Source organism: Streptomyces yatensis (assembly GCF_018069625.1).
Lineage (GTDB): Bacteria > Actinomycetota > Actinomycetes > Streptomycetales > Streptomycetaceae > Streptomyces > Streptomyces yatensis.
This window is the reverse complement of record NZ_CP072941.1, coordinates 6236015-6293685: the sequence shown is the minus strand read 5'-3', so window position 1 is coordinate 6293685 and position 57671 is coordinate 6236015. Positions and strand designations below refer to the sequence as shown.

Genomic DNA, 57671 nt, shown 5'->3' with positions numbered 1-57671 from the left:
ACGAGGGTGGGCCGGCGCTACGAGGCCGGGGCCGACGATCTGAGCAGAGCGGCGATCGGATGCCACAGCTCCCCTCCCCGGTCCGGCGCGGTGCGCCAGACCAGCCCGTCGGGATGGTGCAGCACCGCCGTCACCTCGTCGGGTGTCGGCGGGGCCATATTGCCGCGCAGGTAGATGGCGCGAAGCCCGAGATTGCGCAGCCTGGTCAGGGCGCGCTGGCGGTTCACGGCGTGTACCAGGACGCGGACGCCGCCCTCGCCCAGCGGGCTCGGCAGCGTCAGTGCGACCACCACGCTGCCGCCCGGCAGCTTGGTGAATCCTCCGTTGGCCATTGCGGGTCATGTCCCCCGTGAGACGTCGTGTCAACAAGTTGGTCGTAGGGGCATCTAAACGCGAACGGCCGCCGCCCGCTAGGGGGCGACGGCCGCTACCGCTCTGACCTGCGAAAACGCAGACGGTGTGGATCTAGGAGGTGGACGGTCCGACCTGGACGGTCATCGTCGAGCCGCCCGGGAGCTCCTTGAGGATCTTGATCCGGGTGTTGGTGTCAGCAGTCTTCACGCTGCCGGTCGGATTGCTCTTGTCCCAGTACGTCCCCTTGTGGTCGTCGAAGACCGGGATGCCCGGCTTCGGCTTCACCTTGGCGGCCTTGCCGTCGTTGTGCAGCGTGAAGCCGTCCGACGGGAGCCGGCTGAAGGGCGAGTCGTACGCCTGGATCCGGTTGCGCATCAGCGTGCCGTTCGCCCACTTCTCGGGGGTGGCGTGCGCGTCGATCGGCAGGATCTGACCGCTGCCCGGGTGGACGCCGACGTTGTTGTCCGGCTGCGAGGTGTCCCACTGCCAGATCAGCAGGCCGTTCTGGTACGGGAAGTGCTCGACCCAGTCGGGCCGGGTGGAGGCCCAGCCGAAGTTGTACGGACCGGTCTTCAGAGTCGTGTCGTACGAGACGTACTGGCGGTTCTCGGCGATGTAGTACTGCGGGTAGTCCTTGCTGAAGGACGCGCCGATGCGCGAGAAGCCGTTCGCGGTCCAGCCGTTGTCGTCGCCCTCGGCGCCGTCGCTGAAGACCGGGGCGCCGTCGGCGGTCAGGGTGATCGCGTCGGCCGCGAAGCCCTTCTGCGCCACACCGCCGTCGGTCTGGTAGCGGAAGCGGAGCTCGATCTTCTTGCCCGCGTAGGCGTCCAGCGGGAAGGAGAGCTTCTTGTACGCCCCGGCGGTGCCGGTCAGCGCGGGCTTGTCACCGGCGTCCCGCGGAATGGCCTTGCCGTCCGCCGTACCGTCGATCGGCGTCCAGTTGGCGCCGCCGTCGGTGGAGACCTCGGTGTAGAGGTAGTCGAAGTTCTCCTCGATGTCCCACCAGCCCTGCAGGTCCAGGCTGGCCTTGGACTTCCCGGTGAGGTCCACGGACCGGGTGAGGGTGTTCTTCAGGTCGTCCCCCATCCCGCTCCACCACTGCTTGGTGCCCTCGGCGGGGGCGACCACCTCGGTGGTGACGGGCTTGGCGGGCAGCTCGACGACCAGCGCCTGCTTGTTCTTGGTGTTGTACTCGGCGACCCCGAGGGTGTGGGTCGACTTCTTCCCGGCCTTGGCCGAGGCGTAGTTCAGCCACCCGAGCTGCAGCTTGTCCCAGGCGTTCATATCGCCGGGCAGATCGCCGATGGCGTCCTTACCGGTGCCGAGCCAGGATCCCGCGGACATCAGCGACCAGTAGGCGACGGACGACTCCCCCTTACCGGTGGTGTCGTACTCGTCCGGCAGACCCAGGTCATGGCCGTACTCATGGGCGAAGACACCGAGGCCGCCGTTCTCCGGCTGCATGGTGTAGTCGCCGACCCAGATGCCGGTGTCGCCGATCTGGGTACCGCCCGACTTGTTCTCGCCCGGGCCGGTGTTGCCCGCGTCGGTGCCGTACGCGTACCAGCGGTGCGCCCAGATGGCGTTCTCGCCCTCGGCGCCGCCGCCCGCGGACTCGTCCTCACCGGCGTGGACGATCTGGAAGTGGTCGATGTAGCCGTCGGGCTCGTTGAAGTTGCCGTCGGCGTCGTAGTCGTAGCGGTCCCACTGGTCGTACTGGGCCAGGTCCGCCTTGATCTGCGCGTCGGTGCGGCCGGCCGCCTTCTGGTCCTTGGCCCACTGGTTGACGCCGTCGCGGATCAGGTCCCAGGCGTTGGCGCAGTTGGTGTCGCCGCAGTAGTTGGAGCCGTACCGGGCCTCGTTCCAGTCGACCTTGACCCAGTCGGAGACCTCGCCGTCCACGGAGTAGCGGCCCGAGGACTGCTTCTCGTAGTACTTCTTCAGGGACTGCTTCTTCTTGTCCTTGGAGAAGTAGAGGTCCTGGAAGTGCTCGCGGTTGTAGTCCTTCTGCCAGGCCGTGCTGTTGTCCTTGGCGCGGTCCGGCTCGGCGATGGTGTTGTGCGCCGGGCCCGGCTCGCCGCCGTACTTCTTCACCGGCGGCTGGGGGCCGTCACCGTCCGGGTCGTACATGGTGGTGTCGTCCACCTTGTCGCCGAACTCGACCAGGATGGTGAAGATCTTGTCGGTCTTCTCCCGGGCCAGCTCGACGTACTTGCCCTTGCCGAGCTTCACCACCTTCGACGCCCCGCGCGTCGTCGCCTTGGCGTCGCCGGAAATGACCTGACGCAGCGCCTCCTGGCGCTGCGCCTCCTGCTGCTTGCTGTACGGGCCCTCGAGATCGTGCTGGACATCCGTCTTCGCGGGCGCCGGGTCATGGCGCTCAACACGCGTAGACGGCGCGTCCGCCTGAGCCATGCCAGTCGAGAGTGCCGCCGCGCCGAGCGCGGCCACCACGGTGGCTATGGCGGCCGATCTGGCCGTTCTCCATTGGCTGTTCACTCGCTCAGTCCTCCCCTTTCACACCGGTGCCGGACATTTGACCGGAGTGGCAGGAGAAAAGACAGACCTTGACTTGGACTGATGAGACAAGTACGTTCTGCGATCCCGGCGTTCCGGTTAACGGACAGCAACGGGCGCGCCGTGCGCGCCGGTTGGAGAAGCCGATGATTCCGTGCGCCCCCTGTGCAACGGCGCCGTGGGTGAGGTCACGCTTACTTCCGCTCCCCCTCGGGCATTCACCACCGTAGAGTCGAGCTGACGGTCACATCAGCCTGACCCATGCCCCCTGCATATCGCCCCCGAGGACGGATACCGCCATGCCGCGTCCGACTCCTGCACAGCTTGTCTATGGTTCGGCCACCGTCGTTCTTTCGACCTTCGCCATGCTGCTGCTGTCCCAGACCCGATCGGGACTCGGTATCGCGGTGGTCACGGTGGTCGGGCTCGCATCCGGGCTCCTCGTCGCCGTCACCGTGCCGGTGGCCCGGGTCTCCCGCCCCAGCCGCACCGTCCGCACCAGCAGCCCCGCGGCGGGGTCCGGACCGGCCGACGCGGCGGGGGCGCGCACCCGGGCGCACGCCGACTCAATGCGCGGCTGACACCACCACGGTCCGCGCGGCCTTGTCGTGCAGACAGCGCTGGAACGGCTTGTCCCACAGCAGTGACGCCGAGTTGACCAGCCAGAAGACCGTGCCGACGAGCAGCGGGATCAGCATCCCGGGCAGCACGTAGACCGCCGCGCGGACCCAGCCCTGACCGGCCGGCACATCCCCGTCGGAGAGCATCGCCACCCGGATGCGCAGCGCCTTCTTGCCGAGCGTCTGTCCGCTGCGGGCCAGCATGACGCCCTCGTAGCCGAAGTAGAGGGCCATCGTGATGATGAGCGCGAGGGTCACCTTGCCCATGTGCTGCTCGCCCGGGTGGTCCATCGTGTACTGGAGCGCGCCGGTCGCGATGAGCGCCACCGTCCAGATGGCGCCGAGGACGATGATGTCGATGAGCCGGGCGGCGAAGCGCTGACCAGGGGTGGCCAGCGGGGGCATCCCGGCGGGGAACGCGTGCGGGGGCGAGGACAGCGGGTCGGGGGCCATGCCCCGATTACATCAGCGCTCCCGGTGGACCGGAAGCTCAGGGTGGCACCTCAGGGGCTCACAACCTCAGGGCACGGCCGAGACCACGAGCGTCTTGGCCGCCTTGTCGTGCAGGCACTGCCGATAGGGCCGGTCCCAGGTGCACCACAACACATTGATCAGCCAGAAGACGAAGCCGCAGCAGGGCACGATCTCGGGGAGGGCGTACACCCCGGCGCGCACCCAGCCGGCCGGGCCGGCCGGCGGCTGGCCGTTCTCCAGCAGGGCGACCCGGATCTTCATCGCCTTCTTGCCGACGGTCTGGCCGTCCCGGGTCAGCATCAGCCCCTCGTAGACGAAGTAGACCAGGACGTAGATCAGCGTGACGATGGTCGAACGGGCGCTGCCGTCGACCGGGTCGTAGCCGCCGGCGATCGCGCTCAGGACGAGCCCGACCGGGATGCCGATGAGCAGCGCGTCGATGATCCGGGCGATCAGACGGCGGCCGAGGTGCGCGAGCGGGGGCATCCCCGCGTACGGCTCGGCCCCGGCGGTGTGGTCCCCGTACGGGGAGCCGTTCGCCCGCGGATACTTGGCGAACGGATCGCTGCTGTCCCGGTCCCGGGACTCATCGGGCCCGGAGGGCGGCTGGTCGGTGCTCATGGCCCGAGTCGACCCCGGAGCCGGGCCTGTCGCATCCGGCGCGCACCGTTCGGGCGACCGGGATCGTCCATCCGCCTCAGCGGGGGCGGGCGGGGCGGGGGCTCAGGGGTCGGGAGGGGAGCGGCGGCGCTCAGTCGGCCGCCGCGACGAAGGTGCGGGCCGCCTTGTCGTGCCAGCACTGCCGCCACGGGCGGTCGAACAGGCACCACAGCACGTTCAGCACGCCGATGACGAGCACGCCCAGCACCGAGTAGACCAGCCAGCGGCGCAGCGCGGCGCCGAAGGACGGGGTGTCGTGCCCCTCGATGTCCAGCACCCGCACCCCGCTCAGCCTCTTGCCCAGCGTGCGGCCCCACTTGGCGGTCGGCAGCGTCTCCAGGACGATGCCGAGGACGAGCAGCAGACCGAGGACGATGCCCAGATAGCCGCTGGTGGTGCCGTCCAGGAAGTAGACCGTGACGGTCTCACCGCTCTGCTTGGCCGTCTCGACCTTCTCGTCGATGTGATCGCTCGCCTTGCCCCACAGCGGGAGCGCGACGGCGCCGACGACGCCGAGCAGCACGACGGTGTCGATCAGCCGGGCGGCGAGGCGGCGGCCGAGCGGGGCGGGCCGCCCCTGGGCCTGGGCGGCCCGCAGGAAGGGGTTGTCGACGGGCGGCTTCCACGGGATGACGCCCTCGGGCGCACCCGGCGGGGCGCCATGCGGTGCGGCCTGCGGGGCGCCCTGCGCCGGACCGGGCTGCTGGGCGAACGGGTGCCCCTGCTGCTGCCAGGCCGGGCCACCTCCCTGGGCGGGGATTCCGCCGAAGGGCTGCTGGGGCTGGTACGGCTGCGGGGGCTGCTGAGGCTGGTGTGACTGCGGAGGCTGGTGTGGCTGCGGGGGCTGCTGAGGCTGGTGCGGGGGCTGGGCCGGGGGTGCCGCTTCGGCACCCTTGCGCGAGCCGCGACGGCCGACCGCCCGGATCGCCATCGTCCCGTCGTCGCGGCCGGACGCCGGATTCCGGTCCTGGCCCGGGCCCGGACCCTGGTGGCCCTGCCCCTGGCCCTGGCCCGTCGTGGGCGCCGCTCCATCACCGCGTCCCACCGCGCGGATCGTCATCGTCCCGTCGCCCGCCGCGGCGGGCGTCTCCGCGTCGTCCGCCGCGGGCAGCTCCGGGGCCCGGCGCACCGGCGGCAGCGCCTGCGTCGAGCGGTCCACCGGCCCGCCGCTGCCGCCCCCGCGCATGGTCAGCGTGCCCTCATCGCGACCGGCGCCCTCGCCCGGGCCCGCCCGCCGCGGGTCGGGCACGCCGGGCCACTGCCCGCCACCGGCCTGCCCGCCATCGGCCTGCCCGCCACCGGCCTGGGCATCCCCGGGGGCGTCCGTCTCCGAGCCCCAGGAGATCCGGCGGTCCTGCTCACCGCCGAAGCCGCCCTGCCGGGACGCGTCCGCCTGCCAGGCCGACCCGGCATCGGGACGGGTGCCGTACAGCCGCTGGGGATCGTTCCAGTCCACGGACGCCGGGACGCCGCCGGGCGGCACCGGCTGAGCCCCCATGCCGCCGGCCGCCGCCTCGGGCGGCCCGCCCGCGCCCCGGACGTCCATCTCGGCGCTCCGGCGCAGCTCGGGCAGGGCGCTGCCGGTCTCCTCCGCGGGCCGCGGTGCCGGTTCCTCGTCCAGGAACATCGGGCCCGTCTCGTCCGGCGCCGGGCTGATCACCTGGGTATGGGTGACGCCGGGCGGCGGCGCGGGCATGGCCTCGCCCGCGGCCGGGGCGGGGCGGCTGGTGCCGGGCACCCAGGCGGCACCGTTCCAGTAACGGATGTAGCCGGGGATGGACGGATCAGGATAAAAGCCAGGAATGGAGCTGCCGTCCGCGGATCCTGAGGTAGGGGCGCTCATGATCTCCGATGTCCCATATCTGCTCGGCCGTGCTGTACTGCGCTGCGCCTTTACGGTGCCTCGCGGTGAGGGGGCGTAAGCAGTTTGCCGTACAGGAGCCGCTGTGCAACCCGGAACGCGCGCTGTCATGGTCTATCAGACCGGCCCGCCGACGGCGCCCTCAGCTCCTCGCCACCACTCTCCCGTGCGAGCGCCGCCAAGCCTTACGAGCGGCGACGGCCCGCCTGGCACCGCCCGGCCTAGGTTCAACAGACCTACTCTGACACGCTCGGATGGCCTTTCCGTTGCCAATACTGGAACCCATGGACCGCAATACCGAGCTCAGTGAGTTCCTGCGGACCCGCAGGGCCCGCCTGAGCCCTGGGGACGCGGGCGTGAGCGTGACCAACGACAGCCCCCGTCGAGTGCCGGGGCTGCGCCGCGAGGAGCTGGCGCAGCTGGCCGGGGTGAGCACGGACTACTACACGCGTCTGGAACAGGGCCGTCACCTCAATGTGTCGGAGACGGTGCTGGACGCCGTGGCCCGTGCGCTGCGGCTCGACGAGACCGAGCGCGCGTACCTCTTCGAGCTGACCCGGCCGCGCCCCCGGCGCACGGTGCGCCGCCGGCCGCCCCGCCCCCAGCGGGTGCGGCCCGGGGTGCACGCACTGCTGCGGACACTGGACGGGATCTCACCGGCCTTCGTCCTCGGGCGCAGGGGCGATGTCCTGGCCTCCAACCAGCTGGCCCGGGCGCTGATCATCGACTTCGAGGCGCTCCCGTACCACGAGCGCAACATGGCCCGTTTCATGTTCCTCGACGAGGCGGCCCGCTCCCTGTGGCCGGACTGGGAGACGGTCGCGGCGGAGATGGTGGCCTCCCTCCGGCTGGAGGCCGGACGCCATCCCGAGGATCCCCGGCTGACCGAGCTGGTGGGCGAGCTCACCATCAAGAGCGCGGACTTCCGCAAGTGGTGGGCGGACCACAACGTGCGGGAGAAGACCCACGGCATCAAGCGCTACCACCATCCGGTGGTGGGGGACATGACGCTCTCCTACGAGAACGTGGCCGTTCCCGGCGATCCCGACCAGGCACTGTGCATGTACACGGTCGAGCCCGGCTCGCCCTCCGAGGCGGCCCTGCGGCTGCTGGCGAGCTGGACCGCGCCTCCTTCCGCCCGTTCCTCCGCGCCCGCTTCCGATGCGCGTCCTTCGGGGGGACCGTCCTCCGACGTTTCCCCCTGATCCCACCCATCTCCCTTTTCCACCAATTTCCTCCTTCACCCCATTCGCCTCACTACCCCCATGCCTATCAACCCCCCACATTCATCGCATTCCCCTCATTTCTTCCAGGGAGACAGTTCTATGACCACCAGCGTCACCGCCTACGCAGCCCCCGCTCCGAAGGCCCCGCTGGAGAAGACCACCGTCGAGCGCCGCGCACTGCGCGAGCACGACATCCTCATCGAGATCGCCTACGCCGGCATCTGCCACTCCGACATCCACCAGGCCCGGGAGGAATGGGGCACCGCCCAGTTCCCGATGGTGCCCGGCCATGAGATCGCCGGTGTGGTCGCCGAGGTCGGCCCCGGTGTGACCAAGTACGCCGTGGGCGACCGGGTCGGCGTGGGCTGCTTCGTCGACTCCTGCCGCGAGTGCGCTAACTGCCTCGCGGGCGAGGAGCAGTTCTGCCTCAAGGGCGAGGTGCAGACGTACAACGACAAGGAGTACGACGGCGCCCCCACCTACGGTGGCTACAGCACCCACATCGTGGTGGACGAGAACTACGCCCTGCGCATCCCCGAGGGGGTGTCGCTGGACGTCGCCGCCCCGCTGCTGTGCGCCGGGATCACCCTCTACTCGCCGCTCGCCCACTGGAACGCGGGTCCCGGCAAGAAGGTCGCCATCGTCGGCCTGGGCGGCCTCGGCCACATGGGCGTGAAGATCGCCCATGCGATGGGCGCCGAGGTGACCGTGCTGAGCCAGACGCTCCGTAAGAAGGACGACGGGCTGCGGCTGGGCGCCGACCACTTCTACGCCACCGGTGACGACTCCACCTTCACCGAGCTGGCCGGCAGCTTCGACCTGATCGTCAACACGACCTCGGCGAACCTCCCGCTGGACAGCTACCTGTCGCTGCTGAAGGTCGACGGCACGCTGGTGCACGTGGGCGCGCCGGAGAACCCCAGCTCCTTCAGCCAGTTCTCGCTGATCATGGGCCGCAAGTCGATGGCCGGGTCGAAGATCGGCGGCATCCGGCAGACGCAGGAGATGCTGGACTTCTGCGCCGAGCACGGGCTCGGCGCGGAGATCGAGGTGATCAACGCCGACCAGATCAACGAGGCCTACGACCGCGTCGTGAGCAGCGATGTGCGGTACCGCTTCGTGATCGACATCGCCTCCCTGAAGGCGTGATCGACGCCGCCTTCCTGAAGGCGTAGGCAGGTTCTGAAGTTCTGGAGCCGAGGCCGTCCGGACCACCCCCGGGTCCGGGCGGCCTCAGAACAGTTTGCCGGGGTTGAGCAGGCCCAGCGGATCGAAGACCTGCTTGATCCCCTGCTGCAGCTCCACCGCCACCGGGCCCAGTTCCCGCGCCAGCCACTCCCTCTTGAGGACGCCGACGCCGTGCTCACCGGTGATGGTGCCGCCGAGCTCCAGACCCAGCGCCATGATCTCGTCGAACGACTCCCGGGCCCGCCGCGACTCGTCGGGGTCCGCCGGGTCGAAGCACACCGTCGGATGGGTGTTGCCGTCCCCGGCGTGGGCCACGACGCCGATCGTGAGCGCGTGCTTCTCGGCGATGGCGGCCGTGCCGTCGATCATCTCGGCGAGCCGGGAGCGGGGCACACAGACGTCGTCGATCATGGTGACGCCCTTGACCGCCTCCAGCGCCGGAAGCGTCATCCGGCGGGCCTGGAGCAGCATGTCGGACTCGGCGGCGTCCTCGGCCGGGACCACCTCCGTCGCACCGGCCACCGTGCACAGCTCGGCGACGGCGGCGAGATCGGGGGCCGGGTCCGGGGTGTCGAACGCCGCCATCAGCAGGGCCTCGGTGGACTCCGGGAGACCCATGTTCCCCATCGCGTTGACCGCGCGGACGCTCGTCCGGTCCATCAGCTCCAGCAGCGAGGGGGCGTGGCCGCGCTCCATGATCCGGCAGATGGCGTCGCAGGCGGACGCGGTGGAGGGGAACTCGGCGGCCAGGACGAGCTGTTCGAGTGGGGCGGGCTTGAGGGCGAGGACCGCGCCCACGACGATGCCGAGGCTGCCCTCGGAGCCCACGAAGAGCCGGGTCAGGTCATAGCCCGCGACACCCTTGGCGGTGCGGCGGCCGGTCTTCAGCAGCCGCCCGTCGGCGAGGACGACATCGAGCCCGAGGACGTATTCGGCGGTGACGCCGTACTTCACACAGCACAGCCCGCCGGACGCGGTGCCGATGTTGCCGCCGATCGTGCACTGCTCCCAGCTGGAGGGGTCCGGCGGGTAGTAGAGGCCCTTCTCCATGACCGCGCGGGACAGCGTCGCGTTGATCACGCCCGGTTCGACGACCGCGATCCGGTCGACCGGGTTGATCTCCAGGATCCGGTCCATCTTGACCAGGGACAGCACGATGCAGCCCTCGGACGCGTTGGCCGCGCCCGACAGGCCGGTGCGCGCGCCCTGGGGCACCACCGGGACGCGCAGCGCGGTGGCGGTGCGGCAGACATGCTGGACCTGCTCGACCGTGCGCGGGAGGACGACGACGGCGGGCGCGCCCGCCTCGCAGAAGCTCGCCATGTCGTGTGCGTAGGCCCCGGTCACATCCGGGTCGGTCAGCACGGCCTCCTCGGGGAGGCCCTCCCGCAGCAGCTCGATGAGGTCCGTCATGAGTCCAGCCTCGCACCCGGGAAGCCCGCGGGGAAGATCGTGGAAGCGGACGGCTTACCGCGAAAATCGCCGGACTACTGTGCCTTGTAGTAGACGCTGACCTTGCGGTCTCCGGCGGCGCCCGAGGCGAAGCCCATGCACAGCCGGCGGGGGCTGGACAGCTGGACGGCCATGCCCTCGGGCTCGCGGTAGCTCAGCGAGTAGGCGGCCTCGGTGCGGGCGCGCTGGACGAGTTCGCCGGTGCGCAGATCGATGCAGGAGACGTAGGTGTTGCCATGGCCGGAGGGCGGGTTGGCGCCGTCCTCGCCGGTGTAGGCGGTGCCGGTCAGCTGGTACACGTAGTCGCCGAGGACCGTGAAGCCCTGGAAGACCTCGCCGTCCTCGACGCCGGTCTGGGGTATGTCCTCGTACACGGCGGTGTAGTCGCCCGCGCTGACCCCGGAGAGGCTCATCAGCCGGTAACGGACCGCTCCGTCGAGGCGGTGGCGCAGCAGCAGCCGGCGGTTGAGCATGTCGACGGCGGGCTGGTTGCTGGTGGAGCCCGCCACCGGGCGGTGCTTGACCAGCGAGGACGAACCGGACGACAGCACGGTGCCATCGGCGAACTTGAAGCGGCTGATGGCGCGGCCGTAGCCGGAGTCGGGGTTGGCGTCCGACTCGGTCCACAGATACGCGGTGGAGCCCACCGGCTCGCAGCCCATCGCCACGCCGTGCCCGAACCCCTTGAGGTACATGGAGCCCAGCTCCGCACCGGCCGGGGACAGCTTGGTGACGCACAGATCGCCGTGGGCGGCGCGGTCGGCGCCCGAGACGGGAGCGGACTCCCCGCTGAGCTGGATACCGCCCTGCATCAGCTGGACGGTGTAGACGTGGCCGCCCACGTCATCGAACGCGAAGGACTGCAGCACGGTGGCGTTGTGCGGGGTCTTCTCGCGGATCAGCTGGGTGGAGGGCACCGACAGATCGAAGCGGCCCCCCGCCACGGTGGCGGCCCCCGCGCGGGCGGCGAAGGCACCGAGCGCGCCGGCCGCGGCCACGCCCCCGCCGAGGGTGAACCTACGCCTGGTCAAACGACCCGCAGTGTACTTTTCCGTGTGCATTGATACTCAACAACTCCCATGCGATCACGCCGTGTTGGAGTGAACAGATCGCCGAGAGTGTAGACGCTGGGAAAGCGCTCCCATTCACGTGTTCGGGTTTTCTGGCATGAGCCGCGCATGCGCATAACGGAGCAAGGGTGCATGTCCACACGAGTGCGGGGGGGGGACGGACGCGGCCGCGTCACGCGGGGCGGGCCTCAACCCGCCCCGCGTCGTAGCGGTCAGAGGTTGCCGCGCTTCTCCTGCTCGCGCTCGATCGCCTCGAAGAGCGCCTTGAAGTTGCCCTTGCCGAAGCCCATCGAGCCATGCCGCTCGATCAGCTCGAAGAAGACGGTCGGCCGGTCCTGGACCGGCTTGGTGAAGATCTGGAGCAGATAGCCGTCCTCGTCCCGGTCGGCGAGGATCTTCAGCTCGCGGAGGGTCTCCACCGGGACGCGGGTGTCGCCGACCCACTCCCCCAGGGTTTCGTAGTACGAGTCCGGGGTGTCCAGGAACCGCACCCCGGCCGCGCGCATCGCCCGCACCGTGGCGACGATGTCGTTGGTGGCGAGCGCGATGTGCTGGACGCCGGGGCCTCCGTAGAACTCCAGATACTCGTCGATCTGCGACTTCTTCTTGCCGACCGCGGGCTCGTTGAGCGGGAACTTCACCTTGCGGGTGCCGTCCGCCACGACCTTCGACATCAGCGCGGAGTACTCGGTGGCGATGTCGTCGCCCACGAACTCCTTCATGTTGGTGAAGCCCATGACGTTGTTGTAGAAGCCGACCCACTCGTCCATCCGGCCGAGCTCCACATTGCCGACGCAGTGGTCGATGGCCTGGAAGTTCCGCCGCGCCGGCGGGTCGACGATCGGCTCGGCCTCCGCGTAGCCGGGGAGGTACGGGCCGTCGTAGCCGGTGCGCTCGACGAGGGTGTGGCGGGTGTCGCCGTAGGTGCGGATCGAGGCCACCACCACCGTGCCGTGCTCGTCCTTGAGCTCGTGCGGCTCCTCGATCCCGGCGGCGCCGTGCTCGACGGCGTACGCGTAGGCGGCGCGCGCGTCCGGCACCTCCACCGCGAGGTCGATCACACCGTCGCCGTGCTCGGCGACATGCTCGGCCAGGAAGCGGCCCCAGGCGCTCACCGGTTTGATGACGGAGGTGAACACGAAGCGGGCGCCGCCCGAGACGAGGACGTAACTGGCCGTCTCCCGGCTGCCGTTCTCCGGCCCGGAGTAGGCGACGAGCTTCATCCCGAAGGCGGTGGCGTAGTAGTGCGCGGCCTGCTTCGCGTTGCCGACCGCGAAGACGACCGCGTCCATCCCCTTCACGGGGAACGGGTCGGCGTGCCGTGCGTCCCCCTGCTGCAGCATCTCTGTCGTCTCAGTCATACTTCGCAGCGTCCTCCCAAGGCTCAAGGTGCGCAACACTTCGCGAAATCGCTGGTCAGGATGTATAGCCAGGGCACGCGGCTATGGAGCATCCTGTACAGGGTGACTACCGTCACAGGGAACGCCACGGAGAACGTCACAGAGACCACCGGAGACCTCAAGGGGGGACCGCCATGGGGATCGACGGCCTCGACGCTCGCCTGATCGAGTTGCTCGCCGAGGAACCGCGGATAGGCGTGCTGGAGGCGTCGCGCCGCCTCGGTGTCGCCCGCGGCACGGCGCAGGCGCGGCTGGACCGGCTGCGCGCCCAGGGGGTGATCCGGGGCTTCGGCCCCGATGTGGACCCGGCGGCGCTCGGCTATCCGGTCACCGCGTTCGCCACGCTGGAGATCAAGCAGGGGCAGGGGCAGGACGTACGGGCCCATCTGGCGACCGTTCCGGAGGTGCTGGAGCTGCACACCACCACGGGCCACGGGGACATGCTCTGCCGGCTGGTGGCCCGCTCCAACGCCGACCTTCAGCGGGTGATCGACCTGGTGGTGGGGTTCGAGGGGATCGTCCGGGCCTCGACGGCGATCGTGATGGAGAACGCGGTTCCGCTGCGGATCATCCCGCTGGTGCGGCAGGCGGCGCTGGACTGAGGACGAGGGCCCGTGGCGGCCCCTGAAGTGGATCCAAAGACTCCGTTGCAAAGAAAGTGTTGCAACTGAGTCTTTGCATGCTTACGCTGCCGCACATGGCACAGAACGAAGAGCCTGCTCCCGACGACGTCCGGGTGCTCGACCCCCGCTCCTTGCGCGGGCTCGCGCATCCGCTGCGCATGCGGCTGCTCGCCGCGCTGCGCGAGTACGGACCGGCCACCGCGTCCCAACTGGCCGACAGATTGGGCGAGTCCAGCGGTGCCACCAGCTACCATCTGCGACAGCTGGCCGCCCATGGCTTCGTCAAGGACGACCCCGAGCGGGGCAAGGGGCGGGAGCGGTGGTGGAAGGCGGCGCAGCGGGGCGTGCGGGTGGGAACCGACAGGTTCCTGACCAGCCCCGACCCGGCCGTACGGGGAGCGATGAACACCCTGCTCCACGAGTGGGCCACCATCCACGGCCAGGACCTGTCCACCTGGTTCAGCACCATGCACGACTGGCCCTCAGCATGGCGCAGCGCTTCGGACATGAGCGACTTCGCCATGCGTCTCACGCCCGAACTCGCCAGCGAAATGCGCGACAAGGTGCACGAAGTGATCGAGAGCTACCGCGAGAAGGAGGTGGACCGGGACACCGAGGGCTCCGCCCCGTACCGCGTCCATCTGCATGCCTTCCCGCGCGAAGAGGACTGACCGATCCCTGGGGGGAACGACATGTACGGCGACGAGATCCATCTGTGGCTCCACCGAATACGCGCCGAGCGTCTCCAGCACGAGGCCCACGCGGCGCCCCGGCCCCACCGCCGAACGACCCACCGCACCCGCCCCGCCCGCGCCCGCGCCCGGGCGCTGCGCGCCCGGCTCGGCTGGACGCTGGTGGAGGTCGGGCTGCGGCTGGCCACCCCGCGACTGCCGCAATCCGGTCTGACGGCGCGATTCGACCACTGACATGGCCGACGACACAGGAGACAGAGAGCGTCGGGGAAACAGCGGTGACCGAAGACCGCTCATGCTCGTCCTCGCCGCCAACACCGTTTCCATAGCGGGCAATTCGCTCACACTGATCGCCGTCCCGTGGTTCGTCCTGGAGACCACGGGCAGCGCGGCCAAGGCCGGATTCGTGTCCTTCTGCGCGACCCTGCCGGTGGTGGTCTCCGCCGTCATCGGCGGGCCGGTGATCGACCGGGTCGGCCGCAGGCGGGTCTCCATCGCCTCCGACGCGCTGTGCGGGGTGGCCGTGGCCACGATTCCGGTGCTGCACTTCGCCGGGCTGCTGCGGTTCTGGCAGCTGTGCGCGCTGATGGCGTTCTGCGGACTGCTCCACGCACCGGGCGAAACCGCCCGCCAGGTGCTCGTACCCGCGCTGGCCGAACGGGCGGGCACCACCCTCAGCCGCGCCGCCAGCTTCTACGACGGGGCCTCGCGCGGGGCCCGGATGCTGGGCGCGGCGGTCGGGGGGCTGCTGATCGCGCTGCTCGGCCCGCCGGCCGTACTGCTGCTGGACGCGGCGACGTTCGCGGCCTCCGCGCTACTGATCATGGCGGGGCTGCGCGGGCTGCCCGCCGCCGCGCCGCGCAAGCCCGTCGTACCGGTGTCCGCCCGCGCCTACCGCGCGGAGCTGCGCGAGGGGTACCGCTTTCTGCTGCACCACCGGCTGCTGCTGGCCATCGTGCTGATGGTCATGGTCACCAACGGCCTGGACCAGGGGCTGTCCTCCGTCCTGCTGCCCGTCCACGCCGAGCGGCATCTGGGCGGTTCGGTGCAACTGGGGCTGCTCACCGCGCTGTTCGGCGGCGGTGCGCTGGTGGGCGCGCTGCTGTACGGGGCGGTGGGCGACCGCTTTTCGCGCCGGACCGTCTTCGCGGTGAGCTTTCTGGTGTGCGGGCTGCCGCGCTTCCTGATCGCCGCGTTCGTCCCCGGGGTCTCCCCGCTCGCCGTGACGATGGCGGCCAGTGGGGTCGCGGCGGGGATGCTCAACCCGATCCTGACCACGGTGACCTACGAGGCCGTCCCCGATGAGCTGCGCAGCCGGGTCTCGGGCGCGCTCACCGCGGGGGTGTGGGTGGTGATGCCGCTCGGCGGGCTCGCGGCCGGGTGCCTGGTGGAGGGGGTGGGGCTGACCGCCGCCTTCCTGGTGACGGGCGGTGTCTACTTCCTGGCCACGCTCAGCCCGCTGGTCTTCCCGGCCTGGCGCGGGATGGACGAGGGGGCGGTCGCGGGTCAGGGGGCAGCGGCGGGCAAGGCGACGGCGGTTGACGAGAGGACGGCGGCGGACGAGAGGACGGCGGCACCGCTCAGCAGTGCGGGACCGCGCCGCCCGACCGCAGCGCCCGCAGAGCCGTCACGGCACCCTTGAGCGTGCTGACAGGGATCAGCCGCAGCCCCTTGGGCAGTTCGGCGGTGGCGTCGGCGCATTCGGCCTTCGGCACCAGGAAGACCGTGGCGCCGTCCCGCTTGGCGGCCTGCGTCTTCAGCGGGACCCCGCCCACGGCCCCGACCTTGCCCTTGGCGTCGATGGTGCCGGTGCCCGCGATCGTCCGGCCGCCGGTGAGATCGCCGCCGCGGCCGTCCCCGTCCAGCTTGTCGATCACGCCGAGGGAGAAGAGCAGCCCGGCGCTCGGCCCGCCGACATCGGCCAGGCGCAGCGTGACCTTGACGTCGCGCGGGGAGCGGTGAAGATAGCCGAGCGCCGCGCTGGTGGCCGAGGACTGCGACTCCCGCATCTCCTCGGCGTTGTGCCGCTCGATCTCCTTGGTGGTGCCGCCGACGTAGACCGAGTCATGCGGCATGACGGCACGGTCGGTGGCGAACCAGCCGCTGATCACGTCCTTCAGCCGCACGGTGGCGTCCGGGCCGGTGGCCAGGATCGTCGTCATCCGCAGCTGCCCGGTGGTCTTGCGGGTGTCGCTCCCCGAGACGCTGATCACCTGCTTGCCGCGGTCGGCCCCCAGGACGTTCACCGTCGAACCGGGCTGGGCCACGGTGAACGGCAGCGGGGCGAACGCGGCCACCGCGAGCAGGGCGAGCACGGGCGCGGAGCAGAGCGCGAGGATGCGGGCGCGGGGGGAGACGGCAGGCATGGTGCGAATCTAGTTGACCGCCGGGACGGACGGGGCGCCGCCCCGGCTACCGGGCATGACGACGTCACGTCGCCCTGCCCGGGCCGCTCCGCTGTCCCCGGGGCGCTCAGCTCAGGGCGTCCGAGACCTCTCGGGCCGCGTCGACGACCCGCGGGCCGACCCGGTCCGGTACCGAGTCGCAGAGCATGACGACCCCGACGCTGCCCTCGATCCCCGTCACCCCGATGAGCGGGGCGGCCGCGCCGCTCGCGCCCGCCTCCAGTTCGCCGTGGGTGAGGGCGTACCCGGGGTCGTCGGGGCGGCCGGCGCGGGCGGCGAGGATCGCGCGCCCGGCGGCGCCCCGGTCGAGCGGATGCCGGAATCCGGCCCGGTAGGCCACGTGGTAGTCGGTCCAGGTCGGCTCGACGACCGCGACGGCGAGGGCCTCGGTGCCGTCGACCAGGGTGAGGTGGGCGGTCGCGCCGACGTCCTCGGCGAGGGAGCGCAGCGCGGGCAGCGCCGCCTCCCGTACGAGCGGATGCACCTGGCGGCCGAGCTGCAGCACCCCCAGCCCGACGCGCGCCCGTCCGCCGATGTCCCGGCGGACGAGGGAGTGCTGCTCAAGGGTGGCCAGCAGCCGGTAGACCACGGTGCGATTGACGCCGAGCTTGTTGGACAGCTCGGTCACGGTCAGCCCGTGGTCGGTGTCGGCGAGCAGTTTGAGGACGCGCAGTCCCCGATCGAGCGTCTGAGAGGTCTCCGCGGTCACGACGCCCCCTCCTCGGTGATGAGTGGCGGCTCTTCGCGCGGTGTGCCCGCCGGTCCCGACGACGGCGCGCGAAGAGGCCGCCGGTCGCGGTGGTCACGCACCGGCTGCGCTCCGCGGCGGCGCTGCCACGGGGCGTGTGCGTGCCCGAACGCTAGCGAGCCGGTCCGCTTTGCGGAAGGGTTTGTCCAGAATCCGAGCAGAGCTGCCAAAGAGAACGCCATGGGAGCATCCCGAATCGCCCCGGTTCGTCCGGATTGACAAGGGGGGTGTGCGACCGGTTCATGAAACTTTTCGAAAAGGGATTGCGCGAGGCGGATAGCCCGCCTCAGCGCTTACGCACACGGATGCGCATCCCCGTCACCGCATCCGCGTCGCCCACTCCTGCACCTTCTTGATCCGCTCACGGATCTGCCCCGCCGTCGCCTCCGCGCTCGGCGGACCGCCGCAGACCCGGCGCAGCTCGGTGTGGATCACGCCATGCGGCTTACCGCTCTGGTGGACATACGCCCCGACCAGCGTGTTGAGCTGCTTGCGCAGCTCCAGCAGCTCCTTGTGGGTGACCACCGGCCGCCGCTCCGCCGGGAGCTCCAGCAGATCCGCCTCCTCGTCCGGCTTCTTGCGGCTGTGCGCGATCTGCTTGGCCTGCCGCTTCTGGAGCAGCATCTGCACCTGGTCGGGTTCGAGCAGCCCGGGGATGCCGAGGTAGTCCTGCTCCTCGTCGCTGCCCGGATGCGCCTGCATGCCGAACTCGGCGCCGTCGTACAGCACCCGGTCGAAGACCGCGTCCGACTCCAGCGCCTCGAAGGGGAGTTGGTCCTGGTCGCCGGTGTCCTCGTCCTGCTGCTTCTCGGCCTCCTCGAGGAGCTTCTCCTCCTCCGCGTACGGGTTCTCCTCCTCGCCGTCCTTCTTCGGCTTGTCCAGGACGTGGTCGCGCTCGACCTCCATCTCGCCCGCGAAGCCGAGCAGCATCGGGATGGTGGGGAGGAAGACGGACGCGGTCTCGCCGCGCCGCCGCGACCGTACGAAACGGCCGACGGCCTGGGCGAAGAAGAGCGGGGTGGAGATGGTGGTCGCGTAGACCCCGACCGCCAGCCGGGGCACGTCCACCCCCTCGGAAACCATGCGGACCGCGACCATCCAGCGGTCGTCGGAGTGGCTGAAGTCCTCGATCCGCTGGGACGCCGCCGCCTCGTCGGAGAGCACGAGCGTCGCCTTGCTGCCGGTGATCTCGCGGATCAGCTTGGCGTACGCACGGGCCGAGTCCTGGTCGGCGGCGATGACGAGCGCCCCCGCGTCCGGGATGCCCTTGCGGACCTCGGACAGCCGCTGGTCGGCGGCGCGCAGCACATTCGGCATCCAGTCGCCGCGCGGATCGAGCGCGGTGCGCCACGCCTGGGAGACGGCGTCCTTGGTCATCGGCTCGCCGAGCCGCGCCTCGAGCTCGTCGCCCGCCTTGGTGCGCCAGCGCATGTTGCCGCTGTAGGAGAGGAAGATGACGGGGCGCACCACACCGTCGGAGAGCGCGTTGCCGTAGCCGTAGGTGTAGTCGGCGGAGGAGCGCCGGATCCCGTCGTTGCCCTCTTCGTAGGTGACGAAGGGGATGGGGTTGGTGTCGGACCGGAACGGGGTGCCGGTGAGCGCGAGCCGCCGGGTCGCCGGCTCGAACGCCTCCAGACATGCCTCGCCCCAGGAGCGGGAGTCGCCGGCGTGGTGGATCTCGTCGAGGATGACGAGCGTCTTGCGCTGCTCGATCCGGTTGCGGTGCAGCATGGGCCGGACGCCGACGCCCGCGTAGGTGACGGCGATCCCGTGGTACTCCCGGCTCAGCGGACCCGCGCTGTACTCCGGGTCCAGCTTGATGCCGATCCGCGCGGCGGCCTCCGCCCACTGCTTCTTCAGATGCTCGGTCGGCGCGACGACCGTCACCTGCTGGACGACGTGGTGGTGCAGCAGCCAGGAGGCGAGGGTCAGCGCGAAGGTGGTCTTACCGGCGCCGGGGGTCGCGACCGCGAGGAAGTCCCGCGGCTGCTCCTGGATGTACTTGTCCAATGCGCCCTGCTGCCAGGCGCGCAGCTTGCTCGCGGTACCCCAAGGAGCCCGGCCGGGGAAGGCGGGCGAGAGGTGATGGCTGGTGGAGGCGGCAGTAGTACTCACGGTCTCCGTCGGGCTGGCTCGGCGGGGTCGATCGGGAACCGCGTCAGCCTACCGGTGCCGTCGTTCACGCTCCGGGGTACGGGCCGATCCCACCCGAGGGTGGGATCAGACTCACATCGCCTCGTGCAGCCTCCGCAGTCTGGACGCGATGTCCGCCACATCCTCGAGCGCGCCCGAGGCCACGCCGACCACCAGCTTGTACGCCTCGTCCTGGTCGACGTCGAGCATCTCGGTGCCGTTGACATCGAGGAAGGCCACCGTGCACATCCACGCCATCCGCTTGTTGCCGTCCGCCAGCGGGCGGTTGACGGCGAGCGACTGGAGCAGCGCCGCGCCCTTCTCGAAAAGGTCGGTATACGCCTCTATGCCGAACATCTGCGACTGCGGACGATGCACAGCCGAGCTCAGCAACCCCAGATCGCGCACCGCGATCCGCTGCCCCCCACAGGCGATTTCCGCCAGGTCCAGCACTTCCTGGACCGTCAGGTACTTCACTTACTCCCCCAGCCTCCGCAGAAGGTCCGCGTGGCGTGCCGCGTACTTCGCCCCCAGGCGCTGGACCGACTCCCGGTCCGCCTCTTGCTCGAGATACCGATCGATCGCCTGAAGCACTATGGCGTGCATACTGCGGCCCTCCTCCTCGGCCCGCTGCTTGAGCGCCTCTTGCTGGTCGTCGCGCAGTCGGAGATTCATAGCCATACCAAAACGGTACCACTGTTGGGGCCAGAATGGTACTACGCGGTGACGGGCCGCAACCGCGTCGTCACCCACGCCCCCACCAGCGCCACCGCCGTCATCGCCACATAGACCGCGCCGAAGGCGGCCGGCTGGTGGGAGGCGGTCGAGCCGGTGGCGGCGACATCGCCGCCGCCGAAGGAGACGAAGAGGACGCCGCTGAGCCCGACCAGCGTGATGTTGCCCAGCGCGTCGGAGACCTGGAGCGAGGCGGAGTTGCTGCCCGCGTCCTCCGGACGCGACAGCTTCAGCAGCAGCACGCTCCCGCTGGAGATGGCCAGCCCCATCCCATAGCCGCCGATCACCCAGGCCACGGCCACGATCCAGGCCGGGACGGAGTCGCTGAGGGCCAGGAGCACCATGGCGATGGACAGGGCCATGAGGAGCAGGCCGAGGCCCATCAGCCGTTCGCGGTGCGGCTCCAGGCGGGGGCGGCTCTGGGTGTACGAGCCCAGGGCCCAGGTGAGTCCGCCACCGGTGAGGGAGAGCCCGGCGGCGGTCGCGGACAGGTCGCGCTGGGTCACCAGCATCAGCGGGACGAAGCTCTCCGCGCCCAGGAAGGACCCCGCCGCCACCCCGCGCAGCAGGATCACCGACGGCAGGCCGCGCGCGGCGCGGAAGGTGCCCTCGGGGAGGAGCCGCAGGACACAGGGGACGAGCAGGGCGAGACCCGCGGCGGCCGGGACGAGCGAGAGCCAGCTGAGGTCCTGACCCGCGTACTGCAGCAGCCCGGCGCCGGCCGCGACGGCGAGCGCGAGGAGGATGCGGCGGCGGTTCATGCCCGCCGAGAGCTCGCTCGGGGGCAGGGCGCGCAGCGCGGGGAGCATCACCGCGAGCGGCGGCAGCACCAGCACCGGGATGGCCAGGAACACCCAGCGCCAGCCGACGTGTTCGGTGACGGTCCCGGCGGCGAGCGGGCCGACGATCACGGGCAGCACCCAGGCGGCGGAGAAGGATGCCAGCACGGCGGGCTGCAGCCGCTGCGGATAGGCGCGGCCGACCACCACATACAGCGCGACGATCACCAGCCCGCCGCCTATGCCCTGCACCGCGCGCCCGCCCACGAACATCCACATCTGCTGTGCCGAACCGGCCACCAGCAGCCCGGCGGCGAACGCCGCGATCCCGGTGAACAGCGGCGCCAGCGGCCCCTTGCGGTCACACCACTCCCCCGACAGCGCCATCGCGAACAGGCTCGCGGTGAAGTAGCCGGAGAAGGCGTACGCGTAGAGCTCGACCCCGTCCAGTGCGCGGGCCGCGACCGGCATCGCGGTGTTGACCGCGCTCGCCTCGAAGGCGATGAGGGAGACGACGGTGACGATGCCGAGGGTCAGGGCGCGGTAGCGCCGCCCCAGTACGGTGTCGCCGATGTCGTCGCCGCCCTCCAGACCCGGGTCCAGGACCGGGTCCAGGTCCAGGTCTCCGTCGTGCGGCTCGGGTGGGAGGGGGGACGCCTGGGGCGGCAGAGGGGCTGCGCTGTCCGTGACGGCGGCGTCGGCGTCATGGGGGTCGCGAGGGGTCATGGCGTCAGAGTAAGTGGCGTTCCCGGACGTCACACCTGTCGCGGGACGGAGCCGGGCTCGGCCGTTGGCCCTAGGCACCCCGTCCGCGACGCGGGCCCCACGTCCTGGCCGAGCCCCCGGCACCTTTGGCAGTACCGCCGGGCCCTGGGCCGCGCGCCCGCGCCTGGCCGCGCCCGGGGCACTCCGGCCCTCGCCGCGCTCCCCCGGCCCTGACCGGGCCCCGGCCCTGACCGGGCACCGGGCCCCGGCCGTATCCCGGGCCCCGGTCCTGCGGGCCTGGCCGTGACCCCGGGCACTCGAAGGCCGCGCCACGCGCCTTACGTGGTGAGCAGGACCCCCGCGTACGACGCCCCCGCGATCACCACCCACGCGCACAGCCCCAGCGCCGCGACCCGGGCGCCGGTGCGGGTGAGTGAGGGGAGGTGGACGGCGCTGCCGAGGCCGAAGAGGGCGGCGGCGAGGAGGAGTTCCTGGGCATGGGCGGCGGTGTCCAGCGCGGCCGTGGACAGGAGGTCCGTGCTGCGCAGGGCGGTCATCGCGAGGAAGCCGAGGACGAACAGCGGCACCAGCGGCGGCCGCCGCTTCGCCCCCTCGCCCGCTGTCCCCTCTCCGGCCGCCGCCTTGGCGCGCCCCCGGGCCCGTACGGACGTCGCGAGCGCGGCGACCAGTGGGGCGAGCATGGCCACCCGCACCAGCTTGACCAGCACCGCGTCGCCCAGCGCCGCCGGCCCGGCGGTCTGCGCGGTGGCCACGACCTGTCCCACGTCGTGCACGCTCGCCCCCACCCACCGGCCGAACGCCACGTCGTCCAGCCCCAAGGGGTGCTGGAGCAGCGGCAGGACGGCGATGGCGAGGGTGCCGCACAGCGTCACCAGCGCCACGGAGGTGGCCACGTCGCGCTCATCGCTCTCCGACACCTCGCTCACCGCGCCGATGGCGGAGGCCCCGCAGATCGAGTAGCCGGTCGCGATCAGCAGCGGCTGATCACCGCGCAGCCCCATCCGGCGGCCCAGCCACCAGGTGCCGCAGAAGGTGGCCGCGACCACGCCCAGGACCATCGCGACGGTGGCCCAGCCGAGGCCCAGCACGTCGTTCAGGCTGAGCTTGAGGCCGAGCAGCACGATGCCGAGCCGCATCAGCCGCTTCCCGGCGAAGGACAGCCCGGCGCGGCAGACGCCCCGGACGAGTCCGCGCGCCCCCGGCAGATGCGCCGCGACGATGCCCAGCACCACGGCGGCGGTCAGCAGGGGTACGGCGGGGAGCAGCCAATGGACGCCCCAGGCGGCCGCGACCCCGGCCACCGCGAGTCCGAGCCCGTACGCCGTGGCGGGCGGCCGCCATCCGGCAGCCTGCCGCGCCCGGCCGGGCGCGGCGGTCAGCGTCACTGGCCGTCCGCCGTCCGAAGGCCGTGGGCCTCGTCCGCCGTCCGAAGGCCGTGGGCCTCGTCCGCCGTCGGGAGGTCGTAGACCCGCCGGACGCTGCTGCCCAGGCGGGCGATGTCCGCCCCGTAGACATGGATCGAGATCGCCTTCGTCCCGCAGGCGTTCCACACCCTGTGGATATCTCCGGGCGGCGCGAACCCGCACACCGCGCCCCGCGGGTTGACCACGTCCTCGACCGCGACCAGCCGCGAGCCCGGGCCGTCGGGGACGAGGCGGTAGCGCCGCTCCTGCTCCTCGCCCTCGTGGACGCCGGTCACACACCAGGACACATGGTCATGGATCGCCGTGCGCTGACCGGGCAGCCACACCAGCGCGACGATCGAGAAACTGCCGTCGGGCTCGGCGTGCAGCACGTGCTGGCGGTAGCGGTCGGGGTCGCCCTCGCGCTGCTCGGGGGTGAGCAGATCGGCCGCGCCGAGGTGGGGCGCGAGCCGCTCCCCGACGAGATAGGCGGTCACATCGGGCGCGAGCCCCCGGTCGACGGCCTCGCGGACGTCGCCGACGAGCTCGCCGAGGCGTGCCGTGAGAAGACGGGAGGACGGATACGCGGTCGGGGTGCTCATAGTGGCAGCGTCCTGCCGCCCACTCCATCACGTCCAACGACAGCTTGTTGAGCCGTCCCCAAGCGCTGCTTATGGATGGCGCCCATGGACGGCGCCCATGGACGGCGCCCATGGATGCGCGCTCAGCGCACGGCCGGGCTCAGCATCCGACCCGGTTCCCCGCCACCGTCTTCAGCTCCTCCAGCACCCGCGCGGTGGCCGGTATCTCCAGATGTTCGCGCAGCACATACGCCGAGACATGGCGGCGCGAGGCGGGGTCCAGGGCGCGCCCGGTGACCTTCTGGTGGCACAGGAACGAGAGCACCAGCCCCGGCATCATCGCCACGCCCAGCCCCGCCGCGACCATGCTCTGCACCACCAGGTTGTCGTCGGTGGTGAAGGCGATGTCCGGGGCGAAGCCCTGCTCCGCGCATTCGTGCAGGAAGTTGGCGCGGCACCGCAGACACCCGGCGATCCAGCGCTCCTCGCTCAACTCCGCCAGCTTGACCGCCCGCCGTCTGGCCAGCGGATGCCCGGTCGGCAGCAGCACCGTCAGCTGGTCCTCCAGCAGCGGGATCTCCACCAGCTCGGCGGGGGTCTCCTCGCGCAGCCCGGGATAGGTGAAGGCGAGCGTGATGTCGCACTCCCCGCGCACCACCCGCCCCAGCGAGTCCGGCGGCTCGCCCTCCAGCAGCTCCACCCGCACCCCCGGATGGGCGGCGGCGAGCCGGGCCATGGCCTCGGGGATGAGGGTCGCGTTGGCGCTGGGGAAGGCACAGACCCGCACCCGGCCCGAGCGCAGCCGGGTGATGGCGCTCATCTGCTGCTGGGCGGTGGAGATGCTGGTCAGGATGGTGTCGGCATGACGGGCGAGGGTCTCCCCCGCCTCGGTCAGCCGCATGCCGCGGCCGACCCGGATGAACAGCGGACTGCCGACGGCCCGTTCCAGCGCCTTCATCTGCTGGGTGATGGCCGGCTGGGTGTAGCCGAGCGCGCGGGCGGCCCCGGAGTAGGAGCCGGAGCGGACCACCTCGTGGAACGTCTTCACGTGCCGGGAGTCGAACACATTGGCATCATACGGAGAAGCGGGCGGAAACCATAAGCGTAATTTGGGCCCGCGCAAGATCACCCCAACCGATGCTTTTGCGTCACCCGGGCCGCCGCCCACGACCCATGCGCCACACCCGGCACACCACGCCCCCCGGTCAAGCACGGTCAAGATGACGATGCTGGGGCAAGCTGACTCCATGCCGCACTACACCTCGTACGACGGAACCGAGCTGGCCTACCGCGTCCTGGAGGCCCGGGACGGCTCAGCGGGGCCGCCGCTGATCTGCCTGGCGGGCGGGCCGGGGCGCAGCGCCGCGTATCTGGGCGACCTCGGCGGACTGAACGCGCATCACACCCTCGTCATCCCCGACAGCCGCGGCACCGGGGACTCCCCGCCCGCCGTCGACCCCAGTGGCTACGCCTTCCCGGGACTCGCCGAGGACCTCGAGGCGCTCCGTCGCCATCTGGGCCTCGCCCGCTTCCCGCTGCTCGCCCATGACGCGGCCGCCGCGACGGCCCAGGCGTACGCGGCCGCCCACCCCGAGCGGCTCGCCCGGCTGATCGTGGTCTGCCCGGGCGCGCGACTGCAGGGCGAACTCCCCGAGGACGCCCGGGAGATCTTCGAGTCCCGCGCCGACGAGCCGTGGTGGCAGGAGGCGTACACGGCCGTCCAGCTGCTGCCCGACACCACCGACCTCGCCGAGGTGCGCAGGCTGCTGCTGCGGGCCGCCCCCATGGCGTACGGCCGCTGGGAGGAGCCCCAGCGGGCGCACGCCGAGAGCGAGGGCGAGCAGCTCGGGCCGGTGCCGCGGGCCGGTTTCTGGCAGGGCGTCGACGAGGCGGGGCGGCGCGCGGTGCTGGCCCGGCTGCGCGAGGTGCCGTGCCCGGTACTGGCGATCACCGGCGACCGGGACGCGGTGACCGGGATGCGAGCCGGGGAGCTGGTCGCCGAGTCCTTCCCGGACGGGCAGGCGCGGGCCCTGCCCGGGGTGGGCCACTATCCGTGGGTCGACGACCCGGATCTCTTCCGCCAGGTGGTCGAGGACTTCCTGGGGACGCACCGCCCCACGCCGTGAACCGGAGCCCGGCCGCCCCCGGGCACGCGTATCCGGGCGGACGTATCCGGACGGGCACCCCAGGCGGGCGCATCCGGACGGGACCCCCAGGCATACGTATCCGGACGGGCGCCCCAGGCGGGCGCCCCAGGCGGACACATCCGGGCGGGCGCCCCCAGGCATGCGTATCCGCGGCCCTATCCCGGCGGCCATGAACGCAGTGTGTCAGTCGTATGGCAGCCCCCGCCTCGGCGTTGTGCCCGCCCCACCCCCGCCCTATCGTCGGGAACAGAGCACGACATCGGCCGTGTGCCCGAGTGGTTGAGGGGCTCGACTGCAAATCGAGTTACGTGGGTTCGATTCCCGCCACGGCCTCCACACGCCCTGCGCGGGCGCCCTCAGGGGCGTCCGCGCAATGCGTTGCCGCTCGGTGAACTCTCGGACATGCTCTGGACACACGCGCCCTCCTGACGCATGCTCATCCACGCCATCGGCCGTCTCGGCGCCGGGGATACCCCAGGTAAATCCCTAGGACTTCGGCGATTTTCACACTCTCGCCACCGAACGGTCTCCTGACCCCCTCACTGAGTGCAATTGCGTCTCATAGGGTCAGCGTGGTGCCTGCGGCCGCGTGGAAAACGACTCCCGGTCGACAGGCACCTTTTTCGACCGTGGTTCCATCCTCAATGGGGGAAATGTGCAGCCCGCCGCACCGGCCGCCCGTCTGCCGCTCTCGACCGGCCAGAGTGAGATCTGGTTCATTGAGCAGCTGGAGCCGCCGGAGAGCACCACCTTCAGGGTCGGCGAGTACCTGGAGATACAAGGACCGATAGACACCGAGATATTCGAGCGGGCGCTGCGCCGGGCCGTGGCGGAGGCCGAGCCCTACAACGTGCGGGTCGGCGAGGACGACGGGGAGCCCTGGCAGATCCTGGACCCGGTGACCGACTGGGAGCTGCCGAAGCTGGACCTCACCGGCGAGGACGACCCGTGGGCCGCGGCCGAGCGGTGGATGAAGAACGACCTGGCCACGGGGGCGCTCAAGCTGGGCGACTACCCGGCGTTCTCGTTCGCCCTGCTGAAGGTGGAGCCCGAGCGCTTCCTCTGGTACCAGGGCACCCACCACATCGTGTCGGACGCCGGATCGGCCGCCCTGCTGGGCCGGCGGACCGCCGAGGTGTACACCGCGCTGGTGGCGGGGACCGACCCGGCCGAGGGGGAAACGGTCTTCGGCTCCCTGCAGGCGATGGTGGACCAGGACGCGGAATACCGGGCCTCGCCGGATTTCGCCAAGGACCGTGCGTACTGGCTGGAACACGTCGGCGATTCCCCGCGCCCCGCGCGGCTTTCCACCCACCCCACCAGGGAGCTTTCCACCGTCCTCCGGCAGACCGCCTACCTGACCGAGGAGGAAGCGGTCGAGCTGCGGGCCGCCGCGCGTAAATACGCCACCCACTGGTCGGCTATGATCATCGCAGCGACCTCTCTTTATCTGCATCGATTGACCGGTAAATCGGACATCATTCTCACGCTGCCGATCTCGGGCCGTACCGATGCCACCTCCCGCGCCATTCCCGGGATGTTCGCCAATGTGGTGCCGCTGCGTATCCAGGTGCGCGCCGATATGCGAATACGGGAGCTTGTGCGGCAGATCTCACGGGAAGTCAGGCAGGCCCTGCGGCATCAGCGTTACCGCCGTATCGACCTGGCCCGGGATCTGCGACTTCCGGACGGCGGAAACGGATTGCTCGGCCCGCACGTCAACATCATGACGTACGACTACGACTTCCACTTCGCCGGTCACCGGGTCAAGGGCCACAACCTCTCCAACGGAACCGTCGAGGACCTCTCGATCATGGGATACGACCGGTCCGACGGGACCGGTATCCGGATCGACCTCAACGCCAATTCCAACCTCTACACCGAGGACGCCCTCATCGCGCACCGGGAGCGCTACCTCGGCCTGCTGCGCTCCCTCGCCGACACCTCGGACCCGCAGCGCACCGTCGGCTCCCTGGAGCTGCTGTCCGCCGAGGAGCGCCGGCGGGTCCTGGACCCGCCGGGCGAGACGGCGCATCCGACCTCCGGCGCCCTCCTCCCGGAGCTGCTGGCGGCCCAGGCCGCCCGGACCCCCGACGCCCCGGCCCTGGTCTGCGCCGACACAGTGGACGACACCGTGCTCAGCTACGCGGAGCTGGACCGGGCGGCGAACCGGCTGGCCCGGGTGCTCATCGCACGCGGCGCCGGGCCCGAGCGCACCGTCGGGGTGGCCCTGCCCCGCTCGACCGACCTGGTCATCGCGCTGATCGCGGTGCTCAAGACGGGGGCCGCGTATCTGCCCCTGGACCTGGACTACCCGGCCGAGCGGCTGGCGTACATGCTCGACGACGCGGGCCCCGCCCTCGTCGTCACCCGCGCCGACAGCGCCGGGGCGCTGCCCCCGCGCCACGGGGTGGGGCGGCTGCTGCTGGACGTCGTGGACATCACGGGCGCCCGGGGCGCGGCGAACGTCTCCGCTCCGGCGGTGGCGATCGGCCCCGAGCACCCCGCGTACATCATCTACACCTCGGGCTCCACCGGCCGTCCCAAGGGCGTCCTGGTGCCCCACCGGGCCGTCGCCAACTGCCTGGAGTGGATGCGAGACGCCTACGAGCTCACCCCCGGGGACCGGATGCTGCAGAAGACCCCGGCCGGGTTCGACGCCTCGGTCTGCGAGTTCTTCCTGCCGCTGCTCAGCGGCGCGACCCTGGTGGTCGCGAAGCCCGGCGGCCACAAGGACCCGGCGTATCTGGCGCGCACGGTGCGCGAACAGGGCATCACCGTGCTCCAGTTCGTCCCGTCGATGCTCCAGGCGTTCCTCGCCGACCCGGAGGCCGCCGACGCGTGTGCGGGCATCCTGCGGCGGGCCTCCAGCGGCGGTGAGGCGCTGCCGCGCGAGACCGCCGAGCGGTTCCACGAGCGGTTCCCCGGCGTGCCGCTGAGCAACCTCTACGGGCCCACCGAGACCACCATCCAGATCGCCCACCACCCCTCCGCGCCCGGCGGTGAGGGGCCGGTGCCGATCGGCCGGCCGGTGTGGAACACCCGGATGTACGTCCTCGACACCGCCCTGAAGCCCTGCCCGGCCGGGGTCACCGGCGAGCTGTACGTGTCCGGGGCGCAGCTGGCCCGCGGCTATCTGGGGCGGCGGGCCCTGACCGCCGAGCGGTTCGTGGCCGACCCCTACGGCCCGCCCGGCACCCGGATGTACCGCACCGGCGATCTGGCCCGCCGACTGCCGGACGGCGACGTCGAGTACGTGGGCCGCACCGACGGCCAGGTCCAGCTGCGCGGTTTCCGGATCGAGCTGGGCGAGGTCGAGGCGGCGCTGCGGACGCTCCCCCAGGTCGCCGAGGCGGCCGCGGCGATCCGCACCGACCGGCCCGGCGACCAGCGGCTGGTCGCCTATGTGACGGCCGCAGGCGACACCCCGCCGGACGCCGCCACGGCCCGCGAGGCGCTGGGCGAGGTGCTGCCCGAGCACATGGTGCCCAGTGCGGTCATGGTGCTCGGCGCCCTCCCCCTGGACGCCAACGGCAAGCTGGACCGGGCCGCGCTGCCCGCGCCCTCCTTCGAGGCCGCCACGGGCGGGCGGGCGCCCCGCACCCCGCGCGAGGAGACGCTGTGCGCGCTCTTCGGCGAGGTCCTGGGCGTCGACGGCGTCACCATCGACGACGACTTCTTCCTGCTCGGCGGCCATTCGCTGCTCGCCTCCAAGCTGGCCAGCCAGGCCCGCGCCGCGCTGGCCACCGAGCTGTCGATGCGCGACCTCTTCGAGGCGCCGACCGTCGCCCGGCTGGTGGCCCGCCTGGACGCCGCGGGACCGGCCGCGGCACAGCGGCAGCAGCCGCTGGACATCCTGCTGCCGCTGCGCGGCGAGGGGCAGCGCCCGCCGCTGTTCTGCGTCCACCCCGGCGGGGGCCTGGGCTGGTCGTACACCGGGCTGCTCCGCCATCTCGCCCCGGACCAGCCGGTGTACGCCCTCCAGGCGCGCGGGCTGACCGAACCGGACGTCCTCCCCGCGAGCGTCGAGGAGATGGCCGCCGACTATCTGCGGCAGATCCGGACCGTCCAGCCGGCCGGCCCCTACCATCTGCTCGGCTGGTCCTTCGGCGGGCTGATCGCGCACGCCATGGCCACCCGGCTGCAGGAACAGGGCGAGGAGGTCGCCGTGCTGGCCGTGGTCGACGCCTACCCCGACAACGCCCAGGCGCTGCCCGAGGCGCCGGAGCTCGGCAAGCGCCAGTGGCTGGGGGTGCTGCTCGACGACATCGGGGGCGGCGACATCTTCGCCCCGGGCTGGCTGGAGGCGCACCCCGACGGGGCGGACGGCACCGCCGACCTGGTGGCGGACCTCTGCCGGGAGACCGGGCTGCCCGCCCGGCTGCTGGAGGGCGAGACCAGCTTCCCGCTGCTCGACATCCTGCTCAACGACCAGGAGCTGATGCGCAAGTTCGCGCCCGACCGGTTCCACGGCGACATGCTGCTGTTCCGGGCCCTGGAGGAGATCCCCGGCTACCGGCGCGATCCGCTGCATGTGGCGGACGCCTGGCTCTCCTACGTGGACGGCGCCCTGGTGGTGCACGGCGTCCCCGACCACCACTACCGGATGATGCGCGAGGAGTCCCTGGACCGGATCGGCCCGGTGGTGGCGGCGGCGCTGGACCGCGCCCGGAGCTGACGGGCCGGGGCTCGGGGCCCGGGCCGGGCCGCTCCCTCGGAGCGGGTGGGCGGGCCGCCCTGCCCACCGGAGCGGCGGCCCGCAACAACCCGATTTCGCCGATCGGGCCCTCGCCGATCACAATTCAGCCAGGCGACCCATCTCGTTCTCCTGCTCTCCTGCGCAGGTGAGCAGGGTGGGCGCCTTCATGTGGAGAAGGAGATGAGCTCCCGGCGAGGAGGCACGTAGTTGGAAGGAAGGCTGGCCATGACGGTGGACGCAACGGACGAGGTGGAGCGGTTCATTCTGGGGGAACGATTCGCCTGCCTGGCGGGACGGTCCGCCTGGCGCAAGGGTGGCATCACCCATCGTCACTACGACCTGATGGGATCCCACGATTCGGCCCGGCTGATGGCACTCGATCTCGCGGATTTCGTGGCCTCGGCCGACTGGAGCCACCGGTCGTTCACGAGCTTCATCGCGACCTTCGAGCAACCTCGCGGAGTGGATGAGCTGCGGTTCGAGGAGCTGCTGTGGAAACAGCTCCAGCTACTCCACGATCAGGACTCCCGGTCCTATCGCTGGGCCGAGGGCCGTTCGTCCGATCCGCAGACCAGGGAGTTCGCCTACAGCGTCGCCGGTCACCCCTTCTTCGTCATCGGCCTGCACGAGACCCACCGCCGCTGGGGCCGCCGTCCTCCCTTCCCGATGCTGGCCTTCAACTCGCATGAGCAGTTCGACCGCATCAAGGGCGCCAAGATGTGGGACCGGCTCGCGGAGAAGATCCGCAAGCAGGACATCCAGCTCCAGGGCGACATAAACCCCAACCTGCTCGAGTACGAGGAACTCTCCGAGGCCCGCCGCTACTCCGGCCGCCCCAAGCCCGCCGACTGGCAGTGCCCGTTCGCCGCCCGCGAGGGCGAGCGCGAGCCCGCTCTGACGGGTCCGCCCCCGGCCTGAGCGGAGTGCCTGTCACCGGCGGGCGGATGGCGCCCGCCGGTGACGGACACGGCACTGGCTCGGCGGTGCGGGGCGCGGCCCGGACAGGCAATCGTCAGCGCACCGGGAAACCGAAGCTGTAGCCCTGCTGCTTCAGCCACGGCAGGGTCTGGCGCAGCGCCTCGACCGTCTGGCCGCGGTCGCCGCCCGCGTCGTGGAAGAGCACGGTGGGGCCGTTGGATATCTCGTTCTTGACGGTGTTGACCATGGCCGCGACCCCCGGCTGCTCGAAGTCCTTGGAGTCCACGTTCCAGCCCAGCGGACGCATGCCCTTCGAGGCGGCGATCTGACGGCTGTACGGGGTGAACGCACCGCCCGGGGCGCGGTAGTAGAGCGGCTTGACGCCGCCCGACGCCTTGGTGATCATTCGCTGGGCGTCGAGGATCTCCTTGGACTGGTACGCGGGTGACTTGGTGTCCATCGTCGTGTCGTGCGACATGGAGTGGTCGCAGAGCCGGTGTCCGTCCGCGACCACATCCTTGACCAGGTCCGGGTGGGCCTGGGCCTGCGGACCGACCATGCAGAAGGTGGCCTTGACGCCGTTGGCCTTGAGCACCTGGAGGACCTGCGGGGTCCAGGTCGGGTCCGGGCCGTCGTCGATCGTGATGTTGACGCCCTTGGCGCCCTTGTCGGAGCCGTGGGCGATGTCCATGTTGACCACGGGAGCGGGCAGTTCGGGGTCCGGCTTGGAGGTCTGGCCCACGATCGGCGTCGGCTTCGGCGTCGGTGACGCACCCGACCCCGCCTCGGCGGTTCCGGCCTGGGCGGTCCACACGGCGGCCAGGGCGGTCACCCCCATCACACCGAACGCCGCCATCAGAACCCGGCCGTTCGTCCCCATGATCCGGTGCCGTGCCATGTCCGCTTCGCTCCCCATGTCTGCTGTGCCGCTCTGGCATCCAGGAGGATGGAGTCGGGGCGGGGAGCGATCCCTCTGTTACACATCTCGTACAGTTCCGCGCCGTTCCACGGCGCGGAAGGGGCCGCGGCGCGGGCGGCGGGCCCGCGCCGCGGCCTGTGCCGCAGGCGTCTAGCCCCGGTTGACGACCGCCGCCTGGGGGCGGATCGGGAGGCGGTTGACCGGACGGCCGGTGGCCGCGCGGACCGCCGCCGCCACCGCCGCCGGGGAGGTGACCACCGGCACCGCGCTGACCGGCTTGGCGCCGAAGGGGGCGACCACGTCCCGCTCCTCGACCAGCTTGACGATGCGGATGTCGGGGACGTCCAGCGCGGTCGGCAGGGCGTAGCCGGTCAGGTCGGGGTGGCGGACCACACCGCGCGAGGTGCGCAGGTTCTCGGTGAGCGCCGCGCCGATGCCCTGGGCGACGCCCGCCTCGATACGGGCCCTGAGCTGACGCGGGTTGAGGATCCGGCCCACGTCCTGCGCCACCGTCATGTCGACGACCCGTACCGCGCCGATCTCGATGTCGACGTCCACCACGGCCCGCACCGCGCAGTAGGCGAGCCCGACGAAGGCGTCACCCTGCCCGGTCTCGTCCAGCGGCTCGGTGGGGTGCGGACGGCACTGCGCGGTGGCCCACAGCTCCTTGCCCTCCAGCGCCTCCTCGACGGTGGTGCTGAGCACCCCGTCATACGAGGTGATCTTGCCGTCGGCGATGCTGAGCAGCTCGGTCGACATGCCGAACGTATGCGCGAGCGGCTGCAGGAGCTGGGTGCGGACCATCTTCGCGGCCCGCTCGACCGCACCGCCGGAGACCCAGGTGTGGCGGCCGCGCGAGGCGGGCCCGGCCGGGGGCTGGTCGGTGTCGATGGGCGCGATATGGACCTCCTCGATACCGAGGACGTCCTGGACGATCTGGCGGGCCAGGGTGGCGAAGCCCTGGCCGGTCTCGACGGCCGCGCAGATGACCGTGGCCACCGGGCCGGTGACCTTCACGGTGGCGGTGGAGACCTCGTCGGCCCCCTCGGCACCGAGCATATGGACCATGCCGAGGGCATAGCCGACCCCGCGCCGCACGGCGGCCGGGTCGCCCGCGCCCTCCAGGCCGCCCGGCAGCAGCCACTCCTCCTCCGGGTCGTCCTTGGGGAGGGCGGGCAGCGGTGCGTCCCTTACGGCCTGCAGCAGTTCGGCGACCGGGGCCGGGCAGGTGACGGTCTGTCCGGTGGGCAGCAGATCGCCGGTGGCCATCACATTGCGCATCCGGATCTCGACGGGGTCGATGCCCAGCTTGGCCGCCAGCTTGTCCATCTGGCCCTCGTACGCCGCGCACACCTGCATCGCGCCCTCGCCGCGCACATGGCCGGAGGGCGGGTTGTTGGTGCGCACGGCCCAGCCCTCGATGAAGGCGTGCGGGACGACGTAGGGGCCGCAGGCGAAGGAGACGGCGGCGGCCAGGGTGTCGCCCGAGGAGTCGGCGTAGGCCCCCGCGTCCAGCAGGATCTGCGCCTCGACCTTGACCAGCTTGCCCTGGGCGTCCGCGTGGTGGCGGTAGCGCAGCAGGGTGGGGTGGCGGTGGGCGTGGCCGAGGAAGGACTCCTCACGGGTGGCGGCCAGCTTCACCGGATGGCCGGTGCGCAGCGCCAGCAGCCCGAGCGGCAGCTGCATCCCCGGGTCCTCGCGCTCGCCCATGGCGCCGGGGACGCCGGTGACGACGACCTTCACCCGCTCCGGCTCCAGCCCGAAGCAGGCGGCGGCCAGGTCGCGGTCGGCGTGCGGATCGGTGGAGGCGGTGTAGATCTCCACCCCTCCGTCGGGGCGCGGCACGGCCAGGCCCGCCTCGGCGCCGATGGGCGCCGGGTCCTGACGGCCGATGCGGTACAGCCCCTCGGCGATGACCTCGCCGACCACGTCCGGGTCGCCGAAGGACAGCGGGATATGGCGGACCAGATTGCCGTCGGGGTGCAGCGGCTCGGCGGAGAACGCCTGCTCCGGGTCGGTGACCGGCTCCAGCACCTCGTACTCGACGGCGATGGCGGCGGCCGCCAGCCGGGCCGTGTCGGGGTGGTCGGCGGCGACCGCGGCGATGGGCTCGCCGTGGTGGCGGACCAGGTCCTTGGCGAAGACCGGACGGTCGGCGACCCGGCGGCCGTGGGAGGCGTCGCCGGGCACGTCGGCGTGGGTCACCACGGCCCGTACGCCGGGCATCTCGACGGCCTGGGTGGTGTCGATGGAGACGATGCGGGCGTGCGGGTGCGGGGAGCGCAGCACCGCGGCCCACAGCAGCCCCTCGGCCCACAGGTCGGCCGCGTACGGGAAGGTGCCCGTGGTCTTGGCCGCCGAGTCGGCGGGCGGCAGGGAGACGCCGAGGCCCATGGTGGACGGGGGCTGGATGGGCGTTCCGGCGGCGGGGGTGGCGGTGACGGCGCCCCCGCCGTCCGCGATTCCGGTCATGCCGATGCCCTTCCGCTACCGCTTCCGTTGACGCTCCCGCCGTTGCCGGTGATGCCGTGCGGTCCCGTCTGGTGCGGGATACGGGCCGGGTCCTGGTGGGCGTCGGGTCCGCCGTCCGGCTCGGCCTGCGCCGCCTCGTCGGCGGCCTCGCGGCCCGCGACGACCTCGCGGACGGCGTCGAGGATCCCGCGGTAGCCGGAGCAGCGGCAGAGGTTGCCGGAGATCGCCTGGCGGGTCTCCTGGTCGGTGGGGGCGTGGTTGCCCTCGAGGAGGTCATGCATGGTCATCGCGAGCCCGGGCACGCAGAAGCCGCACTGCACGGCCCCGCATGCGGCGAGCGCCCGCTGGACGTCGGAGGGCTGTCCGCCGGTGGCCAGGCCCTCGACGGTGCGGACCTCGCTGCCCGCGGCGGTGGCGGCGGGCACCAGGCAGGAGGCGACGAGCCGCCCGTCGACCTGGACGGAGCAGGCCCCGCACTCGCCCTGTGAGCAGCCGTCCTTGGCCCCGGCGAGGCCGAGGCGCTCGCGCAGGACGTAGAGCAGCGACTCGCCGATCCAGACGTCGGTGACGGGGCGGTCGGCGCCGTTGACGCGCAGCACGTAGGAGGCGAGCGGATGCTCGCTGTGGCTCGGCTGCTCATCGGCGGCCGGGGCCGCCTCGGCGGAGGCGGGCTCCGTAAGGGGCTCGACGGGGGCGCCGGCGGCCTCGGGAGCGTCGGCCGGGATCCCGGCCGGGGCGGGCACCGCGGCGGCCTCAGGGGCCGCGAGATCGCCCTCGGCCGCGGTCGGTTCGGGCTCCTCGGCCGCGGGCTCGGCGGGCTCCGGCCCGGTGTCGTCCGGCAGCGCTTCGGCGGGGGCCTCGGCGGCGCTCGGCGCGGCGTCGGGGGCGTCGGTGTGGCCCGCGCCGTCCTCGGGTCCTGGGTGCGGGGCGTGCCCATGGGCGTCGCCCGCGAACCCGTCGTCCGCGAACCGGTCGTCCGTGAACCGGTCGTCCGCGAACGCGCCGGGCCAGCTCGTCTCCTGGGGCAGTCCGGGCGCCGGGCTGCCGTGCGGCGGGGTCTCGAGACCGGCGTGCTGACCGTCGACCGGGAACTCGCCGGAGTCCCCGGCGGCCGGGCCGTCGGGCCGCCGCCCGGGGTCGTCGGCGGGCATCCGCTCACCGGGCGCCGGGCCGCTGTGGGGCGGGGTGCCGCGGGGCGGGGTGTGCGGCCCCTGGTGCCCCTCGGCCGCGAACTCGCCCGAGTCCCCGGCGGAGGGCTCCGGCCACGCCGGATCCTGGCGGTCGGGCATGCGCAGCCGGCGGCGGGCGGGCGGCTGCGCGGGCGCGGCCGGGCCCGGGTGGCCCTCGACCGCGTACTCCCCGGAGTCCTCCACGCCCTCCTCGGCGGCCGGAACCGACCACTGGCCGGTGTGCCCCTGCTGCTGCCCGGGCTGCGGCTGCGGCTGCTGGGGCTGATGCGGCTGCTGGGGCTGATGCGGCTGCTGCCGGGGCGCCGACCCGGCGAAGGGCATCCGCAACTGGGCCGTCGTCTGCGGGTCCTGAGGGCCGTCCGCGTGGCCGCCGTACGGCGGGGCGGCCGGGCCGGGGTGGTCGTCGACCCGGTACTCACCGGTCTCGTCCACACCTTCGTCGCCCGCGACCGGGATGGTCCACTGGCTGGTCTGCACCGGCCCGCCCGCGCCGTTGTCGGACGAGGCGGGCACCGGCCAGTCGTCGACCGGCCAGTCGTCCACCGGCTCCTCGGCCGCCGGGGCCGGCCAGTGGCCGGTGTGCGGCGGGTGGTGGCCCTGCTGGTTCTCGGCGGGCACCGGCCACTGGACGGAGCCGTGCGGATCCTGCCGGCCGCCGTACAGATAGCCGCCGTCGGTCTCCGCGGTGGTCCACTGCCCGGTCATGCCCTGGTCGTGGGCGGACGGCTGCCACTGGCCGCCATGGGACGGGTCGCCGTGGCCCACGTCCATCGGCGGGGGCGCGTAGCCCGTGCCGGGGGCCGCGAGCGGGTCCCAACGGCCGGACGGATCCGTCGGGTCCGGGTGGGCGTAGTCCGGCGGCAGCTGTACGAACGCCGTCGACTCGGCGTCGTACTCCGGGCCGTGCGGCATCGGCTGCCATCCGCTCCCCGGATCCGGCCGGTGCGGCTGCTGTTCATCACTCACGCGAGTGCCCTCCCCAGAGCTCGGCGGGCCAGGGCCGCCACGGTACGCCTCAGGTGGATCGCGGCAGGTGGCAGGGGGACCGGCTCGCTTCCGTCCTGCGGGGGCAGCGGATCGGGGATGCACGCGGCGGCGACGTACTCGCCGAAAGCGGTGGTGACCTGCGGATCGAGATGGCCGCGGTCGCCGTCCCAGTCGATGAGCGAGGCGACCCAGCGCTCGGCGTCCAGGGGGCGCAGCGGCATCGGCGCGACCGCCCCGACCGCACAGCGCACCCCGCGCCGCGCCGGGTCGAGGACGAGGGCGACCGAGGCGGTGGCCCGGCCGGGCCCGGTGCGCCCGGTGGCCTTGATGAAGGTCTGCGGGGCGTGCAGCAGCGGAACCCGGACGAATCCGACGAGTTCACCGGGGTTCAGCAGATCGACCCCGGCGAGCAGATGGCTGACCGGGATCTCGCGGCGGGACCCCTCGGGCCCGGCGATGATGACCGTGGCCTCCAGCGCGGCGAGCACCGGCAGCGCGTCGCCGGTGGGGGCGGCGGTGACGATGTTGCCGCCGAGGGTGCCGGCGTTGCGGATCTGCGGTGGTCCGGCGGCCCGCGCGGCCGCGGCCAGCGCCGGGATCAGCGCGGCGAAGTCGGGGCGGCCCATCCGGGCGTGGGTGAGTCCGGCGCCGAGGAGGGCGTGCCCGTCCAGATAGCGCCAGCCCCGGATTTCGCTGATCCGGCCGAGGCCGACGAGCGCGGCGGGCCGCAGCAGGCCGGAGTTGACCGCGGCCATCAGATCGGTACCGCCCGCCACGGGCACGGCGGCGGGCATGGCGGCCAGTGCCGCCACGGCCTCGTCGAGCGTGCCCGGCAACGTCACCGTGTGCGCCGCCTGCGGTGCGTGCGTGGTCAACCCAGCTGCCCCTTCCCCGGTGTCCCGGCTGTTGCGCCGTACGGTACGTGCTGACAGCCCGGACGTGGCAACTCTGGCACATCTTGCGAGCCCGCCGTCGCGGGGGTCCGCGATCCGTGGATCCGTCCCTGACCTGGGGGATGGTACGGGTTTGGGGCGAGGTCTCCGCCGGGAGTGGATTGCCACGTTTCAGGGACCCTTGTGCGATTTGGTCTTGCGCCGGAGGGACTACGCCGCCGGGGGCGGCGGGGCGTCGGCGCACACCTTTCCAGGGCCCGGTGACCCGCCGCGGCCGGGGGTGCCCCCGGCCGCGGCGGGGCGGCTCACACGATCGGGGGCGCTCCCTCGCGCGGGCGTCCGAGCACGCCGGGGCGCCGCTGCCAGGGGTGCGGACCGGCGGGCGGGCGGTAGCTCACGCCGAGCGCGTCCAAACGCGCGTAATGTGCCTCCATGCGCCCCTGGAACGCACCGAAGTCCCGTTCGGACGACGGCGGCAGCGCGGACCAGACGACCTCGGCGAAGGCGGCGAGCCGGGGGAAGGCCTGGTAGTCGACGCGCCGGCGGTCCTCCATCACCTCGGTCCAGAGATTGGCCTGGGCGCCCAGCACCCGGTCCGCGTCGGCGCCGGCCAGCTCCGGTGGAACCGGTTCGAAGCGGTAGACATCCTCCAGGGTGCGGACATAGCCGATCGGGACCGGCTCGTCCTCGCCCGGAGCCTGCCGGTGGTCGAAGTACACCTGCTGCTCGGGGCACATGACGACGTCGTGGCCGGCCCGCGCGGCGGCGATCCCGCCCGCGTAGCCGCGCCAGGAGGAGACCGCCGCGCCCTCGGGCAGCGGGGCGTCGGCCGCGCCGCCCTCGAGGATCTCGTCCCAGCCGATCAGCCGGCGCCCGCGTTCGGCGAGCCAGTGGCCGAAGTGGCGGACGAACCAGCTCTGCAGCTCGTCCTCGTCGGCGAGGCCCAGCGCGCGGATGCGCTCCTGGGCGGCCGGGGACGCCTTCCACTGGTCCTTGGGGCACTCGTCGCCGCCGATGTGGACGAAGGTGCCGGGGAACAGCTCCAGCACCTCCTCCAGCACCTCCTCGAAGAAGCGCAGCGTGTTGTCGGTGGGTGCGAGTACGTTCGGGTTGACGCCCCAGGTGGTCCAGACTCCGAGGGAGGCGGTGTCGATGACATCGGTGTTGCCCAGCTCCGGGTACGCGGCGATGGCGGCCTGCGAATGCCCGGGAATGTCGATCTCCGGCACGACGGTGATATGCCGCTCGGCGGCGTAGGCGACGATCTCGCGGATGTCGTCCTGGGTGTAGTAACCGCCGTGCGGCCGCTCGTCCCACAGCGCGGACGCCCGGTGGCCGAGCTTGGTGCGCTCACGCCAGGCGCCGGTCTCGGTCAGCTTCGGATGGCGGCGGATCTCGACGCGCCAGCCCTGGTCGTCGGTGAGATGGAAGTGGAACACATTGAGCTTGTGGGCGGCGAGCAGATCGAGGTAGGCGAGGACGCCGTCCTTGGGCATGAAGTGACGGGCCACATCCAGCATCAGCCCGCGCCAGGCGAACCGCGGCGCGTCCTCGACCGTCCGCTCCGCCAGCTCCCAGGTGGCCTCCGCATCCCTGAGCGGGGCGCGGCGGAAGGCGTCGGGGCCCAGCAGCTGACGGAGCGTCTGGGTGCCCCAGTGGACGCCCGCGGCCGTGCCGCCCGCGATCTCCACCCGGCCGTCGGCGACGGTGAGCCGGTAGCCCTCGGGCTCCAGCGCGGTGTCGATCCGCAGCGTGACGGTGTCGGGGCCGCCGGGTTCGCCGTCCGGCAGGGACAGGCCGAGCGCCTGGCCGAGGGTGGTGCGCAGCAGGCGCGCCACGCCCTCGGTGCCGGGGCCGGCGGCCAGGGCGGTGTGCCGCGGGTGGATCCGCGCGCCCGCGCGGCCCGTACGGCTCTGGTCGTGGCGGGGCGCGGGGATCAGCCCCGCGGTGTCGTGTGTCATCTGCTCCCTCATCGGCCCTCGTCAGCGCTTGCCGGCGCTTATCAGCGCGTGTCGGCCCGTTCGTCGGTCGCTTCTTCAGTCCTTCACGGCGCCGCCGAGACCCGAGACCAGCCGGCGCTGTACGAGGACGAAGAAGATCAGCACGGGGATGGTCATGACGGTGGACGCCGCCATGATGCCTCCCCAGTCGTTCCCCTCGGCCTTGAAGAAGACCAGCAGCGCCATCGGAAGGGTGGAGTTCTCGGTCGCGCTGATGATGAACGACTTGGCGAACAGGAAGTCGTTCCAGGTGGAGATGAAGGAGAAGACGCTCGTCGCGACCAGGCCGGGGAAGACGAGGGGGAAGAGGATCTGCCACAGGAAGCGGGAGCGGCTGGCCCCGTCCAGATAGGCCGCCTCCTCCAGCGCCTCGGGCACCGCCTTGACGAAGCCGCGCAGCATCCAGATGGCGAACGGCAGCGAGAAGGCGATATGCGGCAGGATCAGCGAGCCCAGGGTGTTGAGGCCGATCCCCGGCACCGACTCCCCCAGATCGCGCATCAGGAAGAACAGCGGAATGGTCAGCGCCTCGATCGGCACCATCTGCGCGACCAGGAACATGATCAGCAGCGTGGTGCGGAAGCGGAACCGGAAGCGGGCGACCGCCGTCGCCGCGAGGAAGGCGATCAGCGCCGAGGCGACCACCACCACTGCGGCCACGAAGAGGCTGTTGAGGAAGTAGCGCCCGAAGTCCTCCTGCTGGAAGACGCGTCGGAAGGAGTCCAGCGACGGGGCCGTCGTCCACGGCCGGGGCTCGGTGGACTGGATCTCCCCCTCGGGCTTGAAGGCCGAGAGCACCATCCAGTACAGCGGGAAGGCGACCACGGCCGCCACGATCAGGGCGGTGGCCTCGGCGGCGAGGCGCCAGGGACGGCGGATGCGCAGCGAGACGCGCGAGTGGCTCACAGTTCTTCTCCCTGGCGTCGCAGCAGCCGCAGATACACCAGCGTCACGACCAGCAGGATCAGCAGCATCACCACGCCGATCGCCGAGCCCAGGCTGTACTGCGAGGACGCGAACGCCTTCTGGTACGCGTACACGTTGAGCACCATGTTCTGGCGCGCGATCCCGCCGCCGTCCGTCATGACGTAGATCTGGGTGAAGACCTTGAAGTCCCAGATGATCGACTGAATGGTCACCACGACGAGGATCGGCCGCAGCATCGGCGCCATGATGGTGCGCCAGATCCGCCAGGTGGAGGCGCCGTCGAGGGCGGCGGCCTCCAGCACCTCGGTGGGGATGGCCTTGATGCCCGCGTAGACGGTGACCATCACGAACGGGAACGAGCACCACACGACCTCGAACAGCACCAGGGCGAAGGCGCTGTAGCGGTCGTAGGTCCAGGAGTAGTTCTCGAACCCGGAGAGCCCGAACCACACCAGGATCTTGTTGACCGGCCCGAAGTCGGCGTCGAAGAGGAAGACCCAGACCGTCGAGCCGGTGACCGCCGGGGTGGCCCAGGCGCCGAGCGCGGCCAGCATCAGGGCCAGCCGCGGAATGGCCCGTACGCGCGTCAGCAGCACCGCGAGCGCGCAGCCCACCGCGAGGGTGGAGATCACGCAGACGGCGGCGAAGAGCAGCGTGGCCACGACCACGTTCCAGAACTCGCCGTCGCCGAACAGCTCGGCGTAGTTGGCGAATCCCTGGAAGGTGGTCGGCTCACCGCCGCTGACCTGCGCCTGGGTGTACTCCAGGAAGGAGATCAGACCGAGCTGGTAGATCGGGTAGACGAGCAGCCCGCCCAGGACCACGAGCGCCGGGGCGAGATAGAGCCAGGGCGTCCAGCCTCCCCGCCGGGAGCCCCTCCTGGTTCGGCCCCCGGCCGGGACGACGGGGCCCGGCCGGGACCGGCGGACCTTGGCGGGGGCGCGCCGGGCGTGCTGTGCGGTGCCGGAGCTCACTGCTGGAATGCCTCGTCCATCTTCTTCGCGGCGTCCTTGGTGGCGGTCGCCACGTCCTTACGGCCGCTCACGATCTCCTGGAACATGGTGGGCAGGACGAGCTGCGCGTCGATGGCCGCCCAGCCGGGCGAGGCGGGCACGAACTTGGCGCTGTCGTTGAGGGTCTTCACGAAGGGCTTCACGAAGGGGTCCTTCTGCGCCACGTCGCCGCGCACATCGGTGAAGGTCGGCAGGAAGCCCATCGCGTCGTAGAGCTTGCGCTGGGTCTGCTTCCCGGTGAGCGACTGCAGCAGGTCCACGGCGAGGGTGCGGTGGGTGGTGCTCTTGAGCACCCCGACGTTGTTCCCGCCCGCGAAGGCCGGGGCGATGTCGCCCTTCTTGACGCCCGGCAGCGGCACGACCTTGTACTTGCCCTTGACCTTGCCCGCCTCGATGGCCTGACGGCTGAAGTCGCCGCCGATCGCCATGCCCGCCTTGCCCGAGGCGAACGCCTCGATGGTGTCGTTGCCGCCCCACTGGGCGCACTTGGCGGCCGGGCAGTTGTCGTTGCCGAAGAGCGAGGTGTACGCCTTGACGCCCTTCTGGGCGTCGGCGCTGTCGATGGCCGCCTCGTACTCGTTCGAGCCGAACTTGCCCTTCTCGCTGGCGAGATCGCCGCCGTTGGCCCAGATGAAGGGCATCGCGCCGTAGGTGTAGGCGCCGCCGACCGCGAGACCGTACAGATCCGACCGCTCCGAGTGGATCCTCTTCGCGGTCGCAATCAGTTCGTCCTGGGTGGTGGGCGGCTCCAGGTCGAGGTCCTTGAAGACGTCCGTCCGGTAGTACAGCGCCCGGACGCCGACGAAGAGCGGGGCGCCGTAGACCTTGCCGCCGATGGTCAGCGAGTACTTCGCGGTGGGGTCGATGTTCGTCGAGTCGCCCCAGGCGCCGAACTCCTTGCTGATGTCCAGCAGTCCGCCGTCCTTGACGTAGCCGGCGGTGTCGGTGTTGCCGTACTCGATGATGTCGGGCGCGCTCTTGGGGTCGTTGAAGGCCGCCTTGATCTTCTGCGCCCGGGTGTCGATCGGGATGTAGGTCACCTCGACATCGGTCCCGTCGTGCTCCTTCTCGAAGCCGGCGACCGCCTCGTCGATCACCTTCTTCTTGGGCGCGTTGTTGACCTCCTGGAAGAGCCAGACACGCAGCTTGCCGCTCTTCTCATCCTCCTTCGAGCTGTTGTCGGAGGTGGAGGGAGCGCATCCGGTCGCGGCCAGCCCCGCCAGGGTCAGTGCCGCCAGGGGCACGGTGACGCGGGAGGAGAGCCGGGAGAACGCGGAGAGATGGGACGACGTCATGAGGACCCTTAAACATTTGGCGTTGCAGCATATGCAACGCATGTTTCGCTCAGCACAATACGCGTGAGGCTAGGGAACCTTGAGCGACCCCACAAGAGGTCTGAACCACTCCGTGACCAAATAAGCCCGAACCGCTGTGCCGCACAGCGAAGTTCGCGCTAGCGACGCGGCAACTCCTCGCCCGGATAGGCGGGTTCAACATACGGCACGGCCTCCACCCGCGCACCCGCTGCCTCCAGGCGCGCGATCACCCGGTCCCAGTCGGGCCAGGTCTTCCGGATCCGCTCGAGAACGCGGTCGCTGGCCACCAGCACCACGTCACAACCCGGGTCGGCCGCCCACTCCAGAAGTCTGGGAAGGGTCGGCTGCGCGACCGACATCACACAGCTTCCGGCGGGCCGGTAGCCCCGCTCGGCGGCCAGCCGCCCGCACTGCTCCAGCTGGGCGTCCCAGTCCTTCTCGAACTGGCAGTAGGCGCTGGCGCCTTCCGCATCGGGCTCGTCGACCTCACGCGCCCCGAACACCAGATAGGCGGCCCGCGCCGCCCCGTTCTCCGTACGCCCGCTCATGGGCCGACCCTACTGGGGTCATCCGGCGCACGGCAGGGCGCACAAGCACGGCTCGCCCGGCCCGCGACCCCCGAGTGGGGCCGCGGGCCGGGCGAGCCGTCTGTCGCGCGAGGCGTTCCGTCAGGGCCTGGGCCCGGCGGACCGGCTACTTCTTGCCGTCGCCGCCGTCCTTGCCCTTGTCCCCGCCGGCGCCCATGCCCTCGAAGATCTCCTTGCACATGGGACACACCGGGTACTTCTTCGGGTCACGACCCGGGACCCAGACCTTGCCGCAGAGTGCGACGACGGGAGATCCGGAGAGGGCGCTCTCCATGATCTTGTCTTTCTGTACATAGTGGGCATAGCGCTCGTGGTCGCCGTCACCGTGCGACACCTGAGGTGTCGGCTCAACGAGGGTCCCCGTGCCTGCCCCGCGCTCGGGCTCAAGAGTGCTCATACAGCCCTAGGGTACTCATGCCTAGTTGAGAGAAGGGTCGTCCGGATACGTGGCGACCATGGCCAGCTCACTGCGCTGGCGGCGCAGCACCGCGCGCCACAGCCGCTCGGGGGCGGGCGAGGACACATCGCCCGGTTCGGACTCCACCACGTACCACGCGCCCTCGGCGAGCTCGTCCTCCAGCTGGCCGGGCCCCCAGCCCGCGTAACCCGCGAAGATCCGCAAGGACCCCACGGCGGCCGCCAGCAGCTCCGGCGGCGCCTCCAGATCGACCAGCCCGATCGCCCCGTGCACTCTGCGCCAGCCGAGTGGCCCGTCCTCGGTGCGCGCCGGTGACCGGCCCGATTCGCCCGGGACGACGGCCACACCCAGCGCGGAGTCCAGCGAGACCGGACCGCCCTGGAAGACCACCCCCGGCTCCCCGGCCAGCTCGGCCCACGATTCCAGGATGTCGCCCACCCCCACCGGGGTCGGGCGGTTCAGGACCACACCGAGCGAACCCTCCTCGTCGTGATCGAGGAGGAGCACCACCGCGCGGTCGAAGTTCGGGTCAGCAAGCGCCGGTGTCGCGACAAGCAGCCGTCCTGTGAGCGAGGACACCTCGGTCATGGCCACATGATCCCCCATATCCGGGCCGGAGGGGGAGTGGAAGACGAGTCCCGTATGAGAGCAGGTCGGGGCGCAAGACAGCAGATGCGGCGCACGTGACTGTGGGCTCTTCGAGGGGGACGGAACGTGTTGCCGCCCCCGCATGAGTACTCAATGCGCGCAAGAGTCTTACGGAGGCGGTCTCCAGGGCCATTACTCTTGCCTTTTGGCCCCTGTGCCTTTTGGCCCCTGCCCGTCTCAGGAACGCGAGACCCGATGACCCGCTCGAACGATGTCCTGCTCGTCCACGGCGGCACCCCGCTCGAAGGCGAGATCCGTGTCCGCGGCGCGAAGAACCTCGTGCCGAAGGCCATGGTGGCCGCCCTGCTCGGCAGTGCGCCCAGCCGGCTGCGCAACGTCCCCGACATCCGCGATGTGCGGGTGGTGCGCGGGCTGCTGCAGCTGCACGGCGTGACGGTGCGCCCCGGTGACGAGTCCGGTGAGCTGGTGCTCGACCCCACGCACGTGGAGAGCGCCAATGTCGCCGACATCGACGCGCACGCCGGTTCCTCGCGGATCCCGATCCTCTTCTGCGGCCCGCTGCTGCACCGCCTCGGCCACGCCTTCATCCCGGGTCTGGGCGGCTGTGACATCGGCGGCCGGCCGATCGACTTCCACTTCGACGTGCTGCGCCAGTTCGGCGCGACGATCGAGAAGCGGGCGGACGGGCAGTACCTGGAGGCCCCGCACCGGCTGCGCGGCACCAAGATCCGGCTGCCGTACCCGTCGGTGGGCTCCACCGAGCAGGTGCTGCTGACGGCGGTGCTCGCCGAGGGTGTGACGGAACTCTCCAACGCGGCGGTCGAGCCGGAGATCGAGGACCTCATCTGCGTCCTGCAGAAGATGGGCGCCATCATCTCCATGGACACCGACCGCACGATCCGGATCACCGGTGTCGACAAGCTCGGCGGCTACAACCACCGCGCCCTCCCGGACCGCCTGGAGGCCGCCTCCTGGGCCAGCGCGGCGCTGGCGACCGAGGGCAGCATCTATGTGCGCGGCGCCCGCCAGCGCGAGATGATGACCTTCCTGAACACCTACCGCAAGGTGGGCGGCGCCTTCGACATCGGCGACGAGGGCATACGGTTCTGGCACCCCGGCGGCAAGCTCAACGCGATCGCCCTGGAGACCGACGTCCACCCCGGCTTCCAGACCGACTGGCAGCAGCCGCTGGTGGTGGCCCTGACCCAGGCGTCGGGCCTGTCCATCGTCCACGAGACGGTCTACGAGTCGCGGCTGGGCTTCACCTCGGCGCTCAACCAGATGGGCGCGCACATCCAGCTCTACCGCGAATGCCTGGGCGGCTCCGCGTGCCGCTTCGGCCAGCGCAACTTCCTGCACTCCGCGGTCGTCTCCGGCCCCACCAAGCTCCAGGGCGCCGACCTGATCATCCCCGATCTCCGCGGCGGCTTCTCCTACCTGATCGCGGCCCTGGCGGCCCAGGGCACCTCACGGGTCCACGGCATCGACCTGATCAACCGCGGCTACGAGAACTTCATGGAGAAGTTGGTCGAGCTCGGTGCGAAGGTAGAACTCCCGGGCGGCACGGCCCCCGCATAGACGCGGTGGCGCCCGACACGACGCCTCCGTGGTGGCGGGCTCGGGCGCCGTACGGCCTCGTGGTGGCGGGCTCGGGCGCCGTACGCCTCGTAGACGGGCCTCAGGGCCCGTAGGAGCGCCAAAAGGGGCGGTCACCCAGTGGGTGACCGCCCCTTTTGTTCGCGAGGGCTTACTTGCCCTTGGCGGCTTCCTTGAGCTTGGAGCCCGCGGAGACCTTCACGCTGTAGCCGGCCGGGATCTCGATCGGCTCACCGGTCTGCGGGTTGCGCGCGGTGCGAGCGGCACGGTGGGTGCGCTCGAAGGTCAGGAAGCCGGGGATGGTGACCTTCTCGTCGCCCTTCGCGACGACCTCACCGGTCACCTCGGCGAGGGCGGCCAGCACGGCGTCGGCGTCCTTTCGGGTCACCTCGGCGCGCTCGGACAGAGCGGCCACCAGCTCACTGCGGTTCATGTTGTACTCCCGTGTTCATCTTGCCAATGAGGCGTGAGATCGAAGCCGATGCTGCCAGGGCCCTCGGACAGTCCCCGGACCCGGGTCTGCTGTTCAGACCCTCGCGCCCGGAACGCATCCTGCCCGCACCTGTGGCGGGAAAGCCAATCCGGAGCCCTCGAGAGTCACACGAAAAGCGCCGTGGCGGTCGTTTTCCTGCCCGCCACCCTATGGCTGCCTCCGGGACCCCACAGCGCGCGACGCGCCGTGCCGGGCCTAGACCGCAGTGGTACCGGTCACAGGGCGCGCCGCGTCCCGTACGGCTCCGGCGACCGCCCCAGCGACCTTGTCGTTGAAGACGCTCGGAATGATGTAGTTGGCATTGAGCTCGTCGTCGTGGACGACATCCGCGAGCGCGCCGGCAGCGGCCAGCATCATCTCGGTGTTCACCGTACGCGACTGCGCGTCCAGCAAACCACGGAAAACGCCCGGGAACACCAGCACGTTGTTGATCTGGTTCGGGAAATCCGAACGTCCGGTGGCCACGACCGCGGCGGTCTGGCGGGCGATCGCCGGGTCCACCTCGGGGTCGGGGTTGGCCAGCGCGAAGACGATCGCGCCGTCCGCCATGGCGGCCACGTCGTCGCCGGAGAGCACGTTCGGGGCCGAGACGCCGATGAAGACGTCGGAGCCCCGCACGGCCTCGCGCAGGGTGCCCGTGACGCCCTCCGGGTTGGTGTTGTCGGCGATCCAGCGCAGCGGGGACTCCGGGTCGGCGGAGACCAGGTCCTCGCGCCCGGCGTGCACCACACCGTGGATGTCGGCGACCACCGCGTGGCGCACGCCCGCGGCGATCAGCAGCCGCAGGATGGCGGTGCCGGCGGCGCCCGCGCCGGACATGACGACCCTCACATCCTCGATCTTCTTGTCGACCACCCGCAGCGCGTTGGTGAGGGCTGCCAGCACCACGATCGCGGTGCCGTGCTGGTCGTCGTGGAAGACCGGGATGTCCACGGACTCGCGCAGCCGCGCCTCGATCTCGAAGCAGCGGGGGGCGGAGATGTCCTCCAGGTTGATCCCCGCGAAGCCGGGGGCGATGGCCTTCACGATCGCGACGATCTCGTCGGTGTCCTGGGTGTCCAGGCAGAGCGGCCAGGCGTCGATGCCCGCGAACCGCTTGAAGAGGGCCGCCTTGCCCTCCATGACCGGCAGGGCGGCCTTGGGGCCGATGTTGCCGAGACCGAGGACCGCGGAGCCGTCGGTGACGACGGCCACACTGTTGCGCTTGATGGTGAGGCGCCGGGCGTCCTCGGGGTTCTCCGCGATGGCCTGGCAGACCCGGGCGACACCCGGGGTGTAGACCATGGAGAGGTCGTCACGGTTGCGGATGGGGTGTTTCGACGACATCTCGATCTTGCCGCCGAGGTGCATCAGGAACGTACGGTCGGAGACCTTGCCGAGCGAGACACCCTCGATGCCCCGCAGCTTCTCCACGATTTCCTGGGCGTGCGCGGTCGAGGTGGCGGCGATGGTGACGTCGATACGGAGCTTCTCGTGGCCGGAAGCGGTCACATCGAGGCCCGTGACCGAGCCACCGGAGGACTCCACGGCCGTGGTCAGCTGGCTGACCGCGGTACCGCTCGCGGGCACCTCCAGCCGGACCGTCATCGAGTACGAGACGCTGGGCGCCGTTGCCATGGCCTGCTTCCTCTGCTTTCCCTTGTTCATGCCGTCCGGGCCGCGGGAATGCCGGGCCACGTCCTCAGATAGTTGCACCTACCTCTCGGTACGGGGTAACCCGGCCCGACTTTCGGACATATTGTTCTGACATAGCAGAGTGGGGTCAGCCGAGTGGAAAGCCCCACTCCTTCGCGGGAACGCCTGGCGAGGCGGGCCGTCCGCCGCATCCGCCGTCCTAGGCTCTGGCGCGCTACAGCGTCTGAGGAAGAGACAAGAGGAGCGCGGGCATGGCTCAGGGCACCGTGAAGTGGTTCAACGCCGAGAAGGGCTACGGCTTCATCGCCCAGGAGGACGGCGGACCGGACGTCTTCGTCCACTACAGCTCGATCGACGGCAGCGGCTACCGCAGCCTGGTCGACGAGCAGCGGGTCGAGTTCCAGATCGTGCAGGGCCGCAAGGGCCCGCAAGCCGAAGAGGTCCGCATCCTGGGCGGCTGACACCGCCCGGCGCGGACCTCTTCGGGAAAAGAAGAGTGGCACCGACCCGCCATGCTCGCCTCGCGGCAAGTGGTCGCTCGAAGCGACGAAGGTTGGGCCCGGGGGCTTGGATCGGGCCGGTGCCACATCAAGGCTAACAAACAGGTCCGGGAAGGGATTCCCCTCCCGGGGGGTTGATTTCGCCCCCCGGCCGGGCCCGGCGGGAGATTCACTCCCGCAGCAGGTCGGGGACGCCGTGGGGGTCCGGCTCGTCGCGGGTCCCCGACACCACCGTCAGCCGCTGGGTCGCGCGGGTGAGCGCCACGTACAGCACCCGTAGCCCGGCGGGCGACTCGTCGGCGATCTCGGCGGGCGAGACCACGACCGTCGCGTCGTACTCCAGCCCCTTCGCCTCCAGGCTGCCCAGCGCCACCACCCGGTGGCCCAGGCCGGTCAGCCACTGCCGGGCCTGCTCACGGCGGTTCATCGCGACGACGACGCCGACGGTGCCCTCCACCTCCTCCAGCAGCCGCAGCGCCTCCCGGCGCGCGGCCGCGCCGAGGTCGCCGTCCACGCCCGGTGCGAACCGCGGCTCCACGCCCGTGGAGCGGACCGCCTCGGGCGCGGGGGTGCCGGGCATCGCCAGCGTGAGGACCCTGGTGGCCAGTTCGGCGATCTCGGACGGGTTGCGGTAGTTGACGGTGAGGGTGAAGCGGCGGCGCGGGCGGCTGCCGAGCGCCTCGTCCCGGGCCCGCCCCGCCTCGTCCGGGTCGGACCAGGAGCTCTGGGCCGGGTCGCCGACGACCGTCCAGGTGGCGTGGCGGCCCCGCCGTCCCACCATCCGCCACTGCATGGGGGTGAGGTCCTGCGCCTCGTCGACGATGACGTGGGCGTAGTCGGTGCGCTCCTGCTCGGCGCGGTCGGCGCGGCTGCGGCGGGGGCCGACGCGGTCGGCGTAGGTGGTCAGCTCCTCCAGACCGGTCAGCTGGTCCAGCGGATCCACCTCGCGGGGGGCGGCGGGGCGGGCGGGGAGGCCCAGGAGGGTGTTCAGCTCGTCCAGCAGCGCCACGTCATGGACCGACAGCGGGCCCTGTCCGTCCGGGCCGAGCCGGGCCAGCGACCGGGCCACCTGACGGACCTCGCGCGGGTTGAGCACCCGCCGCGACCAGCGCCCCAGCCGCTTCTCATCGGCCATGGCGGCGAGGACGGAACGGGGGGTGAGCTCGGGCCACCAGGCGTCCAGGAACTCCTGGAAGACGTCCTCGGAGGAGATGTCCTCGTCGAAGCCCTCGCGCGCCTCGGCGGCCAGCTCGGGGTCGGTGTAGCGCCGGGGGGCGCCGGAGCGGGACCACAGCGCGTCGAGGAGCAGCCGGCGGGCGCGGGGGCGCAGCAGATTGACGGGTGCGGTGCCGCCCAGCACGTTCTGGCGGATGCGGCGCAGCTCATCCGCGTCCAGCTCGATGCGGGCGCCGAAGGCGACCACGCGCAGCCGCTCGGGCGGGCCGCCGGGTCTGGTCCCGGAGCCCGCGCCGGGTCTGCCGCCGTCGTTCGACGGGGCCGTGGCGGGGGCGCCGAGCGCCGCGTCGAGCGTCAACTGACCGTCATCCGAGGACGAGGCCGACGAGGGGTCCGCCGAGGGGTCCGCGGCTCCCCTCGGCATCTCCAGCGCGCCGCGGGCGGCCTTGCGCAGCACCCTCAGCATCCGGGAGGAGCCCTTGACGCGGGCCACGGCCGGGGTGTCGTACGTGGTGGCCTCGGCGCCCTCCACCAGGGAGCCCACCGCGCGGATGGCCACCTGGCCCTCCTCGCCCAGTGAGGGCAGCACGCCCTCGGTGTAGGCGACCAGCAGCGGGGTGGGGCTGACCACGAGGATGCCGCCCGCGTAGCGCCGCCGGTCCTGGTAGAGGAGGTACGCCGCGCGGTGCAGCGCGACCGCCGTCTTCCCGGTGCCGGGTCCGCCCTCGACCTCGGTGATGGAGGCGGCGGGGGCGCGGATCACCTGGTCCTGTTCGGCCTGGATGGAGGCGACGATGTCCCGCATGGTGTGGCCGCGGGCCTGGCCGAGCGCGGCCATCAGCGCGCCGTCCCCGACCACCGGCAGCGCACTGCCGTCCAGGGTGGCGCTGAGCTCCGGGCGCAGCAGGTCGTCCTCGACGCCGAGCACCCGGCGGCCCTTGCTGCGGATCACCCGGCGGCGCACGACACGGCCGGGGGCGACCGGGGTCGAGCGGTAGAAGGGCGCGGCGGCGGGCGCCCGCCAGTCGATCACCAGCGGGGCGTAGTCGGCGTCGAGTACGCCGATGCGGCCGATGTGCAGGGTTTCGGCGATCTCCGCCCGATCGCCGTCCGGGCCGGTGCGGATGGCGTCGTCGGCGGGCTCGACGGAGGTGTAGGCGCCGTCGGGGCCGCGTTCGCCGTCCTTGCCCGGCAGCAAGTCGATGCGGCCGAAGAGGAAGTCCTCGAACTCGCTGTTCAGCCGGTTGAGGTGGACCCCGGCCCGGAAGACCTGGGCGTCCCGTTCGGCGAGCGCCCCGGGCGTACCGACCTGGCCGCGTTTGGCGGCGTCGTCCATGAGGAACTCCGCCTCGTGGATCTTCTCCTCGAGGCGGTGGTACACCCGGTCCAGATGCGTCTGCTCGATCCGGATCTCGCGGTCCCGGACCCCGTCCCCGCCGTCCCGCCGCGGTGCCGTCCGGTCGTCATGCGTGGCGTTCTGCGCGGCCACCCAGGCCCCCTTCTGTGTTCTTAAGGGCAGCCGTCAACCGTACACCCCTGGGGAGAGGGATTCTCAGAGCCTGACCTCGGCCAGCCGCTGGCCGTCCAGCGTGCGGACCTCGAACCGCTCGATCTCGTCGGTGTTCATGGCGGCGCCGCCCTGGGCGTAGAGCGGCTCCTTGCTCCAGCGCGAGCCGTCCCCGTCCGTGATGCCGTAGCCCGATGTGGGCACGGCCCAGGTGGTGATGGTCTCCTCGTGGCCGTCCTTGCCGATGGCCACCAGGTCGCAGGTGCGCGGCCCCTTGAGGTTGCCCAGCTTGAGGGCGACGGAGGTGCCCCAGCCCTTCTGCTGCAGCGAGACGGACGCGTCCACCTTGGTGACCGGGTCCACCGCGCCGAACTTCTTCCCCTGGTCGTAGACCTGCTGCGAGGTGGAGGCCACCGCCTGGGTCTTCCCGTCGTCGGAGCTCGCGGTGAGCGCCGCGCCCGCGAGCGGGCCGCCGACGATGAGGACGGCGGCCGCGGCGACGAGGTAGAGCCGCCTTCTGCCGGCTGCCTTGCGGCTGACGGTGACGTCGTCCAGGAGCCGGTCGAGCAGTTCGGGCCCGGGGCGGGCGGTGACCACCGACGGGTCCGGGAGCGCCGTGCCGTCGGCGGCGGTGGCGTACTCGGCCAGCAGGGGCGGCAGGCCCATCAGCTCGTCGAGCTCGGCGGCGCACCGCTCGCACCCGATGAGGTGATCCTCGAAGCGCGCCGCGTCCGCGGGGTCGAGCACTCCGAGCGCATAGGCGCCGACCGCGGTGTGCTGCTGGTCGTCCGCTGCCGGCATCATGCCGTAACCCCCCGTTCCTCGAGCGAGAGCTTCAGGGAGCGCAGCGCGTAGAAGACCCGGGACCGTACCGTCCCGGCGGGAACGCCCAGCACTTCGGCCGCCTCACTCACCGTCCGTCCCTTGAAGTATGTCTCCACGAGGGCCGCTCTATGTGCATCGGTGAGGTCATTCAACGCATCGGAAATGGTCATCTGGCGCAATGCGCGGTCGATGTCGTCCGCGGCGGGCATCGCGTGGAGCGGTGCCGCGTCCACTTCATGGGGACGTGCCCGGCGCTGACGGTGGCCGTCGATGACGATGCGGCGGGCCACGGTCACCAGCCAGGGGCGTACCGACCCGCCGGAGCGCTGGAGTTGGTCGGCGTTGCGCCAGGCCCGGAGCAAGGTTTCCTGGACCACGTCCTCGGCACGATGCCGGTCGCCCGCGACCAGGCGCAGGACGAAGGCGAGAAGCGGGCCTGCGTGCTCCGCGTAGAGCGCGCGCATGAGCGCGTCGTCCGGTGTCGTCCTCTCGGTCACGAGGGCATCTTTGCGTACGCAAGCCGCCGGGTCGAGGGGGGTACGGGCTGGAAACGCTCGGCGTTCATCGGCCACCGTGTGATGTACGTCCCAATTCCGGGCTGAACATCTCCCCCTGTGCGATGCGTACTTGAGTCCGAGTAGGCCGACGCCGGGCGGGTGTCGGCCATCAGGAAGGGCTCCCTCCCCAAATCCGCCCCGCAGGCCCCGGTCCCCCCATCCGGGGCCTGCGTCATGTCCGGATCTGGTTCATGCTTTGCTGAAGTTTGGGTTTAGGCGCTGTTCGGGGCCACCCGACGGCGGTGCCGGGCAACTCGTTCGCGGTTCCCGCAGATCTCACTGGAGCACCAGCGCCTCCGGCGACCGCGCGAGGTGTCGAGGTAGAGCAGCGAACAGGTCTCCCCCTCACACCGCCGCAACTGCCCGCGTGCCACCGGGTCGGTGAGCAACTGCACCGCGTCCCGGGCGATCTGGGAGAGCAGCGCACCGCAGTCGGGCTTCCCGGCCAGGGCGCGCACCAGGGTGCCGTCGGGGGTCCGTACGGCGCGCAGGGCGGGCGGCGCGGTGACGGCCAGCGCGTTCATCCGCTCCAGGTCGGCACCGGCGGCGTGGCCCTCGACCTCGGTGTGGACGATGCGGTGCAGCAGATCGCGGGCCGCCCGGAAGCGGACGAGCCAGCGGTGGTCCACGACGTCGAGCGAGGTGCCGCCGGGCACCAGGCCGGCCCCGAGCAGCCAGGCTCTGAGGGGCTCCACGCCACCGAGCCGGTCGACGGGGGCCTCGCTGAGCCGGCCGCCGACCGTGGCCACCAGGTCCAGGCAGATCCGTCCCGAGTCGAACCGCAGGTCGTAGCCCGACGCCGCCGCCATGTTCCTGTCACCCCTTGGGGAAGGCCCGATCCGGTCACCTTTCAGAGTGCCCGCCTCGCGTGGCCCCCGGAACCCCTGCGGGGGCGGGGTGGGCGAACGCCTCGCGAACGCTTTGCGTGCGGCTCCGCCGTGGTGGCCCTGTGGCGTTGTGGGTGGGCGCGGGGCCGCGCCCACCGCCCGGCCATGCGGATGCGCCGCGCGGGACGGGCTCCGCCCAAGGCCTGGGCCCGGCCGCACACCGGGTGCGGGCCGTGGGCGCCTCCGGCGGGAAGCCCCCACCCCGCCCCTTCCCACAGCATCAATATGCGGCTCCGCCGCGTGGGGGGCTCCCTCACCCCCGCCGGGGCTCCGCCCCGGACCCCGCTCCTCAAACGCCGGAGGGGCTGGATTTTCCCCCCGGGACGCACAGACGCCCCGCACCACCGGCGGGCAGCCACGAGACGGCGGGAGGGGCGGGGCCGCACCCACCCCCGCCGAACACTCGGCCCCAAGCCGAGCACGAAACGGGCGGGCGCCCTGGGGCCACCGGCGGGTGGCCGCCGACGAGACGGGAGGGGGCGGGGTCGCAGGGGTGGTGTCCTGGACGCTCGGGGTTCCCCATGCCGAAGGCCAGGGGCGTATTTGTGGCGCCAACCCCCGGCCCACCCCACGCCCCCGGCCAACGGCGCCGTAAATATACGGTCCAGGGCGCCGCCCCGGAGGCCCCGCACCCGGCACCCACCACGAACAACAGGCGCACCCACAGCAACCACCACACACCCGCACCCGCAAGCCGAACCCGCACCCACCCCACACCCCAGCGCACCACCCACGCACCCGCACACAGCGGAACCCGCACCCACAAGCCGCTACGCGTCCGCGTACTTCGTTTCGGCCGCAGGATCCAGCGCCAGCCTGTACCCCCGCTTGACCACGGTCTGGATGAGCTTGGGAGAGCCAAGAGCCGTACGCAGGCGGGCCATCGCCGTCTCCACCGCGTGTTCGTCGCGGCCCGCGCCCGGCAGGGTGCGCAGCAGTTCCGCGCGGGCCACGACCCAGCCGGGGCGCCGGGCCAGGGCGCGGAGCAAAGCCATGCCCGCGGGTGGCACGGTGCGCAGTTCGCCGTCGACGACCACCGCGTGGCCGCGGATCTCCAGGCGTCGCCCGGCGACCGGCAACGGGCGCACCCGGGCCGGGAGTTCCGCGGTCAGCAGCTGGACGAGGGGGCCGAGGCGGAACCGTTCGGGCTGGGAGGTGGGGATGTCGTGGGCCTCCAGCGGGAGCGCGGTGACGGGGCCGACGCAGGCGGGCAGCACGTCGTGGCGGAGGGCGTCCAGGAGTTCCTCGCGCATCCCGCGCCGTTCGGCCCGGTCCAGCAGGCTCGCGGCGGCGGGGGCGCTGGTGAAGGTGACGGCGTCCAGGGCGCGGGCGACCGTGGCGTCCAGCAGGCGGTCGACGGGCCCGATGTCCTCCGGTGGCATCCAGCGGTAGACCGGCACCCCGACCACCTCCGCTCCCCCGGCGCGCAGGGACTCGATGAAGCCGGGCAGCGGCTCGCCGTGCAGCTGGATGGCGATGCGCTGCCCCTCGACGCCCTCGTCCAGCAGTCGCTCGAGCACCTCGGCCATCGACTCGGAGGGCGGGGACCACTCCTCGGTGAGCCCGGCGGCCCGGATCGCCCCGCGCACCTTGGGCCCGCGGGCCAGCAGCCGCACCTCGCGCAGCCGGTCCAGGAGCGCGTCGCCCAGGCCCCAGCCGTCGGCGGCCTCGACCCAGCCGCGGAAGCCGATGGCGGTGGTGGCGATGACGACGTGCGGGGCGTGGTCGATCAACTGCTTGGTGGCGGCCAGGAGTTCGGAGTCGTCGGCCAGCGGCACGATCCGCAGCGCCGGCGCGTGCATCACGGCCGCGCCGCGGCGCCGCAGCAGCGCGCCGAGCTCATCCGCGCGCCGTGCCGCGGTGACGCCCACGGTGAATCCGGCGAGAGGGCCGACGGGCGCCTCGGCGGCGGCAGCGGCTCCGGTCTGTTCTCGGTGCATGGCTCTCGTCCCGATCTCCCGATTCACTCACGTATGGGCGCCTCCGGTTCCGCATCCTGTCGCCGTCCCGTGACGGTGGCGGTTCACGGAGGTTTCCCACCTGTAACGGAGCGTACGGCCGAGGGCCGGAGGCCGGGGGCCTCCCCAGTCGAGGGCCGAAGGCCGGGGGCTTCCCCAGCCGACCGTCGTACGCCCCGGGGGCCGACCGTCGTACGCCCCCGGGGGCCGACCGTACGCTCCGGGCCGCTCGCTCACACATCCGCGTACGCGGGTTGCCGCTCCGGCCGCGGATCATGCACGCCCGGCTCGCCGGCGGCGGGCGGCGCCGGGGCCGGACGGGCGCCGCGGAGGTATACGGCCCAGGTCACCGCGGAGCACACGGCGTAGAAGGCGAGGAAGGAGACGAAGGCGGGGGTGCCGGAGTGGGCGCTCGCGAACGACTCCCGGAAGACGAGGTTGATCCCGAGCCCGCCGAGCGCGCCGACCGCCCCGATCAGCCCCATCGCCGCGCCCGAGAGCCGCCGCCCGTAGGACGCGGCCTCCTCGCCCTTCAGGCCCCGGGCGAGGGCCTTCGCCCGGAAGATGCCGGGGATCATCTTGAAGGTGGCGCCGTTGCCGAGTCCGCTGAGGGCGAAGAGGGCGATGAAGCCGGTGAGGAAGACGGGCAGCGACTTCTGCGCGGAGGCGTAGACGACCACGAGGGTCGCGGCGGCCATCGCGGCGAAGGTCCACAGGGTGATCTTCGCGCCGCCGCGGGTGTCGGCGAGCCGCCCGCCGACGGGGCGGATGAGCGAGCCGAGCAGCGGGCCGATGAAGGTGAGCGAGGCGGCCTGCAGCGGGGTGCGGTCGAACTGGTTCTGCAGCACCAGGCCGAAGGCGAAGCTGTAGCCGATGAACGAACCGAAGGTGCCGATGTAGAGCAGCGACACGATCCAGGTGTGGGCGTCCCGCGCCGCCTCCTTGGCCGCCCCGGAGTCGTTGCGCACCGGCGCCAGGTTGTCCATGAACAGCGCGGAGAGCGCCACCGCGACCACGATCAGCGGGAGGTAGACGGCGAGCACGAGCCGTGGATGGGCCGCGCCTGCGGTGCCGATGACCAGCAGCCCGATGAGCTGGATCACGGGCACGCCGATGTTGCCGCCGCCCGCGTTGAGCCCGAGCGCCCAGCCCTTCTTCCGCAGCGGATAGAAGGAGTTGATGTTGGTCATGGACGAGGCGAAGTTGCCGCCGCCGACACCGGTGAGGGCCGCCACCACCATGAAGGTGGTGTAGGAGGTCCCGGGCTCCATCACCACGGCGGCGGCGATCGCGGGCACGAGGAGCGTCGCCGCGCTGATGATCGTCCAGTTGCGCCCGCCGAACCGGGCGACGGCGAAGGTGTACGGGACCCGCAGGATCCCGCCGACCAGCGTGGGCATGGCCACCAGGAAGAACTTCCCGGCCGCGTCGACGCCGTACTCCGGCCCCATGAACAGCACCATCACCGACCACAGGCTCCAGATGGAGAACCCGATGTGCTCGGAGAGGATCGAGAAGACCAGATTCCGGGTGGCGATCCGCTCCCCCTTCTCCCTCCAGAACGTCTCGTCCTCCGGGTCCCACTGCTCGATCCAGCGGCCCCCCTTGCGCGCGGCGGTGGTGGTCGGGGCAGTCATCACGCCTCCACAGTTCTCGGTGTCGCTGCCCGACGGTAGGGACGGCGCATTACCGCGCTGTGGCGGCAGGTGACGCGGACGAAACCTTGCACTCACCCGCGGGGGCGGGGGGCGGTGAGGGGGTTGCCGGAGGCTCGGGGTGCCGGGGCCCGGGGCCG

48 protein-coding genes and 1 tRNA gene are annotated in these 57671 nt (G+C 71.7%); 13 read left to right on the top strand and 36 right to left on the bottom strand.

Annotation, left to right across the window (positions count from 1 at the left end; all coding sequences use genetic code 11):
- Nucleotides 1–17: 17 nt before the first annotated feature.
- Together J8403_RS26430 and J8403_RS26425 are read right to left on the bottom strand one after the other, a co-directional pair.
- On the bottom strand, nt 18–332 hold the full coding sequence (locus J8403_RS26430) for a hypothetical protein (protein WP_211125332.1): 315 nt from the start codon (nt 330–332) through the stop codon (nt 18–20).
- A 133-nt stretch (nt 333–465) separates the two neighbouring features.
- On the bottom strand, nt 466–2853 hold the full coding sequence (locus J8403_RS26425; protein ID WP_211125331.1) for an immune inhibitor A domain-containing protein: 2388 nt from the start codon (nt 2851–2853) through the stop codon (nt 466–468).
- Between the two features lie 317 nt (nt 2854–3170).
- On the opposite strand from J8403_RS26425, the gene J8403_RS26420 reads away from it, so the two are divergent.
- On the top strand, nt 3171–3452 hold the full coding sequence (locus J8403_RS26420; RefSeq protein WP_211125330.1) for a hypothetical protein: 282 nt from the start codon (nt 3171–3173) through the stop codon (nt 3450–3452).
- Here the strand turns inward: J8403_RS26420 and J8403_RS26415 are convergent.
- The 3 genes from J8403_RS26415 to J8403_RS26405 all read right to left on the bottom strand — a co-directional run bounded on the left by J8403_RS26415 (nt 3438) and on the right by J8403_RS26405 (nt 6468).
- On the bottom strand, nt 3438–3944 hold the full coding sequence (locus tag J8403_RS26415) for an RDD family protein (protein WP_211125329.1): 507 nt from the start codon (nt 3942–3944) through the stop codon (nt 3438–3440). The two genes, J8403_RS26420 and J8403_RS26415, sit on opposite strands and share 15 nt — an antisense overlap.
- Nucleotides 3945–4010: 66 nt before the next feature.
- A complete protein-coding gene (locus J8403_RS26410; RefSeq protein ID WP_211125328.1) occupies nt 4011–4586 on the bottom strand; it encodes an RDD family protein in 576 nt (191 codons plus the stop codon).
- 130 nt (nt 4587–4716) lie between these two features.
- A complete protein-coding gene (locus J8403_RS26405; protein WP_211125327.1) occupies nt 4717–6468 on the bottom strand; it encodes an RDD family protein in 1752 nt (583 codons plus the stop codon).
- A gap of 302 nt (nt 6469–6770) precedes the next feature.
- On the opposite strand from J8403_RS26405, the gene J8403_RS26400 reads away from it, so the two are divergent.
- Together J8403_RS26400 and J8403_RS26395 are read left to right on the top strand one after the other, a co-directional pair.
- Nucleotides 6771–7691, top strand: coding sequence for a helix-turn-helix transcriptional regulator (locus tag J8403_RS26400; RefSeq protein WP_211125326.1), 921 nt, complete (start codon nt 6771–6773; stop codon nt 7689–7691).
- A 120-nt stretch (nt 7692–7811) separates the two neighbouring features.
- Nucleotides 7812–8861 carry an NAD(P)-dependent alcohol dehydrogenase gene (locus J8403_RS26395; RefSeq protein ID WP_211125325.1) on the top strand — a complete coding sequence of 350 codons (1050 nt, stop codon included), beginning with the start codon at nt 7812–7814 and terminating at the stop codon, nt 8859–8861.
- A gap of 84 nt (nt 8862–8945) precedes the next feature.
- Here the strand turns inward: J8403_RS26395 and J8403_RS26390 are convergent, their stop codons facing one another.
- The 3 genes from J8403_RS26390 to hppD all read right to left on the bottom strand — a co-directional run bounded on the left by J8403_RS26390 (nt 8946) and on the right by hppD (nt 12783).
- Nucleotides 8946–10313, bottom strand: coding sequence for an FAD-binding oxidoreductase (locus J8403_RS26390; RefSeq protein WP_211125324.1), 1368 nt, complete (start codon nt 10311–10313; stop codon nt 8946–8948).
- A 74-nt stretch (nt 10314–10387) separates the two neighbouring features.
- On the bottom strand, nt 10388–11383 hold the full coding sequence (locus tag J8403_RS26385) for a phage baseplate protein (protein ID WP_246585998.1): 996 nt from the start codon (nt 11381–11383) through the stop codon (nt 10388–10390).
- 251 nt (nt 11384–11634) lie between these two features.
- Nucleotides 11635–12783: a 4-hydroxyphenylpyruvate dioxygenase gene (gene hppD, locus J8403_RS26380; RefSeq protein WP_211125322.1), complete on the bottom strand. Its 1149-nt coding sequence runs from the start codon at nt 12781–12783 to the stop codon at nt 11635–11637.
- A gap of 173 nt (nt 12784–12956) precedes the next feature.
- On the opposite strand from hppD, the gene J8403_RS26375 reads away from it, so the two are divergent.
- The 4 genes from J8403_RS26375 (at nt 12957) to J8403_RS26360 (ending at nt 15779) form a co-directional block, all read left to right on the top strand.
- Entirely contained in the window at nt 12957–13424 is a 468-nt protein-coding gene (locus J8403_RS26375) for an Lrp/AsnC family transcriptional regulator (protein ID WP_014061065.1), read from the top strand.
- A 95-nt stretch (nt 13425–13519) separates the two neighbouring features.
- The gene (locus tag J8403_RS26370; RefSeq protein ID WP_246585997.1) at nt 13520–14116 is read left to right on the top strand and encodes an ArsR/SmtB family transcription factor; all 597 of its coding nucleotides are present in this window, start codon (nt 13520–13522) and stop codon (nt 14114–14116) included.
- Between the two features lie 21 nt (nt 14117–14137).
- Nucleotides 14138–14371 carry a hypothetical protein gene (locus J8403_RS26365; RefSeq protein ID WP_211125320.1) on the top strand — a complete coding sequence of 78 codons (234 nt, stop codon included), beginning with the start codon at nt 14138–14140 and terminating at the stop codon, nt 14369–14371.
- A gap of 1 nt (nt 14372) precedes the next feature.
- A complete protein-coding gene (locus tag J8403_RS26360) occupies nt 14373–15779 on the top strand; it encodes an MFS transporter (protein ID WP_211125319.1) in 1407 nt (468 codons plus the stop codon).
- Here the strand turns inward: J8403_RS26360 and J8403_RS26355 are convergent.
- The 9 genes from J8403_RS26355 to J8403_RS26315 form a co-directional block, all read right to left on the bottom strand.
- Nucleotides 15718–16503 carry a S16 family serine protease gene (locus J8403_RS26355; protein ID WP_211125318.1) on the bottom strand — a complete coding sequence of 262 codons (786 nt, stop codon included), beginning with the start codon at nt 16501–16503 and terminating at the stop codon, nt 15718–15720. The two genes, J8403_RS26360 and J8403_RS26355, sit on opposite strands and share 62 nt — an antisense overlap.
- A gap of 106 nt (nt 16504–16609) precedes the next feature.
- Complete coding sequence (locus J8403_RS26350) at nt 16610–17251, bottom strand: IclR family transcriptional regulator (RefSeq protein WP_059144494.1); 642 nt, start codon at nt 17249–17251, stop codon at nt 16610–16612.
- Between the two features lie 357 nt (nt 17252–17608).
- A complete protein-coding gene (locus J8403_RS26345; RefSeq protein ID WP_211125317.1) occupies nt 17609–19405 on the bottom strand; it encodes a DEAD/DEAH box helicase in 1797 nt (598 codons plus the stop codon).
- Between the two features lie 111 nt (nt 19406–19516).
- Entirely contained in the window at nt 19517–19900 is a 384-nt protein-coding gene (locus J8403_RS26340; RefSeq protein WP_211125316.1) for a type II toxin-antitoxin system death-on-curing family toxin, read from the bottom strand.
- Entirely contained in the window at nt 19901–20098 is a 198-nt protein-coding gene (locus J8403_RS26335) for a ribbon-helix-helix protein, CopG family (RefSeq protein ID WP_014061073.1), read from the bottom strand.
- 41 nt (nt 20099–20139) lie between these two features.
- Nucleotides 20140–21663 (bottom strand): MFS transporter, encoded by a 1524-nt coding sequence (locus J8403_RS26330; RefSeq protein WP_211125315.1) that lies wholly within the window; start codon nt 21661–21663, stop codon nt 20140–20142.
- Between the two features lie 317 nt (nt 21664–21980).
- Entirely contained in the window at nt 21981–23042 is a 1062-nt protein-coding gene (locus J8403_RS26325) for a YeiH family protein (protein WP_425519903.1), read from the bottom strand.
- Nucleotides 23043–23044: 2 nt separating this feature from the next.
- Nucleotides 23045–23668, bottom strand: coding sequence for a cysteine dioxygenase family protein (locus J8403_RS26320; protein WP_211125313.1), 624 nt, complete (start codon nt 23666–23668; stop codon nt 23045–23047).
- A gap of 139 nt (nt 23669–23807) precedes the next feature.
- The gene (locus J8403_RS26315; protein WP_211125312.1) at nt 23808–24713 is read right to left on the bottom strand and encodes a LysR family transcriptional regulator; all 906 of its coding nucleotides are present in this window, start codon (nt 24711–24713) and stop codon (nt 23808–23810) included.
- A gap of 181 nt (nt 24714–24894) precedes the next feature.
- Between J8403_RS26315 and J8403_RS26310 the strand changes: the two genes are divergently transcribed.
- The 4 genes from J8403_RS26310 (at nt 24895) to gntA (ending at nt 31411) form a co-directional block, all read left to right on the top strand.
- Nucleotides 24895–25773 (top strand): alpha/beta fold hydrolase, encoded by an 879-nt coding sequence (locus J8403_RS26310; RefSeq protein ID WP_211125311.1) that lies wholly within the window; start codon nt 24895–24897, stop codon nt 25771–25773.
- A 282-nt stretch (nt 25774–26055) separates the two neighbouring features.
- Nucleotides 26056–26130 (top strand) — tRNA-Cys (locus J8403_RS26305).
- A 319-nt stretch (nt 26131–26449) separates the two neighbouring features.
- Nucleotides 26450–30472 (top strand): amino acid adenylation domain-containing protein, encoded by a 4023-nt coding sequence (locus J8403_RS26300; RefSeq protein WP_246585995.1) that lies wholly within the window; start codon nt 26450–26452, stop codon nt 30470–30472.
- Between the two features lie 246 nt (nt 30473–30718).
- Nucleotides 30719–31411 (top strand): guanitoxin biosynthesis heme-dependent pre-guanitoxin N-hydroxylase GntA, encoded by a 693-nt coding sequence (gene gntA / locus J8403_RS26295; protein WP_211125310.1) that lies wholly within the window; start codon nt 30719–30721, stop codon nt 31409–31411.
- A 94-nt stretch (nt 31412–31505) separates the two neighbouring features.
- Here gntA and J8403_RS26290 read toward each other — a convergent pair whose 3' ends face one another.
- The 11 genes from J8403_RS26290 to J8403_RS26240 form a co-directional block, all read right to left on the bottom strand.
- On the bottom strand, nt 31506–32309 hold the full coding sequence (locus J8403_RS26290; RefSeq protein ID WP_211125309.1) for a polysaccharide deacetylase family protein: 804 nt from the start codon (nt 32307–32309) through the stop codon (nt 31506–31508).
- Between the two features lie 171 nt (nt 32310–32480).
- The gene (locus J8403_RS26285) at nt 32481–34802 is read right to left on the bottom strand and encodes a xanthine dehydrogenase family protein molybdopterin-binding subunit (protein WP_211125308.1); all 2322 of its coding nucleotides are present in this window, start codon (nt 34800–34802) and stop codon (nt 32481–32483) included.
- On the bottom strand, nt 34799–36958 hold the full coding sequence (locus J8403_RS26280; RefSeq protein WP_246585994.1) for a (2Fe-2S)-binding protein: 2160 nt from the start codon (nt 36956–36958) through the stop codon (nt 34799–34801). The genes J8403_RS26285 and J8403_RS26280 overlap by 4 nt, the downstream gene beginning before the upstream one ends.
- A complete protein-coding gene (locus J8403_RS26275; RefSeq protein ID WP_043237255.1) occupies nt 36955–37854 on the bottom strand; it encodes an FAD binding domain-containing protein in 900 nt (299 codons plus the stop codon). The genes J8403_RS26280 and J8403_RS26275 overlap by 4 nt, the downstream gene beginning before the upstream one ends.
- Before the next feature lie 323 nt (nt 37855–38177).
- The gene (locus J8403_RS26270) at nt 38178–39833 is read right to left on the bottom strand and encodes a beta-N-acetylhexosaminidase (protein WP_211125307.1); all 1656 of its coding nucleotides are present in this window, start codon (nt 39831–39833) and stop codon (nt 38178–38180) included.
- Between the two features lie 75 nt (nt 39834–39908).
- Nucleotides 39909–40778, bottom strand: a complete 870-nt coding sequence (locus J8403_RS26265; RefSeq protein ID WP_211125306.1) for a carbohydrate ABC transporter permease — start codon at nt 40776–40778, stop codon at nt 39909–39911.
- Nucleotides 40775–41773 carry a carbohydrate ABC transporter permease gene (locus J8403_RS26260; RefSeq protein WP_211125305.1) on the bottom strand — a complete coding sequence of 333 codons (999 nt, stop codon included), beginning with the start codon at nt 41771–41773 and terminating at the stop codon, nt 40775–40777. Before J8403_RS26260 ends, J8403_RS26265 begins: the two co-directional genes overlap by 4 nt.
- Entirely contained in the window at nt 41770–43107 is a 1338-nt protein-coding gene (locus tag J8403_RS26255; RefSeq protein ID WP_211125304.1) for an extracellular solute-binding protein, read from the bottom strand. The genes J8403_RS26260 and J8403_RS26255 overlap by 4 nt, the downstream gene beginning before the upstream one ends.
- Nucleotides 43108–43265: 158 nt before the next feature.
- Nucleotides 43266–43676 (bottom strand): hypothetical protein, encoded by a 411-nt coding sequence (locus J8403_RS26250; RefSeq protein WP_211125303.1) that lies wholly within the window; start codon nt 43674–43676, stop codon nt 43266–43268.
- A 145-nt stretch (nt 43677–43821) separates the two neighbouring features.
- A complete protein-coding gene (locus J8403_RS26245) occupies nt 43822–44112 on the bottom strand; it encodes a DUF3039 domain-containing protein (protein ID WP_079059403.1) in 291 nt (96 codons plus the stop codon).
- Nucleotides 44113–44133: 21 nt separating this feature from the next.
- The gene (locus J8403_RS26240; protein ID WP_059144558.1) at nt 44134–44721 is read right to left on the bottom strand and encodes a YqgE/AlgH family protein; all 588 of its coding nucleotides are present in this window, start codon (nt 44719–44721) and stop codon (nt 44134–44136) included.
- Between the two features lie 255 nt (nt 44722–44976).
- Between J8403_RS26240 and murA the strand changes: the two genes are divergently transcribed.
- Nucleotides 44977–46320, top strand: coding sequence for a UDP-N-acetylglucosamine 1-carboxyvinyltransferase (murA, locus tag J8403_RS26235; protein ID WP_161561124.1), 1344 nt, complete (start codon nt 44977–44979; stop codon nt 46318–46320).
- 169 nt (nt 46321–46489) lie between these two features.
- Here the strand turns inward: murA and J8403_RS26230 are convergent, their stop codons facing one another.
- Both J8403_RS26230 and J8403_RS26225 read right to left on the bottom strand, forming a co-directional pair.
- The gene (locus J8403_RS26230; protein ID WP_009717479.1) at nt 46490–46771 is read right to left on the bottom strand and encodes an HU family DNA-binding protein; all 282 of its coding nucleotides are present in this window, start codon (nt 46769–46771) and stop codon (nt 46490–46492) included.
- Nucleotides 46772–47026: 255 nt separating this feature from the next.
- Nucleotides 47027–48448 (bottom strand): NAD-dependent malic enzyme, encoded by a 1422-nt coding sequence (locus J8403_RS26225; protein WP_211125302.1) that lies wholly within the window; start codon nt 48446–48448, stop codon nt 47027–47029.
- Between the two features lie 269 nt (nt 48449–48717).
- Between J8403_RS26225 and J8403_RS26220 the strand changes: the two genes are divergently transcribed.
- Nucleotides 48718–48927 carry a cold-shock protein gene (locus J8403_RS26220; protein ID WP_014061093.1) on the top strand — a complete coding sequence of 70 codons (210 nt, stop codon included), beginning with the start codon at nt 48718–48720 and terminating at the stop codon, nt 48925–48927.
- A 208-nt stretch (nt 48928–49135) separates the two neighbouring features.
- Here J8403_RS26220 and J8403_RS26215 read toward each other — a convergent pair whose 3' ends face one another.
- From J8403_RS26215 to J8403_RS26190, 6 genes are all read right to left on the bottom strand, one after another.
- Nucleotides 49136–51631, bottom strand: a complete 2496-nt coding sequence (locus J8403_RS26215; RefSeq protein ID WP_425519832.1) for a HelD family protein — start codon at nt 51629–51631, stop codon at nt 49136–49138.
- Nucleotides 51632–51694: 63 nt separating this feature from the next.
- Entirely contained in the window at nt 51695–52453 is a 759-nt protein-coding gene (locus J8403_RS26210; RefSeq protein WP_211125301.1) for an anti-sigma factor family protein, read from the bottom strand.
- Nucleotides 52450–52971, bottom strand: a complete 522-nt coding sequence (locus J8403_RS26205) for a sigma-70 family RNA polymerase sigma factor (protein ID WP_211125300.1) — start codon at nt 52969–52971, stop codon at nt 52450–52452. Before J8403_RS26205 ends, J8403_RS26210 begins: the two co-directional genes overlap by 4 nt.
- Nucleotides 52972–53243: 272 nt before the next feature.
- Nucleotides 53244–53840, bottom strand: a complete 597-nt coding sequence (locus J8403_RS26200) for a CGNR zinc finger domain-containing protein (RefSeq protein WP_211125299.1) — start codon at nt 53838–53840, stop codon at nt 53244–53246.
- Between the two features lie 848 nt (nt 53841–54688).
- Entirely contained in the window at nt 54689–55858 is a 1170-nt protein-coding gene (locus J8403_RS26195) for a uroporphyrinogen-III synthase (RefSeq protein ID WP_211125298.1), read from the bottom strand.
- Nucleotides 55859–56109: 251 nt separating this feature from the next.
- Nucleotides 56110–57513, bottom strand: a complete 1404-nt coding sequence (locus J8403_RS26190) for a nitrate/nitrite transporter (protein ID WP_211125297.1) — start codon at nt 57511–57513, stop codon at nt 56110–56112.
- Between the last annotated feature and the right edge of the window lie 158 nt (nt 57514–57671).

Excerpts from the sequence above, each read along its gene's own strand:
- J8403_RS26390 (WP_211125324.1), bottom strand. The coding sequence starts at position 10,313 with ATGACGGACCTCATCGAGCTGCTGCGGGAGGGCCTCCCCGAGGAGGCC.
- J8403_RS26365 (WP_211125320.1), top strand. The coding sequence starts at position 14,138 with ATGTACGGCGACGAGATCCATCTGTGGCTCCACCGAATACGCGCCGAG.
- J8403_RS26355 (WP_211125318.1), bottom strand. The coding sequence starts at position 16,503 with ATGCCTGCCGTCTCCCCCCGCGCCCGCATCCTCGCGCTCTGCTCCGCG.
- J8403_RS26200 (WP_211125299.1), bottom strand. The coding sequence starts at position 53,840 with ATGGCGGCGGCGTCGGGCTACGACCTGCGGTTCGACTCGGGACGGATC.
- J8403_RS26310 (WP_211125311.1), top strand. The coding sequence starts at position 24,895 with ATGCCGCACTACACCTCGTACGACGGAACCGAGCTGGCCTACCGCGTC.
- J8403_RS26420 (WP_211125330.1), top strand. The coding sequence starts at position 3,171 with ATGCCGCGTCCGACTCCTGCACAGCTTGTCTATGGTTCGGCCACCGTC.
- J8403_RS26410 (WP_211125328.1), bottom strand. The coding sequence starts at position 4,586 with ATGAGCACCGACCAGCCGCCCTCCGGGCCCGATGAGTCCCGGGACCGG.
- J8403_RS26395 (WP_211125325.1), top strand. The coding sequence starts at position 7,812 with ATGACCACCAGCGTCACCGCCTACGCAGCCCCCGCTCCGAAGGCCCCG.
- J8403_RS26320 (WP_211125313.1), bottom strand. The coding sequence starts at position 23,668 with ATGAGCACCCCGACCGCGTATCCGTCCTCCCGTCTTCTCACGGCACGC.
- J8403_RS26210 (WP_211125301.1), bottom strand. The coding sequence starts at position 52,453 with ATGATGCCGGCAGCGGACGACCAGCAGCACACCGCGGTCGGCGCCTAT.
- J8403_RS26225 (WP_211125302.1), bottom strand. The coding sequence starts at position 48,448 with ATGGCAACGGCGCCCAGCGTCTCGTACTCGATGACGGTCCGGCTGGAG.
- J8403_RS26220 (WP_014061093.1), top strand. The coding sequence starts at position 48,718 with ATGGCTCAGGGCACCGTGAAGTGGTTCAACGCCGAGAAGGGCTACGGC.
- J8403_RS26250 (WP_211125303.1), bottom strand. The coding sequence starts at position 43,676 with ATGAGCGGGCGTACGGAGAACGGGGCGGCGCGGGCCGCCTATCTGGTG.
- J8403_RS26255 (WP_211125304.1), bottom strand. The coding sequence starts at position 43,107 with ATGACGTCGTCCCATCTCTCCGCGTTCTCCCGGCTCTCCTCCCGCGTC.
- J8403_RS26285 (WP_211125308.1), bottom strand. The coding sequence starts at position 34,802 with ATGACCGGAATCGCGGACGGCGGGGGCGCCGTCACCGCCACCCCCGCC.
- J8403_RS26375 (WP_014061065.1), top strand. The coding sequence starts at position 12,957 with ATGGGGATCGACGGCCTCGACGCTCGCCTGATCGAGTTGCTCGCCGAG.
- J8403_RS26360 (WP_211125319.1), top strand. The coding sequence starts at position 14,373 with ATGGCCGACGACACAGGAGACAGAGAGCGTCGGGGAAACAGCGGTGAC.
- J8403_RS26190 (WP_211125297.1), bottom strand. The coding sequence starts at position 57,513 with ATGACTGCCCCGACCACCACCGCCGCGCGCAAGGGGGGCCGCTGGATC.
- J8403_RS26270 (WP_211125307.1), bottom strand. The coding sequence starts at position 39,833 with ATGACACACGACACCGCGGGGCTGATCCCCGCGCCCCGCCACGACCAG.
- J8403_RS26430 (WP_211125332.1), bottom strand. The coding sequence starts at position 332 with ATGGCCAACGGAGGATTCACCAAGCTGCCGGGCGGCAGCGTGGTGGTC.
- murA (WP_161561124.1), top strand. The coding sequence starts at position 44,977 with ATGACCCGCTCGAACGATGTCCTGCTCGTCCACGGCGGCACCCCGCTC.
- J8403_RS26370 (WP_246585997.1), top strand. The coding sequence starts at position 13,520 with ATGGCACAGAACGAAGAGCCTGCTCCCGACGACGTCCGGGTGCTCGAC.
- J8403_RS26330 (WP_211125315.1), bottom strand. The coding sequence starts at position 21,663 with ATGACCCCTCGCGACCCCCATGACGCCGACGCCGCCGTCACGGACAGC.
- J8403_RS26400 (WP_211125326.1), top strand. The coding sequence starts at position 6,771 with ATGGACCGCAATACCGAGCTCAGTGAGTTCCTGCGGACCCGCAGGGCC.
- J8403_RS26240 (WP_059144558.1), bottom strand. The coding sequence starts at position 44,721 with ATGACCGAGGTGTCCTCGCTCACAGGACGGCTGCTTGTCGCGACACCG.
- gntA (WP_211125310.1), top strand. The coding sequence starts at position 30,719 with ATGACGGTGGACGCAACGGACGAGGTGGAGCGGTTCATTCTGGGGGAA.
- J8403_RS26245 (WP_079059403.1), bottom strand. The coding sequence starts at position 44,112 with ATGAGCACTCTTGAGCCCGAGCGCGGGGCAGGCACGGGGACCCTCGTT.
- J8403_RS26405 (WP_211125327.1), bottom strand. The coding sequence starts at position 6,468 with ATGAGCGCCCCTACCTCAGGATCCGCGGACGGCAGCTCCATTCCTGGC.
- J8403_RS26290 (WP_211125309.1), bottom strand. The coding sequence starts at position 32,309 with ATGGCACGGCACCGGATCATGGGGACGAACGGCCGGGTTCTGATGGCG.
- J8403_RS26195 (WP_211125298.1), bottom strand. The coding sequence starts at position 55,858 with ATGCACCGAGAACAGACCGGAGCCGCTGCCGCCGCCGAGGCGCCCGTC.
- J8403_RS26335 (WP_014061073.1), bottom strand. The coding sequence starts at position 20,098 with ATGAATCTCCGACTGCGCGACGACCAGCAAGAGGCGCTCAAGCAGCGG.
- J8403_RS26230 (WP_009717479.1), bottom strand. The coding sequence starts at position 46,771 with ATGAACCGCAGTGAGCTGGTGGCCGCTCTGTCCGAGCGCGCCGAGGTG.
- hppD (WP_211125322.1), bottom strand. The coding sequence starts at position 12,783 with ATGACTGAGACGACAGAGATGCTGCAGCAGGGGGACGCACGGCACGCC.
- J8403_RS26415 (WP_211125329.1), bottom strand. The coding sequence starts at position 3,944 with ATGGCCCCCGACCCGCTGTCCTCGCCCCCGCACGCGTTCCCCGCCGGG.